Annotated in this window: 54 protein-coding genes and 7 tRNA genes (1 of these 61 cut by a window edge); 41 read left to right on the top strand and 20 right to left on the bottom strand. The window is 44.2% G+C overall.

What is annotated here, in order from left to right:
- Together JF50_RS21210 and JF50_RS21215 are read right to left on the bottom strand one after the other, a co-directional pair.
- Positions 1-464: the 5' portion of a helix-turn-helix transcriptional regulator gene (locus tag JF50_RS21210; protein ID WP_039611367.1), read on the bottom strand. The gene continues 193 nt to the left of window position 1, outside the view; 464 of the gene's 657 nt are visible here — the first part of the coding sequence; it begins with the start codon at positions 462-464; its stop codon lies off the left edge, out of view.
- A 227-nt stretch (positions 465-691) separates the two neighbouring features.
- Complete coding sequence (locus JF50_RS21215) at positions 692-1,063, bottom strand: histidine triad nucleotide-binding protein (protein ID WP_039611368.1); 372 nt, start codon at positions 1,061-1,063, stop codon at positions 692-694.
- A gap of 155 nt (positions 1,064-1,218) precedes the next feature.
- Between JF50_RS21215 and JF50_RS21220 the strand changes: the two genes are divergently transcribed.
- On the top strand, positions 1,219-1,818 hold the full coding sequence (locus JF50_RS21220) for a DUF2057 domain-containing protein (protein WP_039611369.1): 600 nt from the start codon (positions 1,219-1,221) through the stop codon (positions 1,816-1,818).
- 56 nt (positions 1,819-1,874) lie between these two features.
- On the opposite strand, the gene JF50_RS21225 is transcribed toward JF50_RS21220, so the two are convergent.
- A complete protein-coding gene (locus tag JF50_RS21225) occupies positions 1,875-3,662 on the bottom strand; it encodes a M1 family metallopeptidase (protein ID WP_419177524.1) in 1,788 nt (595 codons plus the stop codon).
- Between the two features lie 186 nt (positions 3,663-3,848).
- On the opposite strand from JF50_RS21225, the gene murB reads away from it, so the two are divergent.
- The 13 genes from murB (at position 3,849) to JF50_RS21290 (ending at position 13,491) form a co-directional block, all read left to right on the top strand.
- On the top strand, positions 3,849-4,859 hold the full coding sequence (murB, locus tag JF50_RS21230; protein ID WP_039611371.1) for a UDP-N-acetylmuramate dehydrogenase: 1,011 nt from the start codon (positions 3,849-3,851) through the stop codon (positions 4,857-4,859).
- Positions 4,852-5,847, top strand: a complete 996-nt coding sequence (gene birA / locus JF50_RS21235) for a bifunctional biotin--[acetyl-CoA-carboxylase] ligase/biotin operon repressor BirA (protein ID WP_039611372.1) — start codon at positions 4,852-4,854, stop codon at positions 5,845-5,847. The genes murB and birA overlap by 8 nt, the downstream gene beginning before the upstream one ends.
- Positions 5,847-6,545 carry a type III pantothenate kinase gene (locus JF50_RS21240; protein WP_039611373.1) on the top strand — a complete coding sequence of 233 codons (699 nt, stop codon included), beginning with the start codon at positions 5,847-5,849 and terminating at the stop codon, positions 6,543-6,545. The genes birA and JF50_RS21240 overlap by 1 nt, the downstream gene beginning before the upstream one ends.
- 117 nt (positions 6,546-6,662) lie before the next feature.
- Positions 6,663-6,738, top strand: a tRNA-Thr gene (locus tag JF50_RS21245).
- A 42-nt stretch (positions 6,739-6,780) separates the two neighbouring features.
- Positions 6,781-6,865, top strand: a tRNA-Tyr gene (locus tag JF50_RS21250).
- Between the two features lie 45 nt (positions 6,866-6,910).
- A tRNA-Gly gene (locus tag JF50_RS21255) sits at positions 6,911-6,985 on the top strand.
- 12 nt (positions 6,986-6,997) lie between these two features.
- A tRNA-Thr gene (locus JF50_RS21260) sits at positions 6,998-7,073 on the top strand.
- 139 nt (positions 7,074-7,212) lie between these two features.
- Positions 7,213-8,397, top strand: coding sequence for an elongation factor Tu (gene tuf / locus JF50_RS21265; protein ID WP_039611374.1), 1,185 nt, complete (start codon positions 7,213-7,215; stop codon positions 8,395-8,397).
- A 710-nt stretch (positions 8,398-9,107) separates the two neighbouring features.
- Positions 9,108-9,824 carry a beta-ketoacyl synthase chain length factor gene (locus tag JF50_RS26470; protein WP_052262640.1) on the top strand — a complete coding sequence of 239 codons (717 nt, stop codon included), beginning with the start codon at positions 9,108-9,110 and terminating at the stop codon, positions 9,822-9,824.
- 216 nt (positions 9,825-10,040) lie between these two features.
- Entirely contained in the window at positions 10,041-10,307 is a 267-nt protein-coding gene (locus JF50_RS21275; RefSeq protein ID WP_039611375.1) for a phosphopantetheine-binding protein, read from the top strand.
- A 458-nt stretch (positions 10,308-10,765) separates the two neighbouring features.
- Positions 10,766-11,212, top strand: coding sequence for an acyl-CoA thioesterase (locus JF50_RS21280; protein ID WP_039611376.1), 447 nt, complete (start codon positions 10,766-10,768; stop codon positions 11,210-11,212).
- Positions 11,213-11,324: 112 nt separating this feature from the next.
- Positions 11,325-12,512 (top strand): beta-ketoacyl-ACP synthase, encoded by a 1,188-nt coding sequence (locus JF50_RS21285; protein WP_039611377.1) that lies wholly within the window; start codon positions 11,325-11,327, stop codon positions 12,510-12,512.
- Positions 12,513-12,693: 181 nt separating this feature from the next.
- Positions 12,694-13,491: a VOC family protein gene (locus tag JF50_RS21290; protein WP_039611378.1), complete on the top strand. Its 798-nt coding sequence runs from the start codon at positions 12,694-12,696 to the stop codon at positions 13,489-13,491.
- Here JF50_RS21290 and JF50_RS21295 read toward each other — a convergent pair.
- Positions 13,481-14,227, bottom strand: coding sequence for a hypothetical protein (locus tag JF50_RS21295; protein ID WP_052262643.1), 747 nt, complete (start codon positions 14,225-14,227; stop codon positions 13,481-13,483). The genes JF50_RS21290 and JF50_RS21295 overlap by 11 nt on opposite strands.
- A 142-nt stretch (positions 14,228-14,369) precedes the next feature.
- Between JF50_RS21295 and JF50_RS21300 the strand changes: the two genes are divergently transcribed.
- The 3 genes from JF50_RS21300 to JF50_RS21310 all read left to right on the top strand — a co-directional run bounded on the left by JF50_RS21300 (position 14,370) and on the right by JF50_RS21310 (position 17,893).
- Complete coding sequence (locus JF50_RS21300) at positions 14,370-15,035, top strand: SDR family oxidoreductase (RefSeq protein ID WP_039611379.1); 666 nt, start codon at positions 14,370-14,372, stop codon at positions 15,033-15,035.
- 106 nt (positions 15,036-15,141) lie between these two features.
- Positions 15,142-15,540 carry a hypothetical protein gene (locus JF50_RS21305; protein WP_039611380.1) on the top strand — a complete coding sequence of 133 codons (399 nt, stop codon included), beginning with the start codon at positions 15,142-15,144 and terminating at the stop codon, positions 15,538-15,540.
- A 16-nt stretch (positions 15,541-15,556) separates the two neighbouring features.
- On the top strand, positions 15,557-17,893 hold the full coding sequence (locus JF50_RS21310) for a fatty acid cis/trans isomerase (RefSeq protein WP_039611381.1): 2,337 nt from the start codon (positions 15,557-15,559) through the stop codon (positions 17,891-17,893).
- Positions 17,894-17,941: 48 nt separating this feature from the next.
- Here JF50_RS21310 and JF50_RS21315 read toward each other — a convergent pair whose 3' ends face one another.
- A complete protein-coding gene (locus JF50_RS21315) occupies positions 17,942-18,568 on the bottom strand; it encodes a peroxiredoxin-like family protein (RefSeq protein WP_039611382.1) in 627 nt (208 codons plus the stop codon).
- Between the two features lie 120 nt (positions 18,569-18,688).
- On the opposite strand from JF50_RS21315, the gene JF50_RS21320 reads away from it, so the two are divergent.
- From JF50_RS21320 to JF50_RS21325, 3 genes are all read left to right on the top strand, one after another.
- Positions 18,689-19,309, top strand: a complete 621-nt coding sequence (locus JF50_RS21320) for a dUTP diphosphatase (protein WP_039611383.1) — start codon at positions 18,689-18,691, stop codon at positions 19,307-19,309.
- Positions 19,310-19,650: 341 nt separating this feature from the next.
- A complete protein-coding gene (locus JF50_RS27285) occupies positions 19,651-19,821 on the top strand; it encodes a hypothetical protein (RefSeq protein WP_160290506.1) in 171 nt (56 codons plus the stop codon).
- A 44-nt stretch (positions 19,822-19,865) separates the two neighbouring features.
- Positions 19,866-20,570 (top strand): alpha/beta fold hydrolase, encoded by a 705-nt coding sequence (locus JF50_RS21325; protein ID WP_052262645.1) that lies wholly within the window; start codon positions 19,866-19,868, stop codon positions 20,568-20,570.
- A 380-nt stretch (positions 20,571-20,950) separates the two neighbouring features.
- Here the strand turns inward: JF50_RS21325 and yrfG are convergent, their stop codons facing one another.
- Positions 20,951-21,622, bottom strand: a complete 672-nt coding sequence (yrfG, locus tag JF50_RS21330) for a GMP/IMP nucleotidase (RefSeq protein WP_039611384.1) — start codon at positions 21,620-21,622, stop codon at positions 20,951-20,953.
- Between the two features lie 60 nt (positions 21,623-21,682).
- On the opposite strand from yrfG, the gene nudE reads away from it, so the two are divergent.
- From nudE to JF50_RS21365, 6 genes are all read left to right on the top strand, one after another.
- On the top strand, positions 21,683-22,246 hold the full coding sequence (nudE, locus tag JF50_RS21335) for an ADP compounds hydrolase NudE (RefSeq protein ID WP_039611385.1): 564 nt from the start codon (positions 21,683-21,685) through the stop codon (positions 22,244-22,246).
- Position 22,247: 1 nt separating this feature from the next.
- The gene (cysQ, locus tag JF50_RS21340) at positions 22,248-23,039 is read left to right on the top strand and encodes a 3'(2'),5'-bisphosphate nucleotidase CysQ (RefSeq protein WP_039611386.1); all 792 of its coding nucleotides are present in this window, start codon (positions 22,248-22,250) and stop codon (positions 23,037-23,039) included.
- A gap of 250 nt (positions 23,040-23,289) precedes the next feature.
- Positions 23,290-23,366 (top strand) — tRNA-Met (locus tag JF50_RS21345).
- Between the two features lie 44 nt (positions 23,367-23,410).
- Positions 23,411-23,487, top strand: a tRNA-Met gene (locus tag JF50_RS21350).
- Positions 23,488-23,532: 45 nt separating this feature from the next.
- Positions 23,533-23,609: transfer RNA gene (locus JF50_RS21355), tRNA-Met, on the top strand.
- A 465-nt stretch (positions 23,610-24,074) separates the two neighbouring features.
- The gene (locus JF50_RS21365) at positions 24,075-24,296 is read left to right on the top strand and encodes a hypothetical protein (protein WP_039611388.1); all 222 of its coding nucleotides are present in this window, start codon (positions 24,075-24,077) and stop codon (positions 24,294-24,296) included.
- Positions 24,297-24,519: 223 nt separating this feature from the next.
- Here JF50_RS21365 and JF50_RS21370 read toward each other — a convergent pair whose 3' ends face one another.
- The 6 genes from JF50_RS21370 to abc-f form a co-directional block, all read right to left on the bottom strand.
- Positions 24,520-25,704 (bottom strand): dipeptidase, encoded by a 1,185-nt coding sequence (locus tag JF50_RS21370; RefSeq protein WP_039611389.1) that lies wholly within the window; start codon positions 25,702-25,704, stop codon positions 24,520-24,522.
- 85 nt (positions 25,705-25,789) lie between these two features.
- Positions 25,790-26,047 (bottom strand): YheU family protein, encoded by a 258-nt coding sequence (locus JF50_RS21375; RefSeq protein WP_039611390.1) that lies wholly within the window; start codon positions 26,045-26,047, stop codon positions 25,790-25,792.
- Positions 26,048-26,057: 10 nt separating this feature from the next.
- Positions 26,058-27,071, bottom strand: coding sequence for a hydrolase (locus tag JF50_RS21380; RefSeq protein ID WP_235423492.1), 1,014 nt, complete (start codon positions 27,069-27,071; stop codon positions 26,058-26,060).
- A 154-nt stretch (positions 27,072-27,225) separates the two neighbouring features.
- Positions 27,226-27,366: a hypothetical protein gene (locus tag JF50_RS27455; protein ID WP_196766395.1), complete on the bottom strand. Its 141-nt coding sequence runs from the start codon at positions 27,364-27,366 to the stop codon at positions 27,226-27,228.
- A gap of 119 nt (positions 27,367-27,485) precedes the next feature.
- Entirely contained in the window at positions 27,486-27,935 is a 450-nt protein-coding gene (locus tag JF50_RS21385) for a TIGR02444 family protein (RefSeq protein ID WP_039611392.1), read from the bottom strand.
- Positions 27,929-29,851, bottom strand: coding sequence for a ribosomal protection-like ABC-F family protein (gene abc-f, locus JF50_RS21390; RefSeq protein WP_039611393.1), 1,923 nt, complete (start codon positions 29,849-29,851; stop codon positions 27,929-27,931). Before abc-f ends, JF50_RS21385 begins: the two co-directional genes overlap by 7 nt.
- A gap of 122 nt (positions 29,852-29,973) precedes the next feature.
- Here abc-f and JF50_RS21395 point away from each other — a divergent pair, with 122 nt between their 5' ends.
- Positions 29,974-30,174: a YheV family putative zinc ribbon protein gene (locus JF50_RS21395; RefSeq protein WP_023401300.1), complete on the top strand. Its 201-nt coding sequence runs from the start codon at positions 29,974-29,976 to the stop codon at positions 30,172-30,174.
- Positions 30,175-30,209: 35 nt separating this feature from the next.
- Here JF50_RS21395 and JF50_RS21400 read toward each other — a convergent pair whose 3' ends face one another.
- Positions 30,210-30,422: a SlyX family protein gene (locus JF50_RS21400; protein ID WP_039611394.1), complete on the bottom strand. Its 213-nt coding sequence runs from the start codon at positions 30,420-30,422 to the stop codon at positions 30,210-30,212.
- On the bottom strand, positions 30,422-31,420 hold the full coding sequence (locus JF50_RS21405; RefSeq protein WP_039611395.1) for a WD40 repeat domain-containing protein: 999 nt from the start codon (positions 31,418-31,420) through the stop codon (positions 30,422-30,424). The genes JF50_RS21400 and JF50_RS21405 overlap by 1 nt, the downstream gene beginning before the upstream one ends.
- A 276-nt stretch (positions 31,421-31,696) precedes the next feature.
- Between JF50_RS21405 and fkpA the strand changes: the two genes are divergently transcribed.
- Positions 31,697-32,452 carry an FKBP-type peptidyl-prolyl cis-trans isomerase gene (fkpA, locus tag JF50_RS21410; RefSeq protein WP_039611396.1) on the top strand — a complete coding sequence of 252 codons (756 nt, stop codon included), beginning with the start codon at positions 31,697-31,699 and terminating at the stop codon, positions 32,450-32,452.
- A 58-nt stretch (positions 32,453-32,510) separates the two neighbouring features.
- Here fkpA and JF50_RS21415 read toward each other — a convergent pair whose 3' ends face one another.
- On the bottom strand, positions 32,511-32,981 hold the full coding sequence (locus JF50_RS21415; RefSeq protein ID WP_039611397.1) for an Rsd/AlgQ family anti-sigma factor: 471 nt from the start codon (positions 32,979-32,981) through the stop codon (positions 32,511-32,513).
- Positions 32,982-33,634: 653 nt separating this feature from the next.
- Here JF50_RS21415 and hemE point away from each other — a divergent pair.
- Entirely contained in the window at positions 33,635-34,702 is a 1,068-nt protein-coding gene (gene hemE / locus JF50_RS21425; protein ID WP_039611399.1) for a uroporphyrinogen decarboxylase, read from the top strand.
- 61 nt (positions 34,703-34,763) lie between these two features.
- Here the strand turns inward: hemE and speE are convergent, their stop codons facing one another.
- Positions 34,764-35,624 carry a polyamine aminopropyltransferase gene (gene speE, locus JF50_RS21430; protein WP_039611400.1) on the bottom strand — a complete coding sequence of 287 codons (861 nt, stop codon included), beginning with the start codon at positions 35,622-35,624 and terminating at the stop codon, positions 34,764-34,766.
- 215 nt (positions 35,625-35,839) lie between these two features.
- On the opposite strand from speE, the gene speA reads away from it, so the two are divergent.
- The 5 genes from speA (at position 35,840) to JF50_RS21455 (ending at position 41,914) form a co-directional block, all read left to right on the top strand.
- Complete coding sequence (gene speA, locus JF50_RS21435) at positions 35,840-37,720, top strand: biosynthetic arginine decarboxylase (protein WP_080760322.1); 1,881 nt, start codon at positions 35,840-35,842, stop codon at positions 37,718-37,720.
- Positions 37,721-37,832: 112 nt separating this feature from the next.
- The gene (locus tag JF50_RS21440) at positions 37,833-38,711 is read left to right on the top strand and encodes an acyltransferase (protein WP_039611402.1); all 879 of its coding nucleotides are present in this window, start codon (positions 37,833-37,835) and stop codon (positions 38,709-38,711) included.
- 41 nt (positions 38,712-38,752) lie between these two features.
- Positions 38,753-39,673: an acetyltransferase gene (locus JF50_RS21445; protein ID WP_039611443.1), complete on the top strand. Its 921-nt coding sequence runs from the start codon at positions 38,753-38,755 to the stop codon at positions 39,671-39,673.
- Positions 39,670-40,857, top strand: coding sequence for a mechanosensitive ion channel family protein (locus tag JF50_RS21450; RefSeq protein ID WP_039611403.1), 1,188 nt, complete (start codon positions 39,670-39,672; stop codon positions 40,855-40,857). The genes JF50_RS21445 and JF50_RS21450 overlap by 4 nt, the downstream gene beginning before the upstream one ends.
- A 244-nt stretch (positions 40,858-41,101) precedes the next feature.
- Positions 41,102-41,914, top strand: a complete 813-nt coding sequence (locus tag JF50_RS21455) for a substrate-binding periplasmic protein (RefSeq protein ID WP_039611404.1) — start codon at positions 41,102-41,104, stop codon at positions 41,912-41,914.
- Here the strand turns inward: JF50_RS21455 and JF50_RS21460 are convergent.
- Positions 41,911-44,292 carry a S41 family peptidase gene (locus JF50_RS21460; RefSeq protein WP_039611405.1) on the bottom strand — a complete coding sequence of 794 codons (2,382 nt, stop codon included), beginning with the start codon at positions 44,290-44,292 and terminating at the stop codon, positions 41,911-41,913. The genes JF50_RS21455 and JF50_RS21460 overlap by 4 nt on opposite strands.
- A gap of 185 nt (positions 44,293-44,477) precedes the next feature.
- Here JF50_RS21460 and JF50_RS21465 point away from each other — a divergent pair, with 185 nt between their 5' ends.
- The 4 genes from JF50_RS21465 to JF50_RS21480 all read left to right on the top strand — a co-directional run bounded on the left by JF50_RS21465 (position 44,478) and on the right by JF50_RS21480 (position 49,869).
- On the top strand, positions 44,478-44,969 hold the full coding sequence (locus tag JF50_RS21465; RefSeq protein WP_039611406.1) for a DUF6653 family protein: 492 nt from the start codon (positions 44,478-44,480) through the stop codon (positions 44,967-44,969).
- A 241-nt stretch (positions 44,970-45,210) separates the two neighbouring features.
- Positions 45,211-45,540, top strand: coding sequence for an ArsR/SmtB family transcription factor (locus tag JF50_RS21470; RefSeq protein WP_039611407.1), 330 nt, complete (start codon positions 45,211-45,213; stop codon positions 45,538-45,540).
- On the top strand, positions 45,540-48,833 hold the full coding sequence (locus JF50_RS21475; protein WP_052262647.1) for an efflux RND transporter permease subunit: 3,294 nt from the start codon (positions 45,540-45,542) through the stop codon (positions 48,831-48,833). The genes JF50_RS21470 and JF50_RS21475 overlap by 1 nt, the downstream gene beginning before the upstream one ends.
- Positions 48,817-49,869 (top strand): efflux RND transporter periplasmic adaptor subunit, encoded by a 1,053-nt coding sequence (locus JF50_RS21480; protein WP_052262648.1) that lies wholly within the window; start codon positions 48,817-48,819, stop codon positions 49,867-49,869. Before JF50_RS21475 ends, JF50_RS21480 begins: the two co-directional genes overlap by 17 nt.
- A 10-nt stretch (positions 49,870-49,879) precedes the next feature.
- Here JF50_RS21480 and JF50_RS21485 read toward each other — a convergent pair whose 3' ends face one another.
- Complete coding sequence (locus JF50_RS21485; RefSeq protein WP_039611408.1) at positions 49,880-50,557, bottom strand: nitroreductase family protein; 678 nt, start codon at positions 50,555-50,557, stop codon at positions 49,880-49,882.
- Positions 50,558-50,801: 244 nt separating this feature from the next.
- On the opposite strand from JF50_RS21485, the gene JF50_RS21490 reads away from it, so the two are divergent.
- Both JF50_RS21490 and purT read left to right on the top strand, forming a co-directional pair.
- Positions 50,802-51,476 carry a fumarylacetoacetate hydrolase family protein gene (locus JF50_RS21490; protein WP_039611409.1) on the top strand — a complete coding sequence of 225 codons (675 nt, stop codon included), beginning with the start codon at positions 50,802-50,804 and terminating at the stop codon, positions 51,474-51,476.
- Positions 51,477-51,569: 93 nt separating this feature from the next.
- Positions 51,570-52,757 (top strand): formate-dependent phosphoribosylglycinamide formyltransferase, encoded by a 1,188-nt coding sequence (purT, locus tag JF50_RS21495; protein ID WP_039611410.1) that lies wholly within the window; start codon positions 51,570-51,572, stop codon positions 52,755-52,757.
- 48 nt (positions 52,758-52,805) lie between these two features.
- Here the strand turns inward: purT and JF50_RS21500 are convergent, their stop codons facing one another.
- Positions 52,806-53,492 (bottom strand): TorF family putative porin, encoded by a 687-nt coding sequence (locus tag JF50_RS21500; protein ID WP_039611411.1) that lies wholly within the window; start codon positions 53,490-53,492, stop codon positions 52,806-52,808.
- A 276-nt stretch (positions 53,493-53,768) separates the two neighbouring features.
- Positions 53,769-54,935 (bottom strand): hypothetical protein, encoded by a 1,167-nt coding sequence (locus JF50_RS21505; protein WP_039611412.1) that lies wholly within the window; start codon positions 54,933-54,935, stop codon positions 53,769-53,771.
- A 441-nt stretch (positions 54,936-55,376) separates the two neighbouring features.
- Between JF50_RS21505 and JF50_RS21510 the strand changes: the two genes are divergently transcribed.
- Entirely contained in the window at positions 55,377-57,326 is a 1,950-nt protein-coding gene (locus JF50_RS21510; RefSeq protein ID WP_039611413.1) for an AsmA family protein, read from the top strand.
- Positions 57,327-57,671: the final 345 nt, after the last annotated feature.

Below are 57,671 nucleotides of genomic sequence, written 5' to 3' on the forward strand. Positions count from 1 at the left end.
AATTTGACTGGCTCAATATCGCCTTCAGTTAATTTGTGCAGGGCGTCTTTATTGAATTGCAACATGCGGTTTAATGCATTACACATGATTTCACGACGATACCATAGCTGATCTTCCATCAGTAAACGGATACCTTTCATTAACACGTCTGCATTATCTGTGGTATAAAACACACCACGAATACCGCTGAGCAATGCGCGATTAGCCAATTCAGGGTTTTCATCTAAATTGAACAGCACGATGTCGCAACTCACTTTGAGGTTTACTAACTGCTCTTTAAGTTTGCCCCATGCATCATTGACTGCCGTTTCAATAAAAAGCAACCGAGTATCTTCAGGTACTTCGGAAATATCAGTTCCTGTGATGACGTCTAACCCTTGAGTTTTTAACAGGGGTTGTAAAACGTTTATTCCTATCGTGTTGATAGGCTCTTTATCTAGCAATAAAAATGCAGTACTGCTCATTTGGAAAACACTCTCATTCTGTCTGATAACGCAATGCTAACACGTGAATCAGACCTTTTGTATTAGAAATTTCATCAATAAAAAGATGTTTACAATATAAAGTTTGGCACGATAGCCTGTTTTGTAAACAGCTTAATTTTGTGAATGCTTCAACTTGTTGATTTTAATATTAATTTATTTTAGTAGAGTAATAGCTTAGTTAATTACATTTTTTAACAAAGAATAATTTAAGATACTACTTTTTTCCTACTTTGGTACGGAGGCCAGCCCATTTCAAGTCCAGCTAATACATGTAGATGAATGTGGTATACGGTTTGTCCACCATCATTGTTGCAGTTCATTACAACGCGATAACCGTCTTCAGCAAATCCGTGCTCTTTCGCAAGTTTAGACGCGACTAAATGTAAATGCCCAACTAAGTGTGCATTTTCTTCGTTTACGTCATTAATTGTTGCGATTGGCTGCTTTGGTATCACCAACACATGAAAAGGTGCTTGAGGATTTATATCCTTAAACGCAAGTGCCTTTTCGTCTTCGTACACAATATTCGCAGGTATTTCACGATTAATTATTTTTGTAAAAATCGTTTCTTGGGCCATTACTTTTCTCCTTATATACGTTAGTTTAGCTGTTCAGCATAGCGCGGACTCTACAAGATACAAGGGAAATTACAATTGATGCTTGTTCATAATTGTAACTAAATTTGGCACAAATACCTTTCACTACCAAGGTAGCAATCAAATAAAGAGGAAATATGAAGAAAATTAGTATATTTGGAATTTTTATAGCACTTTATAGTGGTATTTCTGTTGCGGGGGAAGTTAATTTCCCAGAAGAATTGCTGCCTTTGCAAGTGAATGACCGTGAGATAGAGCATTCTTTTTTTAACAAGGTACGTCAGTTAGAGTTACCTGCGGGTGTGCATCGAATTAAAGTGAAGTATTCAGACTTGTTTGAACTTGATTATGATGAGCATGAAGTCGTCAATTCGAAGCCGTTTTGGGTGGAAGTGACCATCAAAGATCGTGATTATCAAGTGCGCTTCGAGTCCATTGAGGATGTAGAGCAAGCACGGGCGTTTGCCAAGTCTCCGAAAATTTGGCTGCAGCCACAAAAAGGCGACACAGTCGCAGCAAAGCGTGTAAAGGAGCAAATAGCCGCAGCGCCCATGCCAGTAGTCCGTGAGCCGGTGCCTACGGTAGTCAGAGCACACAGTCAAAAAGAAAGCAGCACAGATCATGTCGCCCCCAGAGCAGGCAAGCCCGATGCGGTGTCTATGTTGGAGTTTTGGTGGCAGCAGGCGACGCCTGAGCAACGCACCGCGTTTTTAATGTCTATTGATGCACAGCACTGAACAGCGCCAGATAAAGTAGAGTAGAGATAAAGCCACAGCTTTATCTCTACTTTTATTTATTTGAAAATCGCGTCGACGGTACCTTGCGCTAACGGGTGGTAGCCCGGACGTGCTTTTTGATAAACACGATACGCCCAATCACGTTTGTCTGTGCTTGCTAATGCTTTATATAAAGGTACGATGAGTTTACGTCGACCAATGCCACTGAGGTGTGCATCTAGGGCGGGATAAATTGCCTGATAACCGTTGCCTACTGCTAGCATGTACCACGCAAATGCCAATTCGGCATTACTTGAGTTGGTCAGGTTGAATGCCTTGTCTAGGGCAGCCATCTTATCTAATGCCAGATCTCTTGGCAGATTATTTAAAAAATGAAGCCACTCATGCACTGTCCAGTTGCTGGTAGGTAGAGTATCGAGTGACTTATTATCGCTAAGCCAAGCTTGCATATGGCTATCAACCTGATTGAAAGCATCAGAAGTTGGGTTTGGTGCATCTGCCGGCAGTCCTGGTTGGTAGATCCACTCTTTGGCTTTGTCCAATGAAACGATACCTGGGTGCTTTTTTAATAAGTGCTTATCCAGGTATTGAACAAACTCAGCGGTAGTCAGCGACTTAAATGCATAGGCGTCAAAATAGCCTTTGACGAACACATCAAATTTTTCTCGACCAAATTTTTCCTCTAAATAAATGAGGAATAACTGACCTTTGATATAAGGCACTTTACTGAAGGCATCATCCGGATCGCGGCCATTGAGTTTTAAGTTTAATCGGGTGTCTGGCGCGGGAATGTTTTTGAGCTGTGCACGCAGACCGGCTGCATCTAGCGCTTGCTCCATTACCGCACGGTCACGACCAAAAACCTCTTCCATGATGCGGTTTTCAACATAGGACGTAAAACCTTCATTGAGCCATAGATCTTCCCAAGTCGCGTTGGTCACTAGGTTACCTGACCAAGAATGTGCCAGTTCATGAGCAATCAAGTTAACTAGGCTTTTATCACCTGCAACGACAGTCGGCGTAATGAATGACAAGCGTGGGTTTTCCATCCCACCAAATGGAAAGCTCGGTGGCAACATAAGTAAGTCGTAGCGGCCCCATGCATATTCACCGTACATGGCATTGGTTTTATCTATCATGGCTTGTGTGTCATTAAACTCTGCCACAGAAGCGTCGAGAATTTGTGGCTCCGCAAAAATCGCAGTTTGATGAGACATCTCTTTATATTCAAGGTTACCTGCACCAATGGCAATTAAGTAAGGTGGGATAGCCTGTGGCATATCAAACCAGTAGTCACCATCTTTCACAAACGCTTCGGCGTTGTCTGCACTCATGACTGCGCGGACATCTTTGGGCGTTTGAATACGCGCTGTATAGGTGGTACGCATCGCTGGCGTATCCTGTACAGGGATCCAACTTCTGGCATGGATGGCTTGAGATTGACTGTACATAAAAGGGTGGGTTTTACTTGCAGTCTGCACTGGCGTTAACCACTGCAAACCAGACGCTTGTGGCAAGCTGTTATAGTAAATTCGAGCTTTGCTCGCTTGATGTTTGAATTGGATAGTGAGCTTTGCGCCTTTCACTCCACTGCGCGGTGCGAGCGTGAATTGTGCTGGTAGCCATTTTCCCTGTGGTGATTGATAGAGAATTTTATCAATTTCAAGGTCGCGGGTATCCAGTACCAGTGTACGTGCATGGCGGTTTTGCCATGCTAGGGTGTGTTCAACAAACCCCTCGAGTTGCTTGTCCTCAAAATCGATATTGAGATCTAGGTGTAAGTGTGTGCTTACTACATCTTTTAGGTTTGAAAAAGTATGCTCGTCGACGGCATCTGCCGCCATAACAGTATGAGAGAGGCCTGCCAATGTGAGGCCAAAAGTTAAGGCTGAGAGTTTCATTTTTATCCTTGCTCATGATTGAGTGTCGCCGTTGTTATACCACTTCGCAGCGTAAATGGCACTTGGATGCGTTAGCGGCATCAATCAGGTAAACTAGAGGGAATAGTTGGTATTTTATAGGTGCTTTCTGTGCACGCTTTGCAGTCCTTACATACGTTTGCTTTGCCTTCTCATTGCCAAAAATTGGTGGTGGTTGAGGCGCCAGAGCAGTTAAAAGAAATAGATTTTGAACCCCCTTTCTTTATTTTGGGAGAGGGAAGTAACTGCGTCTTCTTAGAAGATTTCCAAGGCAGCGTAGTGCAGATAGCAAATCGTGGTATCGAGATCACAGAAACCGAGCTGCACTATCATGTGCGTGCAGCCGCAGGTGAAAACTGGCATCAATTGGTGATCAAATTACTGAATATGGGCATAGGTGGACTCGAAAACCTGGCGTTAATACCGGGTACCGTCGGTGCAGCACCTGTGCAAAATATCGGCGCTTATGGTGTGGAGCTGGCTGATGTCTTTGACTCACTAACAGGCTTTGATATTGCAAAGCGAGATTTTGTACAGCTTAATAAAGCTCAGTGCCAGTTTGGTTATCGTGACTCAGTCTTTAAAGGGCCATTGCAAGGCCAATTTGTGATCACAGAAGTCACACTTAAACTCCCCAAGCAGTGGCAACCGATATTAGCATATGGACCACTGAAAGCGTTGCAAGGGCTGTCTGTTAACCCTCTATCAGTGGCAGAGCGAGTGATGCAAATAAGACGCAGTAAATTGCCTGATCCAACAGTGTGCGCCAATGCGGGTAGCTTTTTTAAAAACCCTGTTGTTGAAGCGCAAATAGTTGATACATTAAAACAACAATATCCTGATATGCCAATATACCCGGTCACAAAGGGCAAAGTGAAACTGGCCGCTGGGTGGCTCATTGAGCAAGCTGGTTTAAAAGATCATCGTATTGGGGGTATCCGCGTGTATGACAAGCAAGCATTGGTACTGGTCAATGATCAACAAGGTGATGGCACTGAATTACTCGCCATGCTTGCGCATATTCAACAGTCGGTGTGGGATAAGTTTGCGGTTGCGTTAATACCTGAAGTACGTCTAATCGCCGCGCAAGGAGAATACTCAGCTGGGAGCATGCATGGTTAAAGCACCTGTCGGAAATAAATTAGCAATATTAAGTGCACTGAGCCGAGACCAATTTATTTCTGGTCAGGCATTAGGTGAGCAGTTGGGGATAAGCCGTGCCGCTGTTTCAAAGCATATAAAATCCTTGCAGGATATGGGCATTGATATTTTTAAAGTCACTGGCAAAGGGTATCGCTTAAATCACAGCTTACCATTATTAGATCAACATAAAATCTTACCAGTTTGGCAGGCGCTGACCGACAAACCTTGTCAAATAGAAGTGCAGCCTATCATTGACTCGACTAACAGTGAGCTGATGCGTCGCATTCAGTCTAAAGACGCGGGGCTAACATCAGGACAGGTGCTGGTGGCAGAGATGCAGCAGGCCGGTCGAGGTCGACGCGGCAGGCAATGGCAATCGCCATTTGGCGCCAATTTATATTACAGTTATTACTGGCATTTTGAGGACGGTATGCAGGCGGCCATGGGGGTGTCTGTGGCAGTCGGATTGGCTGTGCATGACGCACTCAGCGCATTGTATGATTTGGATGTGCAGCTTAAATGGCCAAATGATATTTATATTAATGAGCACAAGTTGGCGGGTGTGTTAGTAGAGCTTGATGGGCAAATGGAAGGGCCATGTCATCTGGTGATTGGTATTGGTTTAAACGTGGCCATGCCAAACAGTGCCGCTCAACATATTGACCAAGCTTGGACTGATTTAAGTCAGCATGTATCCGAAATAGATAAAAACCAGCTGGCAGTAGTATTGACCCTATGTTTGCAAAAGCGCCTGCATATGTATCAAAAAAATGGTTTAAGTAACATGGTTACGCAGTGGAATGCGTTGAATGCGTTTCGTGACCAAGTAGTCAGTTTGAGCACAGGGCAAAGGCAGTGGCGGGGGATCTGTGAGGGTATTGATCATCAAGGCGGTTTAATCTTACGCCAAGATGGTGAGCGTAAAACCTATTATGGCGGTGAAATTTCACTGCGTAAGGAGTCGTGATGCGCTTGCTCGTTGATGTTGGTAATACCGCCGTGAAAGTCGCCACTGAGTATCAAGGCGAGATTGTGCTTATTAATGAAGCGCACGTGCCTTGGCACAAAATCGAAGAAGTCTTGATAGCGCAAGTTGGCAGTAACGAGGACTTAACGCCGATATTGCAACACGCCCAGTCTCATCAAGTGCCTTATCTATTTGCTTCAGTCTCACCCACTTTAGGAGCACTAAAATGTGCGTATGCAGAGTTTCAAAACTTAGGTATAGACCGCTGGCTTACCGTGGTTGCCAGTTTTCATTTATTTCCCAACCAAGCTTGCGTGATTGTTGATTCAGGAACAGCGACTAAAGTCGATGTGCTGGATGCATCGGGTCAGCACCAAGGGGGATGGATTTTGCCCGGACTCGATATGATGATCGACAGCTTGGTGGCCAATACACAAAAAGTATTCAGTGACACGCATACATTGTTCGATACAAAGCTGGGGACCAATACACCTAATGCGGTAAAAAATGCAGCGCTGAGTGCGACTGTTGCACTTGCCGAGCGTGCAGTGACGCAAATGGGCGAAAACGTACAGCTCATTTATGCGGGTGGATATGGCGAGCTTATTCAGCAACACCTTGATCCTAAAGGTATCTATTTTGATGACTTGGTTATGCAAGGGCTGATTTATTGGCGTAAATATCAACAAAACGATTAAATAGTAGAGTTTTTGTTGTAAATATGAGCATTTAAACAAGAAATTGCGATTTTTTTTGATTTAACTGTTGCATAGTGTCAGCGGTTGCTCTAATATCTCGCCCCGTACTAAAGCAGTGCCGACTTAGCTCAGTTGGTAGAGCAACTGACTTGTAATCAGTAGGTCATCCGTTCGACTCGGATAGTCGGCACCATTTTCAAGATTTAGAACACGCTTTAGAAAAGAATTTTTATGTGGAGGGGTTCCCGAGCGGCCAAAGGGATCAGACTGTAAATCTGACGGCTCAGCCTTCGCTGGTTCGAATCCAGCTCCCTCCACCACTTTATTCTTGACGGTTCTGAGGTAGTTAAGAACAGGTTCCTAAAGCGGGCATCGTATAATGGCTATTACCTCAGCCTTCCAAGCTGATGATGCGGGTTCGATTCCCGCTGCCCGCTCCAGATTTCTGGTGTGCTGATATAGCTCAGTTGGTAGAGCGCACCCTTGGTAAGGGTGAGGTCGGCAGTTCAAATCTGCCTATCAGCACCAGTCTCCGGATCTTCCCAAATACTTCCTTTGATTTGTCACAAAAACATTTATAATTGTAAAGAATAAACATAGTCCCCGCGCGCGCGCGTGGATTATTTTTATATGTAATCTAGATACACAAAAACTTATAGGTTCCGTCATGGCAAAAGAAAAGTTTGAACGTTCGAAACCGCACGTTAACGTAGGTACAATCGGCCACGTTGACCACGGTAAAACAACTTTAACAGCAGCAATCACTAACGTACTTGCAAAAGTATACGGTGGTGAAGCACGTGACTTCGCTCAAATCGATAACGCTCCAGAAGAGCGTGAGCGTGGTATCACAATCGCAACTTCACACGTAGAGTACGATACTCCAACTCGTCACTACGCACACGTTGACTGTCCTGGACACGCTGACTACGTTAAAAACATGATCACTGGTGCTGCTCAGATGGACGGCGCGATCCTAGTAGTTGCTGCAACTGACGGTCCTATGCCTCAGACTCGTGAGCACATCCTACTTTCACGTCAGGTTGGTGTACCTTACATCATCGTATTCATGAACAAATGTGACATGGTTGATGACGAAGAGCTAATCGAACTAGTAGAGATGGAAGTTCGTGAACTTCTTTCTGAGTACGATTTCCCAGGTGATGACCTACCACTAATCCAAGGTTCAGCGCTTAAAGCACTAGAAGGCGAGAAACAGTGGGAAGACAAGATCGTTGAGCTTGCAGAAGCACTAGATTCTTACATCCCAGAGCCAGAGCGTGACATCGATAAGCCATTCATCATGCCTATCGAAGACGTATTCTCAATCCAGGGTCGTGGTACAGTTGTAACTGGCCGTGTTGAAGCTGGTATCATCAACGTGAACGACGAAGTTGAAATCGTAGGTATCAAAGAAACTACGAAGACAACTTGTACGGGTGTTGAAATGTTCCGTAAGCTTCTAGACGAAGGTCGTGCTGGTGAGAACATCGGTGCACTTCTACGTGGTACTAAGCGTGACGAAGTTGAGCGTGGTCAAGTACTTTCAGCTCCTGGTTCAATCCAGCCGCACACTAAGTTCACTTCAGAAGTATACGTACTTTCTAAAGATGAAGGTGGTCGTCATACTCCTTTCTTCAAAGGTTACCGTCCACAGTTCTACTTCCGTACAACTGACGTAACTGGTGACATCCAATTACCAGACGGCGTAGAAATGGTAATGCCTGGTGACAACATCAAGATGACTGTAGAGCTAATCTGCCCAATCGCGATGGACGAAGGTCTACGTTTCGCTATCCGTGAAGGTGGCCGTACAGTTGGTGCTGGTGTTGTAGCATCAATCATCGAGTAATAGTTACACGTTAACTAATTCGATAGACGAATATTAAAAAGCCGCTCAATGAGCGGCTTTTTTTATGCCTATTTTCTGCTTTAGCGGTGGTTAAAACGGCTTATTTCACCTTGCGCAAATTGAACGTACTCGCTTCGCTCGCTGTCGTTGCATTTTGCACGTTATCACCTTGCACAAATTGAACGCACTCGCTTCGCTCGTTGTCATTGCATTTTGCACGTTATCACCTTGCGCGAATTGAACGTACTCGTTTCGCTCGTTGTCGTTGCATTTTGCACTACGTCATCCTGAGCTCGTTTCAGGATCCATGTTCTGCTCGTTTTGAGCTGGTTGCTGCGTTTATGGAGGTGCATTGGTTATCTTCGGTTACAACTGCTCACTTCACCTTGCGCAAATTGAACGTACTCGCTTCGCTCGTTATCGTTACATTTTGCACGTTAATCACCTTGCGCAAATTGAACGTGCTCGCTTTGCTCGTTGTCGTTGCAGTTTGCACTGATCTTTATGACAAAAAAATGACCATGAAATCGATAAAATATATTCCATTTTTGATTTAAGGGGATTAATAAATTCCTTAATCAGGGCGTTTTTTAACCTTTTTATCCAATTTCCCATGGCGAGCACAGATCGATTGAGGTAACATGAATTGGTTAAGGATACCTCGTTTAGAAACATTTAAACTTACTGAACATGTATATGGGAAGAGTCATATGAGATTTGAACTCGCAGTAGATGACAGTTTTTTTATTAGTTCTACCCAAATAGGGAAAATTGAATTAAAAGACCTGATCAGCACATTAAAGCCAATTCAGAAAAGGCGTTTAAGTAATTTTTCAAAGCTTGCGATAGGTGCTTTGTTGAACTTAGACGAGCGGTTGTTAGAAGACGAAGATTGGGAGTTGGTATTTGCCAGTCGACATGGTGATTTTCATAAAACCAGCGAATTACTCACTAGCTTAGCGAACAAAGAAAGCCTCTCTCCATCTGGTTTTAGTTTATCTGTGCATAACGCCGTAGCAGGTATGTACTCGATATTTATGCAAAAAAAAGTACCCATCACCTCGATTGCTGCAGGCAAAGAGGGTTTATTTGCAGCATTGACCGATGCGTATATACGTCTATCGAGTAAGCACGTAAATAAAGTGGTTGTTGTACTAGTTGATCAAAGCCTGCCCGAGCAGTTCCAGCACTATGGTGATGAACAGCAAAATGATTATGCATTAGCCATGGTTTTATCCAACATTGAGGATACGCACACCCCTCATCCACATACTTTAAGCTTTACGCGAGATGTTCAGTTTACTGCCAGCAGTGCTGACAGTCCGGCAATCCCAATTGAATTTGCGAAATGGTTAGAGACATCGCAGGACCAGTTGCACCTATCTGGTCAAAAGCAGAGCTGGACTGTGGAGCGGCTGAGCTCATAGATCGCGCCTACACATTTCGATGCATGAGTGGCGGAATCAAATTTAGTAAAATTAAAGTGAGTTAACAAAAAAACAGTGATAGTATCTTAATTGGGAACCTTTGATTAACCTTTTGTTAAAGATTGGTCTGGGTTCTAGTCTTGAATATGGTCATACTCCCCTGGGGCATTAGTTTATGCGTGAATTGAGTGGGGTATAAAAAGGAGTTAAACAAAAATGACACACACTGAACTGCGTTTAGAAATCAAGCAACTCATCATCGATAGTCTTGATCTTGAGGACCTTTCACCAGAAGAGATCATCGATGATGAACCTCTGTTTAATGATGGCTTAGGCTTGGATAGCATTGATGCGCTTGAGCTTGGGCTGGCTATTAAGAAGCGATATGGCGTAAAAATTGACGCTAATAGTGAGGATACCAAGCAGCATTTCGCATCTGTAACTAGTTTGTGTGCATTGATTGTTAGCCATGAGCCCGCATAAAGCCCACTTCTGAGGGCCGCCCTGATGAACGATAAATGACGACAAGGTCCAGCCAACAAGCAAAGCAGGTTTTAGCGCAGCGTATGTGAAAATAGACGCGCCTACACGCGCAATACTGACACCGTTGATAGTGGAAAAGTAAATTAGGGGATTATGAATACTGTTCTACATTGATTGTAAGTGCTTACAAATATAACTTATGGTGCTTTAAATTAAGCCCTGTGATGGCGGTATCGAGTAAGTTCAATTTAAGGGGGCTTCACGATTGATGGTCATTCTGTCGTGTTGGGTAATTGCGTATTGCACAAAATAATTTAGTTGCGATGAGCAGATACGTGCTGTCGAGGTGATATTTGACAAGATTGATGTGTTGCTTTCTAAGTTGGAAAAAGTGAGGGCATCGGAGTAAGCATGGAAAGAGATTATAGTGGCTATTCAAACTCAAAGGTGGAGGTGATATGAGGAAGTTTAAGCCGTTGCTTGAAACCAGTGTAGAAATTGAAATTCCGTTTCATGATTGTGATCCAATGAATGTTGTGTGGCACGGTAATTATGCCCGTTATTTTGAAGTGGCACGCTGTAAGCTATTGAGTGCATACGAGTGTGGTTATGACAACATGGAAAAAATTGGCTATGTATGGCCCATTATCGACATGCAAACACGGTTTATTGGTTCATGTGTATTCGGTCAAACAATTAATGTCTGTGCACAGTTAGTGGAATATGAAGATCGGCTGAAAATAGCGTATGTGATCACGGATGTTGATACAGGTAAAAAATTAACGACAGGTGTGACGACGCAAGTAGCGGTGGAAATGGTTAGCCAGTCAATGCAGTTTACGACACCACAACCTCTTGTTGATAGGTTACGTGCCGCGATAGAGACGTCCAGTATGCCAAACTAGGTAGCAACGAGGGTATGATGGACAGAGTTTTGGCCTGATAAAACGCCTAACAGTGGCACAAATGCGTTGTAATTGGAGCTTACTGACAGAAAAATAATATTGAGTGAAAGTGATGGTGACATTTTTAAATGATTTTGGGGTGGTATGTGCACTTGGCAATAATAAAAACGAAGTGAAACACGCTTTGCACCATCCAGAAGTTGAGTATCAAAGTTTAGATCGTGAATTACATTTGGAAGGACAACCTGTTTACGTTGGCAAAGTGAACGGGCAGCTGCCTGATATGTCTGTTTTTCCCTCATATCAGCGCACGCGTAACAATGCGTTGGCACTGATGGCGATCAAACAGTTAGAGCCGACTTTGTCCGCTATGTTGGCGGGCGTGGATAAACAGCGAGTGGCGGTGATCATTGGCACGACGACTGCGGGAGTGGGTACTGCCGAACAAGCGGTCGCGCATTATATGGAAACAGATGCTTTCCCTGCCGAGTATGGTCATCAATGTCAGGAACTGATTGCGCCCGCTGAGTTTCTCGCAGAGTATCTAGGAGTGAATGGGCCAACCTATACAATTTCTACTGCATGTAGTTCAAGTACCAAAGTCATCATGACTGCGCATATGTTGCTCGACACAGATATGGCAGATGTTGTGCTATGTGGAGGTGTTGATTCACTGTGCCAGTTAACGGTCAATGGTTTTGAAGCGTTAGACTCAACATCGCAAAGCTTATGTGAGCCCTTTAGTGCCAGTCGAGATGGGATTAACCTTGGTGAGGCGGCAGCGTTATTTGTGATGTCTAAACAAGCAGGCCCTGTGTCGCTGCTGGGAGTAGGTGAAACCTCTGACGCATATCACATCTCTGCACCGGACCCAAGTGGCGATGGAGCCATTCGTGCTATTAATATTGCGCTTGAAATGGCGACATTGACGCCCAGTGATATAGATTATATTAACCTGCATGGCACGGGGACGAAAAAAAATGACGAAATGGAATCACGGGCAGTGTATACACTTTTTGCTGACTCGGTGCCTTGTAGCTCCACTAAGCGCTTAACAGGCCACACACTAGGCGCAGCGGGTGCATTGGAGCTGGGGTTTTGTTGGTTGCATTTAACCGATCCTGACACGCCGTTACCAACACATAAAATGACTAAACCACGTGATGAATCACTACACCCAATTCAACTGGTTGAGTCTGTCACTAAACAAGCTTCGCGTATTTGCTTAAGTAATTCCTTTGCTTTTGGTGGTAATAACATCAGCGTGGTTATTGGGAAAGTTGATAAGGTGCAGAGTTGATGACTGTTGGTGCACTGTACAGAAAAAGATAACACCATTTGAAGGTGCGACGGTGTTGGTATGGGCGCTTAAGGCTTAACAGGCAAAGTAACAATGGTACGGAGTTGCTCAACACCATGATTGCGAATGACAAAAAATCTGCTTAACTGTACATATTAAATACCAGATAGGAATTGGTCATATGGCATTAATAGAACGAAGTCAGGTAGGCGCATTTTGTTGGTCTGAACTGTGCAGCGCTGATTGGGCTGCTGGCAAAACATTTTATACTCAATTGTTTGGTTGGCAAAATGTCGATCAACCAATAGGAGATGGTTGCTTCTATACCATGCTACAAAAACATGGCTCTGACATTGCAGCGATGTATCAGATGATGCCAGAACAACAAGCTGCAGAAATACCCAGCCATTGGCTTGGGTATATTGCGGTTGATAATGTCGATGAAATGGCAGAGCGTGCGCAAGCATTAGGTGCAGAGGTCATTGCAGGTCCTCATGATGTGCCTGAAGCGGGCAGAATGGTGATGTTACATGAACCTGGTGGGGCGCATTTTGCCCTTTGGCAGGCAGGTGCGCACACCGGCACACAAAGAGAGCTAGAAGCAAACGTACCGTATTGGTATGAATTGGCGAGTCAAAACAGTGCAAAGAGTGAAGCGTTTTACTGTAATTTACTTGGTTGGCAAGCTGATCATCAAGCCATGGAAAACATGGATTACGTGGTGTTTAGTCATCAAGGTAGACCGGTTGCGGGCATGCTGGAAATGACGGATGAATGGCAGGGGCTCCCTCCACATTGGATGTTGTACTTCGCAGTGCTGGATTGCGACAAATTAGCTGAAAAAGCAACATCATTGGGGGGAGAGGTCTGTGTGCCGCCAACAGATATTCCACAAGTGGGACGCTTTGCAGTGATAACGGATCCTCAAGGGGCGGTATTTTCCATTATGGCTTCAAGTATGGATGAAATCACAAGCTAGCAGCTGGGCTGCTTGGTAATTTAATGATCTCTCCATTGCAATTGGCAAACCCGTTGTTTATACGATCAATGAAGGCGGCAAACTCGCCGCTTTTCATCATACCCTGAATGATATCATCTAGCTTGGGCACCAGTGCCTGATGTTTTTTGTGGATATAGTGACGAATAACAATGCCTTTGGCGGGTAATATGCGCATATAAATTTTATTGAGCCCAGAGCTACATAAAGATCCAATACTAAAGTGGTCGGTTGCAAGCAGTTGATGGCTATGGTGTCGTGTTAATGCTTGGAAAGCAGAAATGTTGTTTTTTACGCCATGACAATTCAATTTAGTGCGCCGGCAAAAACTGGTAGTGATCAAACTCCCTTCAATGGTGATAATGTCGCTGTCATTATTGATATGACACTGCTCTGGCTTCAAGCAAAACACAGCAAGTCGCACTGTGGCTAAAGGAGTAGGAACCGCAACAAGCTGAGTGTATGCGCTCATTTCATTTGCGGCACGCCCAGCTTCTGCATCAAAGCGGCCGCTATCGACCCACTGTAATCCGCGCTGTGTGGGCAAATAGTGGAATGTCGGTTTGATATCCAGCGGACCATAAATACGTGTGAAGATGTCTTCGATTTGCTCTTTTGCTAAATGAAACGACAAACCTTCACTGATATTGATGTTGAACTCTTTGGCGAGTGGTTGATTACACCCCCATAGTAGCATCAATGCAATTAAGCGATACACAACGCTTCCTAATCTTTCCTGCTTGGTTTAAGCCTAGCAGAAGTCTTCAAATGCACGCAGTTTGCGTGTCATTATTCTCTTGAATCTCGAAGAGCTTGCCCCAACAACTAAGATAAATCGTGACCTAAGCTTAGAGGGAAACATGACCAAACACGTAGTGATCACTGGGGCAAATAGAGGCATTGGGCTGGAGTTTTGTCGTCAATATACGGCGCTGGGCTATCAAGTTACAGCGGTAGTGAGACGTTCATCAACAGAGCTAGATGCGTTAAACGTAGATGTTATTGACAATATTGATGTGAGTTTAGAGCAAGATGTTGTGCACTTGGCTGATTTACTGGCCTCTAAGCGCATTGATATACTCATCAATAATGCCGGTATTTTTAGCAATGAAAGCCTCGCTGATATGGACTTTTCTAGGGTAGAGGCGCAAATTGCCGTCAATGCTGTGGCACCGCTCCGTGTAACGCATGCGCTGCAATCCCAATTAGCTTGCGGAGCAAAAGTGGCCATGATCACCAGTCGTATGGGGTCCATTGAAGACAACGGATCCGGTGCTTATATTGGTTATCGCATGTCAAAAGCGGCACTGAATGCGGCTGGGGTGAGTTTAGCGCATGAGCTTAAACCTAAAGGGATCTCTGTTGCTTTGTTACACCCTGGGTTTGTACAAACGCAAATGGTTAATTTTGCTGGTGATATTTCAGCACAAGAATCAGCACAGCGACTGATCACACGTATTGACGAGTTGACCTTATCTAACAGCGGTTCTTTCTGGCATTCAAATGGCGAGTTGCTGCCTTGGTAAATGGGTTTTAAACTAAAGGGTCAATATATTTGACCCTTTGTGTGTAATTCGGGGCTGCTTTAGTGAACTATGCTACAATTGCAAAAAAATCACGTCAGAGACCCGTATGGAACTGCAAGAAAATACGCCTTTAACACTTCCTCTTTTTCAACTAAATGAACAGCTTGAATCACGCGATATTGACTCTCCTGATATGCAATTATCGGTTAATCTCACTGCGGATTTATTGGCGAATTTATGCCAAAACCCAGCGCCAGAGCAAAATATGAGCATTCCCATAGAGCACTATGAGTTGACTGATATTGAATCCAGCTATACTGCTGTGTTGAGTGAAGGTCATCAGGTTCAATTGATCTTAAATCATGGCCCTGTACTCAGTGCGGTATTGAGTCCGGTGAGTGAGGACATGTTATTCGTCTCTCCGCCTGTAGACATGATGCCGACGTTTGACTTAGGCCTTGATGATGACGAAGATGAACATGAAGACGAAACGCAAAATACGTAGTTAAAGAGGTAGATACATGCTGCAAAAGCGTATTATTTGGCTGGCAAGTGCTCTGTTTGTGCTCAGTGGTTGTGCAGTACTGGGTGTCAGTCATTATGATGACTTATTTGGACCAGAGCAGCCGCGCCAACGTTTGGTTGAATACCGACAAGGCGGAGCACAATATTTGCAGCAGGTAAAACCGATCTTAGACAATCGCTGTGTGGTGTGTCACGGGTGTTATGATGCGCCCTGTCAGCTGAAGCTGAGTTCGCCGCAAGGGATTGAGCGTGGGCTCAGTAAAGCGTTGGTATATGACGGGACGCGTATTTTAGCGACACCACCAACGCGCCTTTTATTTGATGCAACGACCACTGCGCAGTGGCGAGATAAAGGGTTTACGCCAGTATTAAATGAGCGTGTGCAAACCCCTTATGCTAATTTACAAGGCAGTGTGATGTATCACAGCTTGCTACTGAAACAGCGCACGGTATTCCCACAGCAGAGCGTGTTGGGTGAAGAGTATGATTTTGCGTTGGACAGGCAGCAAACGTGCCCGACGATGGATGAGTACGATAACTATGCAAAGGATAATCCGCATGCGGGTATGCCTTATGGATTGCCAGCATTGACTTCGACTGAGTATGCACAACTGCAAAAGTGGTTAGAGCAAGGTGCCTTAATGAGCGAGGTCCCAGCACCTGCTGCTTCCGTTATGGCACAGGTCAATAAGTGGGAAGCTTTTTTAAATCAATCAGGGAATAAATATCAGTTAGCGGCTCGGTATATTTATGAGCATTGGTATTTGGCCAACATCTACTTTAGTGACCATAGCCATTCAGACTTTTTTAAATTGGTGCGGTCTAAAACTCCGCCGGGCGAGCCGATAGAGCTTATTGCCACAGTTCGGCCCTTTGATGATCCAAAAGTGTCGAGAGTGTATTATCGCCTAATGCATGAGCGCAGCACCATTTTGTCTAAAACACATCTGCCGTTGGCACTCAGTGATAAAAAAATGGCCCGCTTGTATGCACAGTTTATTGGCAGTGATTATCAAGTATCTGAATTGCCAGGTTATGCACCCAAATTGGCCGCAAACCCATTTAAGACATTTGCAGCTATACCGGTTAAATCTCGCTATCAATTTATGTTGGATGAAGCTGAATTGATTGTTAAAGGCTTCATTAAAGGCCCTGTATGTCGTGGTCAAATAGCACTTAATGTGATTAATGATCACTTTTGGGTGGCGTTTGTTGACCCTGAAAAAAATGCGTCTCCTGCAGTCGAAGCGCTATTGATGGCGCATGATGATGACTTGTTGTTGCCTGCGGCTGAGCAGAGCAATGCATTGCCGTTATCGAGCTGGGCTAAATACGCGAAGCATCAGAGTGATTACTTGAAAGCAAAAACGCGTTTGTCGGAAGAGATATTTAATCAAGGCGGTAAACTTGATTTAAATTTGATTTGGCAAGGGGATGGTCATAATCCCAATGCTGCGCTGACTATTTTCAGACACTTTAATAGTGCCACTGTCGTTAAAGGGTTTGTAGGGCAGCAGCCTAAAACCGCTTGGGTACTGGATTATGCATTGTTCGAACGTATTCACTATCTTCTTGTTGCAGGGTTTGATGTCTATGGCAACATAGGTCATCAGTTGATCACCCGTTTGTATATGGATTTTTTACGTCTTGAAGGTGAGCAGAATTTCCTGAACTTACTGCCACAAAGCCACCGCCAAGCGATTAAGCAGTACTGGTATCGCAACTCTCATTTGAGTTTAAGTGAGTTTATTAATCGCAAGAGCTTGTTGGGCGCACCGAGCCATATTCAGTATCACAGTCACGACCCACAACGTGAGCTCTATGACAAATTGACAGCCTACTTAGCGCCTGTATTGCATACAGAATATGATTACATGTCAGTCCCTGAGGCGTTAAAAACACTGAATCATTTACCCATTGAAGCCATCAATACATTGCCGCAAGTGACGTTTATTTTGGTAAATGACGAGTTGGGCGAACTTAAGGGCTATACTTTGTTGCGCCACAATGCCCACTTTAATATCTCATCTTTACTTAATGAAGCAGGCCAGCGAGCTTATAAAGAGGATTATGTGACCCTGTTACCAGGCTTTGTTGGAGATTATCCAGAAGCCATCTGGTATTTGCCAAATCAAGTGCATATGGCAGCGTTTAGTGAGGGGTTAAAGCAGGTCTCGGATGAAGCAAGCTATCAGGCGTTAAAAGCGCAGTTTGGGATCAGACGCACCCACCCTCAGTTTTGGCAATATAGTGACTTGTTGCATCAGATTGCACAGCAGGTACGAGGTGTAGAGTTTGGTCTATTTGATTACAACCGATTAGAGAATCGATAAATAAAAAAGTGGTGACAGCAGCTAAGCTGACACCACTTGTCGCCTCGTTTAAAGTTTAGTGGCCGCTGTTGCAGCAGCGAGTAACACATTTTCGTCCAAACGCACTTTGTAATTAGGGTTAGCGTATTGGAACTGAATTAAGCCCTTTTTATCGATAACAAAGACTGCAGGCACAGGGAGTGCAACACGGTCCTTCCCATCAAGGTCAACAAAGTTCACGCCTAGCTTGTTACGATATGCTTTGGCGGTTTTATCATCCAAGTAGTAAGCCAACCCGAGTGCTTGAGAATAAGCCAGCTCAGCATCAGACAACAACATATAATTGGGTGACTCTCTGGTGCTTTTAGCAAGAGACTGTGGAGAGTCTGGTGAAATAGCTACTATCTGAACACCTAATTTTTTCAGTTGCGGCTCAATTTTTTGGATCCCGTTTAGTTGGCGCACACAGTATGGGCACCATCCGCCACGATAAACGACCACGAGGGTCGTTTTGCTTTGATATAGCTTGGCTAAATCGACCGCTTTACCCTGACTATTTTTTAATGTCATCGCTGGTGCGTCTAACCCCGGTAGCAGCGGCGCTACCGTTTCTTGTGAATTACTGATGTTGGTGACAGTGGCCGCAGATGCGCTTGGTAGCACAGCTAACAGTAAAGCAAAGAGTAATACTTGCATAAGTTCCTCGATAAAAAATGAATAGTCAGTGTTAATAGACAGGCAAAGTGACGAAAGGCTTTCGCTCGGGTATGATATTGTGTGTAACTTTTATAATTTATCAGGTCAAAGAGAGCGAATATGTCTGCAAATATCACAAAGCTGGTGGTGATGCTGGAAATGCAAAATGCGATGAATACCAAGGTGCATGAGCAATGGTTTAGTCAAGGTTTTGAATGGTATCGAGCAATTTGGGTCGAGTGTGCAGAAATGCTAGACCACTACGGTTGGAAGTGGTGGAAAAAACAAACCCCAGACACAGAGCAGGTGATTTTAGAGCTGGTAGATATTTTTCACTTTGGTTTATCACTGCGAATTGATGGCGAAACCTCATTTGAAGAGTTAGCAAAGCAGTTAGATAAAGAGCTTGCAGCTCCAAGCCAAGCCGATGACTTCAAACAAACGCTTGAGTTATTGGCAGCCAGTGCAGTGGCCGACAAAGCATTCAATGCGGCAGCATTTGCAGGATGCATGACGCAAATAGGTATGAGTATCGACGACTTATATCGAGGATATGTGGGTAAAAATACGTTGAACTTCTTCCGTCAAGATCACGGTTATAAAGAGGGTACCTACATCAAAGAGTGGGATGGCAAAGAGGATAATGAGCACTTGGTGGAGATAGTCAAAAGTCTAGACACTGAGCATCCAGACTTTGCTAAGCAAGTATATAGCGGCTTACAGGCACGCTATCCTGTATAAACTATCCACTGGGTAACAAAAGGGCGCTCGTCACGCGTTGCCGTCGAGCCAGCGATCTTGTTGAGAGGTTGCTGGCGGCAATATGTGGTGAAAACAATCAAAATGGCATAATGTGGCTGCGCGTTATATCACGGGCTTTGTAGGCAATAAATACGCAGTGCACAATTGACATGCCTTTGAATATTACTTTCATAACATAATGTGACGACATTGTTTGGCAGTGCCTCAAGAAGGCCATGATATCCAAGAATGATCCGTATTTTGTATACATAGTGGATGAAAATAAACAAGCAATACTGGTAGTCACATTGTTTGAGTAACAGGCGCTCTATACGCATAACATGGACTGGACCTCAGCAAGTGGTGATGGGGAAGCCCGCAATTGTGCAGGGCTGACGCGACCAAAAGACATCTATTCACATCAGGGTTTTGGTTTTGATAGGCCAGGGATTGTGCGCGTGACATTGCCCTCACATGGTGATCAACCTGCGACAGTGTGCCTAGCTGGTTAAGTGCTTCAACTACACCACTTCACTATGGATATTGGAGGATTGGTTTGAAATTACAGCGCCTAGCGATGGTGCCGGGAACACAGTGTAATAACAGGTTATGGGAGCGGCTTACGCCTTTACTGAGGGCGCATATAAAGCCTAGTCATATCGCCATAGAACAGTGTGCTACTCGAGCACATATGTTAGAAAAGATTGGTGATGAACTTCCCTCATCCGGGCACTTGCTGGGGTTTTCAATGGGCGGCTACTTGACACTAGAGTACGCATTAGCTCACCCTGAACGAGTGGACTCCTTGGTGCTAATTGCCTGCAGTGCGTTTGGCTTGAACAAGGGTGAAAAGCTGGCGCGGAATACGATGCGCAATTTTTTAAAAGCAAACACATATCCAGGCATGTCTCCCCGTCGCATACAACAATTTATTGGCTCAAATCGATGGCAAGATAAGGCGCTTATTGAGGTGATCAAAGCGATGGATAAAACGCTTGGAGGTGCTACATTGCTGAACCAAGTGCAAGAAACATCTGATAGAGAGGATTTAAGTGCGAGGCTTTGTAGTTTAACGTGTCGGGTATTGATCATTGCGGCACGAGACGATCAGCAAGTAGCCTGGCAAGACCTCAAGCGAATGGCAGAACTGTTACCTGATGCACAGCTAACGGTACTCAATGATTGTGGTCACATGGTGCCATTGGAGCAGCCAGAAGCACTCGCTGAGCGACTTAACTTATTTTATTCAGCTAAAGGTTAAAGGGACAAAGACATAGCCTATTTATACAGGGGAGCTTTTTTCAGTGGCTTGGGAACAGCTATGCTTTTGCCGTAGGTGATTGAAGAGGAATGACAGTCTATTAGCCTTGATGATCTTTAAATGCTTATTGCCGTGTATCCTCAAAGGCAGAGAGCACGCTGTCATGAACGCAGTATGTGAAGATATGGGGTAGTTAAGCAGCCTAGCTTAAACAGGATAGGTGTAAGTCTACTGCTGATGGGTAAATACACGATATTGAAATGAAAGCGATATCTAGTTGGCGAGTCTGTTTCAGGCAATGTGGAAAAGTCTAGATGTTGAATATCTAGACTTCGCTAAGCCACAGGATCATGGCTTATTCTCGTGTGATTAAGCGCAAGTTATGCGATGGGTAAGAGTGTACGATAGTCACTGATGGCCATATAGTCAGTGATCTCTTTAGGAGGTTGCTGACTGTCAGGATTATTGATCGCCAATAAGTGGCCAATCCCATACTCTCTCGCTGCCGCTAATACGCTTAAGCTGTCATCTACAAATAAAGTCCGCGACTTATCAAATCCAAGGTCTGCTTGCACTTGCTGCCAAAGGGACTGACTTTCTTTACTGACACCGTATTCATGTGTCGAAATGATCTTGTCCAAGTAGCCATCGAATTGTGCGCCAATGAGCTGGGTGCGTTCTATTTTTAGGCTTAAGCTATCTGGATGGGCATTGGTAAGGAGTACTAATTCTTTACCTGCATCTTTGAGCGCCTGTAAAAAGTCTGGCACATCCTCTCTGAGCGAAATGAGATGTTCCACTTCGCGTTTGAGTTCCATGATCGGTAGCTGAAGTTCTGCTTGCCAGTAATCAAGGCAATACCATTCTATCTGTCCTGTTACGGCTTCATATCTGGCAAGAATATCTGCGCGAGCTTGTTCAAGTGTCAGACCCTGTCTGAGTGCATGGGCTTTGGGGATGACCTCCAACCAAAAATGGTTATCAAAATGAAGATCTAAAAGGGTGCCGTCCATATCGAGCAAGACGGTATCGATTTTTGACCAATTTAGCATAGGCTTTTAACTACAAAGGCTTTATGATTAGGTTATCCACATCATAGCAAATAAAAGTTTATGTCACAGAAAAAGCATCCCTGTCCGCCGGAAATTTTGTCATCTGACGTTGTCGCCTCGAGTCGGTTGTTTACCGTTGAAGCTTTATCCTTACAGTTCTCAAATGGCGAACGAAGGCAATATGAGCGGGTGAAAGGAGGAGGTCGAGGCGCGGTTATGATTGTGCCAATAACTGCTGAAAATGAACTATTATTAGTGAGAGAGTACTGTGCAGGTACACATGACTATCAACTGGGCTTCCCTAAAGGGCTGATAGATCCGGGTGAGACACCGATAGAGGCGGGTAACAGAGAATTAAAAGAGGAAGTCGGTTTTGGCGCCAATGAATTTGTCGACTTAAAAACGGTTTCTCTCGCGCCCAGCTATTTCAAAGCACATATGCATATTTTATTTGCAAAAGATTTGTACCCCGAGCGTTTAGAAGGGGATGAGCCTGAACCGCTGGTAGTGGTGAAATGGCCTCTTGATGACTGGCAATCTCTACTGGATCAAAGTGACTTTACCGAAGCGCGAAGTGTGGCTGCACTGTTGTTATTACAGCAGTATTTATTAAAGGAGGTTTAAATTGCAAACCTACTTAGAGCCATGTATTGAACTTGCGCAATTGGCAGGTAAGGCCATTATGGCGATTTATCAGCAAGATGATATTGGTCAACAGGAAAAGTCTGATCACACCCCTGTCACTGCCGCTGACTTAGCTGCCAATGAGGTATTGCTCAATGGATTAAAAGCGCTCGCACCGGATATCCCTGTGATGTCTGAAGAAACGCCAATTCCACCGCTTGAGCTGCGACAAGATTGGCAGCGCTACTGGCTTCTAGATCCGATGGACGGGACTGGCGAGTTTATTTTGCAAAGTGGTGACTTTGCGGTCAATATTGCGCTGATTGAAGGTAACCAGCCCGTGCTGGGTGTGATCCATTGGCCTGCAAAAAACGTGACTTATTTCGCGACTAAAGGGGCTGGAGCGTATAAACGCTCGGGTGCGACGGATGAGCAAATATGCGTAGCGCCACCGGATACGTTAACGCTTGCAGTGAGTCGAAGGCAGAAGATTGAGGCGGTAAGCCAGTATCTGAATAGTCAGTTTGATACCATTGCATTGGGCTCTTGTTCATTGAAAGCGTGTATTATTGCTGAAGGCAAGGCTGATTGCTTTTTACGTGTTGGTCCAACAGGAGAGTGGGATACAGGGGCATCTCAAGTGATTGTAGAAGAAGCGGGTGGATGTATTACCGATGCACAATTTAATCCGCTGACTTATAACCAGCGTGAAACTACTGAAAACCCTGACTTTATCGTTATGGGTCATCCTGATTGGCAGTTTCAGAAGTTAATCAGCCCTCATCAACGGTAAGTCGTCATGCTCTGACTGCGTATTTTTGTCATGTTATGCAAGTAAAATTCGCAGTTAGCGCGGCAAGTTTTTTACTAAAATACGGGCTTTTACAAAGAAAAACACAGTTTTGCCGTATTTTTGTTCATTTAAGCAATTATTTTTTGTCAAATCCTTGCAATAAAAATAAATTTAGATATTATAGCGACCTCTTTAAGGAAGAGCTGAAAAGCACTGATTTAAAGTAGCATCAATCATTGATGCATACAGGCGCGGGATGGAGCAGCCTGGTAGCTCGTCGGGCTCATAACCCGAAGGTCGTCGGTTCAAATCCGGCTCCCGCAACCAACTTCTTAGTTAAGAAAGAAGCAAAACAAACTTAACATTACAGGCGCGGGATGGAGCAGCCTGGTAGCTCGTCGGGCTCATAACCCGAAGGTCGTCGGTTCAAATCCGGCTCCCGCAACCAACTTCTTAAGTTAAGAAAGAAGCAAAACAAACTTAACAATACAGGCGCGGGATGGAGCAGCCTGGTAGCTCGTCGGGCTCATAACCCGAAGGTCGTCGGTTCAAATCCGGCTCCCGCAACCAACTCCCTGTATATTCTTAATTATATCTTATCTAGTCAATTTACTATCTCGATACATTCTCTTAAAGCTTCTTAAAATACTGATTTTCATTGTTTTTTATTGGTGCTTTATACCATATACACGATCTCATATGAACGCTTACATTGGCAACTTGAGCAGTTATCGATGCCATTGAGTGCAATTGACGTGCGATGCCTGCAACACTTGGTGCCCGCGTCACGTTATCCGTCGCAGAGCTACCCCATTTTTTCATGTACAACGTCATACCAACTAATTATTTATATACCATTTCAAACTTAATGTTATGAATAAAGAGGCGAATAATAAATCTCATTTTATTTCTCTTTTTTAAATTTAAAAGTTTACAAAAGTTTACGCTGAATTACTTTGAGGATTTTAGATTATAAATTAAATTGAAATTTCAAGTACGACTGCTTTTTAAATAAAATTAAAAAAGGAAATTATAATGAAGCTATCTATTCAAAAGAAAAAACTAAAGTCTCTTTCTAAAAGCCAAGATATTATGAAAGAGCAAACACCAGTCGTGGCTGGTGGTACATTTAATACCACAGGTCCAGGCTCCACATGTCAAAACTCAACAGCTTGCCCTTCTAGAGATAGGCCAGATACTTGTGTAAAAATATCTAAAGAAGCCAGTTGCTTAATTGGCCACAGCTGCTTGTGCTAATAGGGTAAACTGTTGCAGTGGAGGCCAATGCATTCACTGCATTTGCAGTAAAATAAGCGTATAGTGTCTGATGATAGCTGTATCTGTGGTTATTAAACGAGAGACTTCAACTTGCCATGAAGAGACCTTTAATTGGATTAGTTCCAATCAATTAATTTAAAACAATACTGAATTAATTTAGGGAGAATACATCAGGCAGGGTCAAAACCCCACCTGACTTAAATTAAAACTGGGCAGAAAACGCTTCAGCTTGTTTCCATACTCTCAGAGTATTACCACCTAATATCAGCTTAATATCTTTATCGCTGTAACCGCGATCTAATAACCCTTGAACCAGATTGGGATAGGTTGATACATCTTTTAAGCCTATCGGTAAAGAGTCCCCAACGCCATCGTAATCAGAGCCAATCCCGACATGTTCGATACCAATCAGTTTGACTACGTGATCAATATGGTCAAGTACTTGTTCGAGTGTGGCAAACGGAAATGGGTTGCGTGCTAAATACGCTGCACGAAAATCTGTCTTTGTCGCGCCGCGGCTGGTCGCTTCTTGTTCTGCTTCACTGCGCTTGTCATACCAAGTGCGTGATGCTGACGTGACAAAACTAGACCCAAAGTTTATCTGGATAACGCCGCCATTCTTTTTCAGTGCCAGCAACATGTCATCATCCATATTTCGCTCAAAACCTGGCGTATATTTTCTCAGTGATGAATGTGATGCAATCACGGGCACTTTTGAGATCTCCATGACCTGATAAAATGCTTTATCAGAAATGTGTGAGACATCTATCAACATGCCCACTTTGTTCATTTCGACAACGAGCTCTTTACCAAACGGGCTGAGGCCTTTCCATTTTCGACGTAAATCATAAGATGAATCAGAGATATGGTTACTTTGGGAGTGCGCTAAGGTGATATAGCGGACACCTCTGTCGAAGAAGTGCTGTAAGTGCTTCATCTCTCCCTCAATGGGTGAGCCGTTTTCCATCCCCATGGCGATAGACATTAAGCCTTTGTCAAACTGTGACTCGATGTCTTTAGTGTTGTGGGCAATGGCAAATTTATGTGGTGCACGATGGACCAGCGCTTCCATGCCATCAATGAGCTGGTTGGCAAGCTGATAGCTTTTTCCTTTCCCCTCAAATTCAAGATTGGCAGGAATGTAAATTGACATAAAAGGCGCATTGAGCCCGCCCTGCATGGCACGTGGGTAATCAAAATCCCCGCCTTCGGTGGCTTTTGAGACATCGTCCCACTGCATGTTAATTCGATATGGGACATCAATATGGGTGTCGATGAGCAGGTTTTCTTGTGCCAAGCGAATGGCACGTTCGGATGCGGTGTATTCTTTTGCATAGACAGTGGAGGTTGCCAATGCCAGAACACAGAGAGCTGAGCTTAACTTCATGTTTGCGCCTTTATTATGATTGTGAAGTTTGATTGTAACAACTAATTTTAAAGGCTCAATATATGGCGTTATTTTAATCGCTTAATTAGTCATAGGTTGGCTCTGAGTCGTAGTCTTGGCTTTGCATTGCATGAAACTGAGCTTTGCTGACAATGTTGACTGATTCATGCAGTTCAGAGAAGACAATCAGGGCTTCGCCGCTTTGTAATTGTGCTTTGACCTGAGCCACTTTTTGCTCTGTGGTGATTTCACTATCACCATAGTCAGTGCCTTCACGTAAAACGTAATGTTCAATTAAGCTGTTTAGTGTTTCAGGCGCGATTTGTTGATAGGGAATGAGCATATTGATACCGCTATTTAATAAGTGAATGAATATATTCGGGTACGACTTTTTCTAACCAATAAATAGGTTTTAATGGGTTATTGCCTGCAATAAAGCCAACGTGTCCGCCTTTAGATGAAACAGCGAGTTTAACCTGAGCGCTGGTCTGTGTTTCGAGGGGAATAGCTTGCGTTGATAGCATGGGGTCATCTTCAGCATGGATCAGTAAAGTGGGGGTTTCTATCAAACTTAAATATGGCTGAGAGCTTGCCTGAGCATAATAGTCTTCAGCACCTTTAAAGCCATGTAGAGGGGCTGTGACTCGATCGTCAAACTGCCATAAATCATTAATTTGGGACAGTTCGCTGGCACTGATATCGATGGTGTTTTTTATTTGATCTAATTTGCGTGTAAACGAGTGCTTCATTCTATCTAATAAGTACTTCTGATAGAGTTTGAAGCAACTTTTTCTGATCACCTGACAGGATGAAGACAAATGGTAAGGTGCAGAGATAACAGCAGCACCTGCTAAGCGACTTGCTGGTCCTTTTTCACCTAAGTATTTTGCCAATACATTGCCGCCCAAAGAGAAGCCGACTGCAAAGAGTGCTCTGCCGGGGAAACGCTCGCTCAAGGTTTTAATTAAAAAGCTTAAATCCTGAGTTTCACCACTGTGGTAAGCGCGAGGCCGCTTGTTGACATCTCTTGAACAATTACGAAAATGCATTAACACGGCATCTAAACCTGAACGTGTGAGTGCGCGCAACATGCCCTTGGCATAAAAGCTGTTTATATTGCCCTCTAAGCCATGCAAGACAACGACTAGCGGTGCATGTGTATTGCCATTATTGGCCCATGCTAATTCTAAAAAATCATCATCAGGGGTCGTCAGATGTTCAAAGTTGACATCTGCTTTTAATCTTGGACGAAAAGCGCGGGGAAGTATGGTTTGAACATGCCTATTGCGCATCCACCAAGCGGGCTTAAAGTCTAAATCAAGCTGCTTTGACATAGATAGGTGACATTCTCTAGTGACGGTAAACATTCACAGTGTACCAAAGCTGTTACCAAATGAGTATGCATGTCTTCGCTCGATATAAAAAGCACCCGACCAGCGAAGCTGGTAAGGTGCTTTGTGCGTCGTGCTTAATTCTGAAACGGGGACTAAATTTGCTTAACGTTAGTCTGGTGACACTGTCTTACTCTGGTACTTCAGCCTCATTGACTTTTTTCACAAAGTAGTAGACATAGTAGATACACAGCGCAATGACGACACCAAGTATGCCGAATGATAAATACAATACTGGGTCTGAAAAGAAATCTCTAAAGAATACGTTCATGGCTGTGACTCCTCAATTTGTCGATGAGTAAATAGTAGAGGAGCCATACACAAGAGGCTATGATCGAGATCAAGTTTATTATTTAGCCGATATCTACTCGGGTTAGCGTTTGATCTTGATCATGTTTTTGCGTGCTCAAACTTATCGACTAGGGGTTTTGGCAAGTAGTGTAAGAGGTTGTTGGCACTTGGTACATCATGTGTCATGCATAAGTGATTGGCCGTTTCAATGAGCAAGTGTTGCTGTAGCTTTTCAAGCTCTAATTCAGTGGTGAGCAAACTTTTTCTAAGCGATGGATAGTCTGGATAGTCACCATACTGTGATTTGACTTGTCGCCGTGTTGTGCGATAAGGCTGTAATATGGTCTTGTCAGTGTGCTCTACACACGCAATTAGCGCTTGGACTTGCTGGAAATTTAATTGTATCGAGAGTGAGCTTAAATAGTCGAGCAATAGGCATAAATTGACATTTTTGCCGTGCAGGTCCTGGCACTCTAAGAGCACCTGTTGGACCTGTTCATTGCGGTATACATCGCAGGCATATTGCCAAAAATGCGCACGGTTTAGCATATTTCTCCTGTGCTCGCGAAGTGTTCTTCTTTTTCTTCTAGCTCTTCGAGTGCGATTAACAGCGACTCCTCTGTGTCATTGAGCTCTGGTGTCATGCTGGCTTGTTTAGCCAGTAGCTCACTGAGTTTGGCTTTATTTTCTGCCTCATACAAGCTGTTGTCAGCGAGCTGTGATTCAATATCAGCCAATGTCGTGGTGAGTTTATCCAGTTGCTTTTCAAGTTTATCGATGGACTTTTTCAGTGGTTGAACTGATTTTCTGAACTCCGCTTCAAGGCGTTTTTGTTCTTTACGGTTGACGCTAGAGTGTGCTTTGTCTTCTACTTGAGGCTTTTGTTTTGCCTCTTTATTGGCATTGAGTAGCCATTGGTAGTATTCATCTAAGTCGTAGCCAAACGCTGAGACGGTGCCATTATCCACCAAGTAATACTCATCGGCGGTATTTTTTAGCATATGGCGGTCGTGCGAGACTGTAACCATTGCCCCTTCAAAGCCTTGTAGTGCCATTACTAACGCATGACGCATTTCTAAATCTAAGTGGTTGGTTGGCTCATCCAGCAGCAATAGATTGGGAGACTGATACACTAACATGGCCAGTACCAGTCGCGCTTTTTCACCGCCAGAGAACGGCGCGACGGGGTCGAGTGCTTTATCACCGTGAAACGCAAAACCACCGAGAAAATCTCGCAGTGATTGTTCGGTCGCTTGTGGATCTAGGCGTTGCAAGTGAGTGACTGCGCTTGCATTTAAATCGAGCGATTCTAATTGGTGCTGAGCAAAGTAGCCGACTTTTAAGCCCTGATGTTGGAAGACTTCCCCTGCTTGAGGGCTAATATCTCCAGCCAACAGTTTAATTAGGGTGGATTTACCCGCTCCATTTCTACCTAATAATGCAATACGACTACCAGGTACAAGATTCAACTTAATTTGATGCAGTATCGTAATATCACCATAGCCTGCTTGCGCTTGATCTAGCGTCATCAGTGGATTGGGGATGTTTTCAGGGTTGGTAAACTCAAAGCTAAACGGCGAGTCGGCATGCGCAGGGGCCAGCTTTTCCATGCGCTCAAGTGCTTTAACACGACTTTGTGCCTGTTTTGCTTTACTGGCTTTGGCTTTAAATCGAGTTATAAACTGCTCAAGATGTGCAATGGTTTCTTGCTGTTTTTCATACATGGCTTGCTGCTGAGCCATACGTTCGGCTTTTTGGCGCTCGAACTGTGAGTAGTGGCCTTTATAGACATTGATACACTGTTGATCTATGTGCCAGATTTGGTCGATAACCGCGTCTAAAAACTCTCTGTCGTGAGAAATCAATACCAGCGTACCTTGGTAGGCTTTTAAAAAACGTTCTAGCCAATAGACAGCGTCTAGATCTAAGTGGTTGGTTGGCTCATCCAGTAACAGTAAATCAGCATCACGGATCAAGGCTTGTGCTAAGTTTAAGCGCATTCGCCATCCGCCTGAAAACTCACTCACTGAATATTCAAGTTGTTCATTACTAAAGCCTAATCCGTGAAGTAATTCGCCCGCTTTTGCTTCGATACTGTATCCGCCAACCAGTTCTAGCTGTTGATGGATTTTAGCTTGCTTATCACCATCACCTTGTGCTTCGGCTTGTTGCAGTGCTGAGCGAAGTTCATAGTATTGCTGATGACCTTGCAGCACATACTCCATTGCCGAAATGGCCAATGCGGGTGTTTCTTGTTTTACAGAGGCAATAGACCAGTCTTTAGGTATTAAAAAGTTACCCGCGTCAGCATGTAGCTGTGATTTGAGCAATGCAAATAATGACGACTTGCCGCAGCCATTGGCACCGACTAAACCGACCTTATGTTGCGCAAATAACGTCGCGCTGGCATTTTTCAATAGCGTTTTTCCGCCACGTAACAGTTCAATATCAGAAAGTTGGATCATAATAAGCTCAATTCAAAATCACTGCGTGAATGATAACATGGATCGATAACTAAGGAACAAGCGTATAAAAGCATCCTAACTTAAGTTAAAATAGCCTTTCACAGAGTAGGTGGGGTTGTATTGTGAGAACAAAAAAACGTTTTATTGCGGGCGCATCTTGCCCTGCTTGTAACAAAATGGATGTCATGATGCTATACAAAGAGCATGACGTTGAAAAGGTAGAGTGTGTGGCATGTGGCCACTCAATGACGCAGCCAGAAGAAGCCGTGCAAGCGTCAACACGCCAATTTGAACAAGTCATTGGTGTATTTAAGCCGCAATAAACTGATGCGCCTCAGCGCATCATCGGGTTTTAGTGTTAATAATGAGGCGGTGGTGGCTCCTGCTCAATTGGCATCATGCCATCGTCTTTACCTTCTTTGATCTTTTCTGCCAACAATCTGATTTGGTGTTGCATGGTTGCCAGCCTTGCTTGATGGATTCTCAGTTCATCATTTAATGTCTCGATGGTATCTTCCTGAAACGCGACCTTTGCTTCAAGTTCGATTACGCGACTTTCTAATTCTGTCATTACTTTATTACTCTTTCGAACTGCTCCATCAAACCACTAGAGCTTTCAGTGACCAAAATGCCGTCCCGCTGTGCAAATGCAACATCGAAAACTACAGCTGACTTTGGTCGACTTCCTTCACGGGGTTTGACTCGCCAAGTTTTTAGCTTAGTGCCATCGCTTACTCGCCATAAGGTAAGTTGACGATTAGGAGAGCCTGTTGCAAGCAGGTTACCTTGCTGATTGAAGCGCACGGCACTAAATATTTTCTGCCTTGCAATATACTGTAATTGAGCCACGAGGTCACCTGAAGTAAGCTGCCAAATACTGGCTTTTTTCATACTATCTGCTGTAAAGGCATAACGACCTTCTGGATCTAAGGCGACTTTAGTGACACGGCTGGGGTGATTAAAACGATGCAAAACTTGTCCTGTTCTGGTATCCCAAAAGTAGGCGCTATAGTCGTTTGCGCCGGTTAAAGCAAAGTGGCCATTGGGTGAAAGCGCAATACTATTAATTTTTTCTTGGTGTCCAAGGAACTCTATGCGCCTTCCACTATCTAAGTCGAGATGCACAACGACATTGTCACTGCGACCATACAGGACATAGCGACCATTGTTGCTCACAGCGATATCCCGAATGGTACCCGTATCTATTTGATAATAGCCAATGTTTTTACCATTGGAGAGCTGCCACAAGGCAAATCGATCGCTGGCGGCAGTGACTGCGGTAGAGTTATCATGTGAGATGGCCAGAGAGTGAATGAGATCATCAGGCTGATCTGAATGAGACCACTGGTACTTTAGTCCGTGGGTGGTGTTGTCCCATAAAACCGCACCATGCTCAACAGATGACACTAAACTGTAACGGCCATCGTGTGAAATAGCTGCAGCAAATGCGCCGCGCGCTGCATGTTCAACTGTGAGTAGCGCTTTGGAGCTTTCCGAAGAACACCCAGTGAGTATCAGCGCGGACAAGCAAACAAAGAGTTGGGTGTGCAATTTTAAAAATTTGGCCATAAATTCGGTATTTCCCCTTAACTCTATGATTTTCAGCGAGTAGACTAGTGGTAAAATTGATTGGGCCACAAAACAGATATTAGCGTATTCGCTAAAGTATGTCGCCAGTCGCAAGGATATTTCCCATAGGTCAGGATCTGTGGGTGTGAATCTTGGCTTTGGTGGCAATGAGTGATAATGTGACATCACCTTTTTAAATTAATAATTATTTAACATGACAATGAAGATAGAGGGCAACGTGATGTTGCTGGCTGCTCGGATGTCGGAGAAAATAAAATGAAACAAACTATTAAGCTGTCTTTAATCGCAGCCTCAGTACTAGCACTAACTGCATGTAATCAAAAAGCGCAGGAAACTGCAAAAGTAGAAGAAGTAAAGCTTGAGACTGAAGTACAACAACAAGCATACGGTATTGGTGCATCAGTAGGTAATTTCCTACAGAAAGACCTAGCTGACAAGCAAGGTCTAGGCATTGAGCTTGATCAAGAGCTTCTAATGAGAGGTTTTAAAGATGCGCTTGCAGGTAACTCAAAGCTAGACGACGAAAAAATTCGTGAAGTACTGACAGCACTTGATACGTCTGTACGTGAAAAGCAAACTGCGAAAGCAGAAGCGGATGCAAAAGAAAATAAAGAAAAAGGCGCTCAGTACCTAGCTGAAAATGCGAAAAAAGACGGTGTGACTGTCACTGAGTCTGGTCTTCAGTACGAAGTTATTTCAACAGGTGAAGGTAAAAAGCCAGTTGCAACTGACGTGGTAAAAGTACACTACAAAGGTACATTGTTAGATGGTTCTGAGTTTGACAGCTCGTACTCACGTAATCAGCCGGCAACTTTCCCACTGAACCAAGTTATCGCTGGTTGGACTGAAGGTCTACAGTTGATGCCTGTGGGCTCAAAATACAAGTTCACTATCCCTGCGGAGCTTGGTTATGGTGAGCGTAACCTTGGTAAAATCCCTGCGAACTCTACATTGGTATTTGAAGTAGAATTACTTGAGATCCAAGAAGAACAAGAAAAGCCAGCTGCATAATTTGCACTGTGTGAATCAAAAAAAGGGCCAAACGGCCCTTTTTTGTTTATGTGAGTGATCACTCAGTATGATTGGCGAAGAGGTTATCAATTAATTCATCTTCTAGCCCAAAACGTTGCTCTAAAGCCTCTCCGAGTGTAGACAAGTCTTTATCAAAATCTTCCAGTGGGTTGTCACTACTTGCTTCTGCATACTTGTCATTGAAGTCAAGTGCCAGATCTGTAGAGGCGGTAATTCTCGGGTATATTGATTGTGCCAACTTCAAACTATCAGGGCCTTTTTCTTTACATGCGGCAACAATATTGTCGTAGATTTCGAAATGACCCGCCGACAAGTAATCCATCAGAATTTGGCAAAATGATTGGATCTGAACTTGCTCTGGCAGTGCTTTATCAGCACTTTCATAGGGCGATAGGCCAGCGACTTTGTAATATAACAACAATAATTCTTGACGCTCCATGAGCCAGTTGTCGATAACACTATGACTCCCTCCCCATTTTTGTTGGGCTTGTTCTAACCGTGAAAGCATAGTTATCTCCTTAGCGGGTCGTTTTGTTGGGCCCTGCAATGACCAAATTGTGTTTATGTAAAAATATTTATTGTTATGGGTACATCAAAATTAGGATGGAGTGGACCCAAAATCACACAGCAATTTGGTAATACTGAATACTTGATCTTGCCTTCTATAAAAATGAAAACTGATGAAAAGATCAACCACTTTTTGCAAAAAGCACATAATTTCTTTGATTTGTACCTTAGCTGGGTTATTTACTCTTGGTGCTAATCATTTTTATTTAGTATTCAGGGAGACTGAGTGGAAGTAGGAGCAGACAAAATAAAACCACCCGAAGGTGGTTCAAATCAGTTTAGCAATTTGAATTTATTCTTGTTAGAAGGTGTTTTGTTATTGTTGTTTTGCGCAGCATTTTTATAGCAAGGTTTTTTTTCTGGTGCAAATAATCTGCGTTACTTTTTTTGTGAATTTAATATATCAAGACTATGACAAGGCGAGGCCACAGGAAGTGGCGTGACGGTAGTCCTTGATATCGTACACATACTTGCCTGGGCTCTACTTTAATCTGGATCATAGAGAAGCGATTTAAACGATTGAACAACTAGGGTGCTTAGGGATAAAGTGATATAATTCGAACAATTTTTACAGCACTGGAATTGAATCACGCTATGAGCGAGTTGAAGAATGATCGTTATTTACGCGCGTTGCAGAAGCAGCCGGTTGATGTGACCCCTGTATGGATGATGCGCCAAGCAGGGCGATACTTGCCAGAATATAGAGCAACGCGAGCACAAGCTGGCGACTTTATGAGTTTATGCAAAAATGCGGAGCTTGCCTGTGAAGTTACCCTGCAGCCTTTGCGTCGCTACCCACTGGATGCTGCGATTCTATTCAGTGATATTTTAACTATCCCAGATGCTATGGGCCTTGGTTTATATTTTGAAACTGGGGAAGGCCCTAAGTTTGAGCGTCCGATTTCATCGCTTGCAGATGTGCAAAAGTTACCAAAATTAGACCCAACTGATGAGCTGGGTTATGTGATGAATGCGGTAAGCACTATTCGAAGAGAGCTTAAAGGGGAAGTACCCTTAATCGGTTTTTCAGGCTCTCCATGGACGCTTGCTACCTATATGATTGAAGGTGGCAGTAGTAAAACCTTTGGTAAAATTAAAAAAATGGCGTTTGCAGAGCCACAAACACTGCATTTGCTATTGGACAAAGTTGCTGACTCAGTCATTGACTACTTAAATGCGCAAGTAAAAGCGGGCGCGCAGTCACTGATGATTTTTGATTCTTGGGGTGGGGTCTTGAGCCCGCGCGATTACAAAGAATTTTCACTACAGTATATGCATAAGATTGTGGATGGGCTTATTCGTGAAAACGAGGGGCGTAAAGTGCCTGTGACGTTGTTCACTAAAAATGGCGGTCAATGGATCGAATCTATAGCGGCAACGGGGTGTGACGCGATTGGTCTTGATTGGACGATTGACATTGCAGATGCGAAGCGTCGTGTCGGCGATAAAGTGGCGTTGCAAGGCAATATGGACCCTGCAATGCTGCACGGCACACCAGAACGCATTCGTGAAGAAGTACAGTCGATTTTAGCCGGCTTTGGTGAAGGCAATGGTCATGTCTTTAACTTAGGCCATGGCATCACCCCTGATGTGGACCCTGAAAATGCAGGTGTGTTCATCAATGCGGTGCATGAATTTAGCCGTCAGTATCATCAGAAGTGATAAAAATATAGCAATAAAAAACCCAAGCATCGCTTGGGTTTTTTGTTTTTAGGGCTGCGTTTTATTCGTCAAACGCGCGGCGCATAAAGTTTGGTGTTGCCAAAGCGCCTTTGTGAATACCGGTGTTGTAATATTCAGTTGCAAATGTTGCTGCGTCGACATCTTGCTCTCTAAAGCCGTTAAAGGCTTCACCTTTACGCGCTAAGGTTGCAGACCATAAACCACTTGGATAAATAGGCTGAGGGAAAGGGAGCGTTTGTAAATCTGCAAAGCCAACGTCTTTCATTGCTTGACGCATTTCTTTGAGCAGTGGCATGTGCATCAATGGAGATTCACTTTGCTGAATTAGGATCCCGCCTTCACGTAGCGCGGCAAGGCAGCTTGTATAGAATGCGTGGTTGAACAGCCCCTCACCAGGGCCTACTGGATCGGTACCATCCACAATAATAATATCGATAGAATTGGCAGCGGCTTCACGCATGTATTTTATGCCGTCGTCAAACATCACGGTTGCGCGTGGGTCGTCATTAGATGCGCATAGCTCTGGAAAGTATTTCAGTGACATTTGCGTCACGACTTCATCAATGTCAATTTGCGTTACCGACTCAACCCCTGGGTGCTTCAGGACTTCGCGTAATGTACCACAGTCACCGCCGCCGATGATCACCACATTTTTGGGTGCAGGGTGCGCAAAGAGTGCCGGGTGGCTCATCATTTCGTGATAGAAAAAGTTTTCTCTCGTGCTGACCATGGTACAGCCATCAATGATCATTAGATTGCCAAAGTCGGTTGTTTCATACATTTCTACTTTCTGAAACGGTGACTGAACCTCATCAAGTTTTTTATTGATACGCAGAGAAAAAGCGCTGCCATCTCGGTCACTTATCTCTGTAAACCAGCGGTTTGCTTCTAAATTAGACATGTTTGCTTTCACATTGAATTTAAATTTGGCGCAAATTTACCAGCGCCGAGGAATTTGCTCAATCTATTTTAGTCGATAGCCAGCAGTTTGTCTGTTTGCCAGCTGTGGCTAATAAAGTGCGCCAAGTGCAGAGAAAAGCCTATTTTAGCTATCGCTTATCATGATAAGGCGTATTAAAATGGGCAAAATATGAGAATTTTTTAGTAGGAAACATGATGGAGTGGGGAGTAGATAAAGCGCGTAACACCTACAATGTGCAGCATTGGAGTGATGGTTATTTCGATATAAATGAGGCGGGTGAATTGGTCGCTTATCCTGATCGTGATAGCAGTAAAACCCCCATCGTGTTATCTGATCTTACTGAGCGATTTAAAGAGCAGGGTTTGACTCTACCTGTGTTGGTGCGTTTTACCGATATTTTGCAAAATCGCGTCGATACACTCACCGAAGCGTTTGCTCAGGCACGCGAACAGAATGACTATCAAGGTCAGTATACCTGTGTTTATCCGATCAAAGTTAACCAACAGCGTTCTGTGGTCAGTAAATTATTGAGTCACCCAAGTGGTCTAGTGGGCTTAGAAGCGGGTTCAAAGCCTGAACTCATGGCTATTTTGGGCTTGGCGACGACGCCAATCACGATAGTGTGTAATGGTTATAAAGATCGTGAGTTTTTACGTCTGGCATTAATAGGTCAAGCAATGGGTCACAAGGTCCAAATTGTGGTTGAAAAGCTGTCAGAGCTCGATGCATTAATTACCGAAATTGATGATATGCAGGTCGAACCTGCGATTGGGATTCGTATTCGCCTAAACTCAATTGGTAAAGGTAAATGGCAAAATACGGGGGGTGAAAAAGGCAAATTTGGCCTGACCGCCGGTCAGGTGCTTAATGCTGTTGAGACATTGCGCCGTCATAACAAATTGCACCTGATGCAACTGGTTCATTTTCACATCGGCTCACAGATTGCGAATATTCGCGATATACAGAGAGCGCTAAGAGAATGCGCGCGCCATTATGCGGAGCTTACACAGCTTGGGGTCCCATTAAAAACGGTGGACGTAGGCGGTGGTTTAGGGGTCGATTATGAAGGCTCTGGTTCTCGCAGTGCTTGCTCGATGAACTACACAGTGGGTGAATATGCACGTAATGTCGTGCACGCGTTTGCTGAAGTGGCTGAGCAACATGATTTACCGCACCCAGATATTATTACAGAGTCAGGTCGTGCATTGACTGCACATCATGCAGTTTTGATCACTGATGTGATTGATATTGAGACGGCACCTTGTGAGGAAGTGCCAGATCAAGTGGCTGACGATGAACATCATTTAGCCCACGAGCTGAGACTGGCATTATCACGGTTAACTCCTAGGTTGGCTTTAGAGACCTATCACGACGCCATACACTTATTTGGTGATGCGCATGATCAATATGTGCATGGCCTGATCTCAATGGCACAGTGGTCGCAAATTGAGCGTTTGTATTTTACTATCTTACGCAAGGTGAGAGACTGTTTGAGCGTGCACTCAAGGGCGCATCACGAAGTTTTGGATGACCTCAATGAAAAGTTAGCTGATAAGTTATTTGTGAATTTCTCGCTATTTCAGTCTCTACCAGATGTGTGGGGGATCCAGCAGCTGTTTCCTGTGATGCCTATTTCAAATTTAGACCAGCCGTTGACACAACGTTCAATTATTCAAGATATTACGTGTGACTCGGATGGGCAAATTCGTGAATATGTGGAAGGGGCTGGCATAGAATCAAGCTTGCCAATGCCACAGTATCAGCCTGCTGAGCAGTATCATTTAGCAATGTTTATGGTCGGTGCTTATCAGGAGATCCTTGGGGATTTACACAATTTATTCGGTGACACGGATTCAGTGCACGTGGAGCTCAATGACGAAGGGTATCAGCTCACCAATGCGTTAAAAGGGGACTCGGTCGAAGATGTTCTGCGCTTTGTACATTATGATAAGCAGCAGCTCATTGATAACTTTACTCGTCAAGTTGACTCCGTCGCATTGACACCCAAAACAAAAGAGACATTTTTACAAGAATTAAAGATGGGCTTGTCTGGTTATACCTATTTTGTAGATTAACGCTAACTGCTCTGATTTTTTCTTGCCTTGAAAATGCGTATGATGACCTCATCACAACATAAGGTTGTGATGAGGTATTATTGAGTAAAATAAAGTAGTAAAGGAAACTTGCATGTCGCTAGTCCGTCAGATCTTGGGACTTATTTTATATGTCCTAAATACATTATTATGGTTTGTGCCTATTTTTATATGCGGTGTGCTTAAGCTGATCCCAATCCCTGCATTGCAACGTGTGTTAAGTAAGTTGGCTAAGGCATGTGCAAGCATGTGGGTGGCAGGTAATAACGTCAATCAATGCTGTATTTCACCTTATGAATTGCAAATAAATGGCGCAGATAAACTCAATAAACAAGATTGGTATTTGGTGATCGCCAATCACCAAAGTTGGGTAGATATTCTTGTGTTACAAAGAGTTCTGCATCGAAAAATTCCATTTTTGAACTTCTTTTTGAAAAAAGAGCTGTTGTACGTGCCTTTTTTAGGCTTGGCTTGGTGGGCGTTAGATTTCCCGTTTATGACGCGAACCAGCAAAAGCCAAATTAGAAAAAATCCCAAATTAAAAGGCAAAGACATTGAAACGACACGCAAAGCGTGTGAGAAATTCAAAACTATGCCTGTGAGTATTGTGAACTTTGTGGAAGGGACGCGCTTTACAGGTGAAAAGCATCAAAGGCAAAACAGCCCTTTTAAGCATTTACTCAAACCGAAAGCTGGCGGCATTGCTTTTGTTATGCAGGCGATGGGAGAGCAGATAAATCAGGTGGTGAATGTGACCATTCATTACCCTAATGGTGTACCAACATTTATGGATTTTGTTGCCGGTAAAGCGGGAAAAATTAACGTGCAAGTTGATTTGATGCCAGTCAATGACAAGCTAGTTGGTGATTATACTGGAGACAACGAATTTAGAGTTCAATTTCAGGGTGAGCTAAATCGCCTATGGACTGAAAAAGACAAATGTATTGAACAGTTGGCGACTTCAGCAGATTAGCTGCATGAGATGTGTCGACGAATGAGCAAAGGAAAAACAAAATAATGAAAAGTGTATTACCGAAGTGGTTAAACGGTGCCGTGGGTGCATTATTTTTGTTACTTAATACCGCCTTTTGGGGGGTAGTAATACTTTGCTTGGGTGTGGTTAAGTGGTGTCTGCGTATCAAGTTCATATCTGTGCTTTTGCACTGGGCTTATCATAAATGGTGTTTAGGCAATCGCATTGGCTTAAAGCTGGGTGGGGTCTCTCTGCAAGTGAGTATGCCGCAGGCGGTGTCAGTCAACGGGTGGTACTTACTGGTATGCAATCATATTAGTTGGTTAGATATTGTCGTACTCAGTGCGCAGGCCCAGCTTCCGGCACCGAAGTTTTTTCTCAAAGATGAACTTAAATATGTGCCTTTTATTGGTACTGGTGCTTGGGCATTGGATATGCCGTTTATGAAGCGGGCCAGCAAAGCGCAGATCGCTAAAAATCCCAAGCTGAAGCGCATGGATGTTGAACGAACAAAGCACAGTTGTAAAAACTTCAAGCACCACCCGACCACAGTGATAAACTTTGCCGAAGGTACACGCTTTACTGCGCAAAAACATCAACGCCAAGCCAGCCCTTTCGATAATTTGCTTAAACCGAAGGCGGGGGGGACAGCATTTGCATTGGATGTACTGAGTGAGCAAGTAGATGGATTATTAAATACAGTACTGGTCTATCACAGTGCAGATCCGCATATCTGTCGTGCATTTATTTTTGGTCGATTGGCAGCTGTGTCTATGCAAGTCGACTATATTCCCATGAGTGAACTGCCTCTGGGAGATTATCAAGGTGATAAAAGCTATCGAGTGGCATTTCAGGCGTATATGAATACCCTGTGGCAGCAAAAATCAGTACAGATAAAAGCACTAGAGCAACACTCTCTTGAACGCTCTGAAAAATATTCGTCAGAGGTAAACTCGTTATGAGTATGGCCCATGTACAAGATGTGATTTCCCCTTTTGTGGGCGGGGAAAGTATGCACCCGTTTATTTTGGCTTCATTGACAAATAGTGTGTCATTACTCGGCCTCGTGATTATATTTGCTTTGATCAAATTGGCCTTGGTGCCCAAGGTTAAGCGTATGTTGTCTCGTTTCCTAAGAGCCAAAATCGCTTTTTTAGCGCCCCAACTCAGTAAGCTGAGCGGTCGGGTCGCATTGTTGATCAGCAGTATTCTTTTTGTCATGGTCAATAAATATATGTTTGTTGCTCCTGCTTGGGCCATGAGCCAACTGCAGGTGTTGGCACAAGTGATTTTGATTGTCGCTTTTGGCTTTTTAGTCAGCTCATTGCTGAATATTGCCCACGCCATTTACCAGCAACAAAAATTTGCTAAAGATGTGCCAATTAAAGGCATTGTGCAGTTGGTTAAGTTGATGGTGTTCATTGTTACAACGGTTTTGGTTGTGAGCACGATTGTTGATAAGTCACCTACTTACATTTTATCTGGCTTCGGTGCTATTGCGGCAGTCACTTTATTGGTGTTTAAAGACACCATCTTGGGGTTGGTTGCCAGTATTCAAATTGCGGCAAATAAGCTCGTGGCGACAGGCGACTGGATCCAAGTTGATACATTTGGAGCTGATGGTGAGGTGATAGATCTTGGTTTGAATACTGTGCGTGTTCGCAATTGGGATAATACGGTGACAACCATCCCAACTTATGCACTGATTTCGGATTCGTTTAAAAATTGGCGTGCAATGCAAGAGTCGCCAGGACGACGCATTAAACGCCATATACCAATAGATATGAACAGTGTTAATTTATTAACCGAGTTTCAGTTGGCCGAATTAAAGTCTAAATTGCCCGAATTGAATGCAGTAAAATTGCCCGAGTATTGCAGTAACTTGACGGCTTATAGAATGTACGCTGAGTACATACTGAAACACAGGCCAGAGATAAATACAGAGTGCACTTGTATGGTGCGTGAATTGTCACCGACGCAGCACGGATTACCTGTTGAATTTTATTGTTTTAGCAAAGACAAAAGCTGGGTTAACTATGAGCATATTCAAGCCAATATTCTTGATCAAATGTTGATGTTGCTGAAAGCGTTTGAACTGCGCCCCTATCAAGTAGTGAGTAACCATCATAGCCTGGAAGTCAGTTAACTGACTATCTATAGACTCGTGGCTTAATGACCGTATTGGGCTGTATCCTGTGTATTTGTGTTTAAAGCAGATAAAAATCGCTGAGCCGATTAAATTACTATGCTAAGGTGGTAGCACAATCACGATTTTATTGTGGTATTTTTGTGACATTCAGATATGTTATAGGGAAGGAAGTTGGTATAGGTTGTGGCAAGTACGCTTAGTGTCTTGACGTGAAAAGACGAGTTATTAGGTAGGTGATAGAATGAAGTTCATAAACGTGCTAATACAGAGTTTGCTGGCTTTGACTTTTAGTGCGTATAGTTTCGCGGTAGATAAAATTGTCCATGTCGCTGTTGACCATGCTCCACCTTACAGCCGCTTAAGTGAAAATAATCACCCACAAGGTCTCATCTTAGACATTCTTAAATATGCCGAATTAACCAGTGGAAAAAAATACAAGATTAAAGCGGTACCTTGTCCTTTCTCTCGATGTGTGCGTTTGTTAAGTAAAGGCAAAGTGGATGTGATGGGCGGACTTATTAAAACGCCTGAACGAGAAAAAATCATGTCGTTTGTCGAGCCACCTTACATGGTGTTGTCATCTTCATTTGTCTTTTATGGTCGTCAGAACAGTGATATTGAAGTGAATCGTTATGAAGACCTTCAAGGAAAGCGCATCGCTGTGATGAGAGGGGGAGCGTTTTTCCCACAGTTTGATAAAGATAAAAGTCTAAATAAAGTCGCTGTCCCCTCTGAGCGCGTTGCGGTTGATCTTGTACTCCGGGGGCGCGTCGATCTTGTCATTGCCGTGGAAGATACCGCGGACATTGCAATGGATGTGTTGGACCAGCCGATGCATAAATTGAAAAAAATGCAATATCGTCACACACAACCAATATATGGCTATATGGCAATGAGTGAGTCTTTTGCAAATTCTGGCTTAGGCGATCATATTTCGCAGCAAATGCAGACAATGGCAAAAAATAAGACATTGGATAAATTGGTCGCTCCCTATCATTTACCTAAGATACCCGCGCAGTTGATTAACCCATCCTCTTCATTGTCACCGCATTAGTTGCGTTGCTGCGACGGTTTTGAAAGCTGTTGTGCAAGCCTAAACACGAGCTGTTCAATGCGGTGATGGAGTGCTTTGGCTTCTTTTGTCTGTGGGTTTTGGTCAGTCAGTAAAATATATCCGGTCTGACTAAATGTGTTTGTAAAAAGCAATGAAGTGGCCTGTGTACTTTGACTTCGGTGATATGTATTTTGGTTATCCTTATACCAAAAGTAATGGGGATCAGGGCGCTGGTTAGTCTTAGTGTCTATTGCCGTCTTATTTAGCAATTTGCTGATATCATTGGCTGTTGATATGAGCTGATGTGTTGACTTTGTCCCTGAGTATGTCTTTTTCCAATGGGTATCCTCCATTTTAAGTGGCTTGAAAATATATCGGTGAGCTAATTCAGGGAGTGGCGTACGGGTGGCTTGTGTGAATGCATAGCTGGTAAGAGCGATGCCTAAACGAGAATAAATTGGCGTATCATCGATCAAGCCACCGTAGTGACTTGAGAAGTTGCTTGCATGGTAAAGTGAACCATCTTCGTTTAAATAGGCTGCCAGCAGTATATCTGGGCTATCATGAAAACCAATGCAGTGTGCTAGGTTGGCAGCTGGTGCGCAGGTCATGTTCGGGTTATCAATAATACCGCTCTGATGTGTCAGAAGCTGAGTCAGTGTTAAGTGCGCGTTGGAGTGTGAGAGTGCAAAAGGTAACCAATGTGCAATGGGTTCATCAAGCAAGAGATCGCCGTTTTTATTCGCACTGTGTATCGCGTTTCCAATTAAAATTTCATCTAACCCAGTGACATCAAACAGGCTGTCTGCATTGATCTGCCGTGCAACGTCATTGGAAAACCCTTGATGATAAATGGATTTACCTTGTGCAAAGACATTGACGGCGATGCTTGGAATATTGCTTTGTGTTTGCAATAACGATATTTGGCGTTCAAAGTCGTCGATATCCATTTTAGGAAAGTGCGCTTTGTTGAGCTTGTTGAGTACAAAGTCATAGGTTTCAAAACGCTGCATTTCTAGATCATATTGACTGAATGCGGGCACATGATATTCAGGTATGAAACCTGAGTGTTCGAACATATCGCCTTGTGCGTTGCGATACACTTCATTGGATAGACTCAACTGCCAACCGTTTGGCAAAGTAAGATGTAAAGCAGCAGAGAGCGCACCTGCGGTTTCCTCACCGACCAGTGTCACATGAGGAAGTTGTGCCATGGCCATCGTGAATACTTCTGCTGCACTGGCAGTGAGTTGGCTGGTGAGCAAGTATATTGGTTGTGTGTAAGCAGATGACTTGGCTTGCAATTGCTGACGCACAGGCATACCGAGCCCTGCGGTGTTGATGGCTTGTTTATTAAAAGCCAAAACATTTCTGTTAGCGAAGTAGTTTGCAATAGCCAAAGGGATGGCATCATTGCCGCCGATGTTATGTCGGATATCAATGATCATGGCTTCAGTTTCTTTGAGATCAGCCATGACGGTGTCCATCATAGTACGTGCACTGTTGAGATGTTGTATTTCAGTTGCGTCTTCTTTTGTGGCAAAGGCGGTAAAGTTATTCAGGACCAACACCCCGACATTACTTGCTGTTTTCCCCCACATTGCAGTGGCATTATCACTGTGCTCAGGTCGTGTTTTGACGCTCTCTGTGACAAGGTATTGCTGACTGATGCGCTGTGACTTGATTTGGTAGTCTTTAAAAAGCCTATTTAGGTCATGGGGGTTACCTTGTATTCGCAGTAACGCCGCATCTTGTTTTATGGCAGTGAAAATGGGCGCAGGCTTATGCGCAAAAAAGTGCTGATTGGGAGAGGATAGAGTAACATGCATATCGTGTAGCGGCGCTATCATCTCTGAAAGGAGGTGAAACAGTGCTTCATCAGACATGGTATCTTTTACTTGTCCACGGTATTGCTGATATTGCGCTTGCCAATCCAAGTCTTTGAGGGAGAAAAAAGCATAATAGTCGTTGAAGGCATGCCAAAAATAGTCAAATACCTGACTGGGGGGCACGGTACTTGATACCGTTATTGGCGACTCACACTGTGCTGGTAGTCTATCAAGCTGTGTATAGTGATGCGGGAAAACTGCCCCATGGTGTTGTATGCGTAACCGGTTTGGTTTGAGCATGGTAATGGACGACAATGTTTTCTTTGCTGCATGGTGAGTTTGAGTTGATATTTCAATGCACCCATAGCTGTTGTATTGGTAACTGAGTACGCGATTCATGGTTATTTGCAGCGCAGCCCCGTAACCGGGTTTGTGCCACAGGCCTGCCGAATGTTGTAAGTCAGAACGGTGATCTTGATTGTCCTGACAGCCAACTAATAACAAGCTTGCTGCGATTAAGCAGGAGGTGCATTTCAAAGCCAGCGTCATAATAAACAATCCTTGTGGTTTAGTGTGAAAAAGCTGGCAATGAGTCTACAGGCCACATTGAGCCAGTGCTGTAAGCTAGTTAACCAAAAGCGTCAGCAAATGTGCACGTTGTGCTACATTTTTAAACAGTTCAATACCGTCATTATGGTTAGGCTAACAAAGATGACTGATCTAAGGAGATAGACATGCGTTTTGAAAGTTTAGCCGCGAAATATTTTTCTATGAGTGAGGATGTGTGGCAACGACATGCGAACCCTTGGAGTGTATGGACGCGTTATACGTGTTTACCGCTGTTGATTGCGTGTATTTGGTGGCGTGATATCTTCGGAGTATGGTTCTGGCCTGTGCTAGTTGCATTAATTGTCTGGATTTGCATAAACCCTAGGTGCTTTAAAAAGCCCGCTCAAACAGATAGCTGGGCGTCGAAAAGCGTGCTTGGGGAGCGTATCTTAATTTACCAACGTGAGCGAGTAGCTGTGCATCACTTTAAAACATTAGATGTGATATCAGCACTTTTGTGTGTATTTACAGCGATGTGTGTTGCTGGATTATTTTTTCATGAGGCGATCAGTACGTGCTGTGGTGCAATTGGTGTGATCCTAGCAAAAACATGGTTTTTGGACCGCATGGTCTGGATTTACCAGGAGGCTTCCCGCCAGCAGGATGCCAATCAGTGACAGTCGCACACGCGCTAGACCCTTTGGACGCACCTCGATGATGTTGCATCATATTCCGCTCGCTAATTAAACAGTCTTGCTGGTTTCGTTTTCATCTCTCCTCTACATCTGTCATGAGTCTGGGTGGTGGCAAGGCGTTCTTTGATGGATCGCAGCATAGTGGTGTATTTATTATATTAGTTATTACTAATATTAGATATTTCTAATATATGTGGCTATACTGCCATCAAATGAAGGTGAAATGGATATAACATTGAAAGCACAAGACATGGCGCAAAGCGCTGAACATGCAGAAGCGTTACTTAAACTGATGGCGAATAAAAACCGTTTGATGATCTTATGCAGTTTGTTGCAGCAAGAGATGAGTGTCAGCGAGCTTAATGCGCAGGTCCCATTGGCTCAGTCAGCATTGTCGCAGCACCTGGCTGGGCTTCGCAAAGCCGATGTGGTGGCAACGCGTCGTGATGGACAAACAATTTATTACCGCATCGTGGATGATAAAGTCATCGCCATTTTAGCACAGCTATATCAACTATTTTGTCAGCCGCAAATAGATGAGGGATCCAACTGATGTTTGCTCGCGTCATGACGCAGTTACTGCATAGTCGTATCCCTTTATTCATCTTACTAGTTAGTATGATTTTAGGTGGATTGGCTCTGCATCAGACTGCGCGAGAAGAAGAGCCGCAAATTGTTGTGCCAATTTTGGATATCCATGTCGAGGTGCCTAATGTCGCGGCATCTGAAGTAGCGCGATTGGTGACCGAACCACTAGAGAAAATACTCAGGCAAATCCCAGGTGTTGAACATGTATATTCGACCAGTCTATCTGGCAGTGTTTCAGTGACATTGCGTTTTGAGGTCGGTGAAGATCGTGAGCGCGCCATTCTCAATACCTACACCAAGTTATATGCCAATGAAGACCGGATGCCGAGTGTGGTTCAGCGCTGGCAAATCAAGCCGGTAGAAGTGGATGATGTCGCGATTCTTATGTTGGGTGTATACAGTGAAGATCCTGCTCAATATAGTGATTTTGAGCTGACACGGATTGCGCAAGAAGTTTCGACGCAGTTACAAACAATCAAGGATGCCAGCGAAGTGACCGTACTTTCTGGTCGAACGCGACAAATTCAGGTTGAGCTCAATGCCAGTGCATTGGCCGCGCATCACACTACGCCGTTGGACGTACTAAAAGCAATTGAGTATGCCAACCAACTTGAAAACGTAGGAGATTTTATTGTTGGCAATCAGCAATGGCAGCTGCAAGCCGGCGATGTGTTGCGCACCACCGAGCAATTAAGCCAATTGGTCGTCAATGTCGTCAATGGTAGACAAATTTATCTTGCTGATATCGCTGTCTTGCGAGATGGACCCAGTGAACCACGTAATTATCAATGGATAACGCGTGATGACCAACAGCGTAATTTACCCATGGTGACCTTGAGTGTGGCCAAGCAAAGAGGCAGCAATGCGGTGATGGTTGCCGAGCAGAGTCTGGCGATGATGCAACGGCTTGAATCTGAATTATTCCCGGCAGGTGTACGGTATCAGGTATTACGTAATTATGGCCAAACGGCAGATGAGAAGGTAAACAGCCTGACAGCCAGTTTAGCCTTTGCCATTGTCACCGTTGTGGTTTTTATTGGGCTCTTTTTAGGGTGGAGGCAGGCGCTGATAATAGGCTTGGCTATCCCTGTTTGTTATGGGATCACGCTCAGTTTAGGGTACGTATTTGGGTATACCATTAATCGTGTCACTCTTTTTGCTTTGATCCTCGCGTTAGGGTTACTGGTTGATGACCCTATCACTGGCGTCGATAATATCACGCGTTTCTTGCGTCGTAAGCAAAGCGGCGCCAATCAATCAAACCGTACCAATACCATTGTGGCTGCGATGCTCGAAGTGAAGATACCACTATTAACATCGACACTCACTATCATTGTGGCATTTATCCCGCTGGCATTTATTACTGGCATGATGGGACCTTATATGGCACCCATGGCGTTTAATATTCCTGTTGCAGTGATTGCATCGACTTTGGTTGCCCTGTTTGTTACTCCTTGGTTGGGCAACAAATTACTCAGTGGTCAAACAAATACGCAGTCACAACACAGTAATCAGTGGTATAGAAGGGCACTTCGCGGACTGTTAAGCAAACCGACTCGAGTAAGGTGGTTGCTTTGGTCAGTGCTGGGTTTGTTCATTGTCAGCGCGAGCCTACCCTTGTTGCGTGCGGTACCACTCAAATTATTGCCGTTTGACAATAAAAACGAAGTGCAAGTATTGATTGATATGCCACGTGGTAGCAGTTTAGAGGCGACGGCAGCAATGACGCAGCGTGTGCAAGACATTGTCTGGCAATTACAAGAGGTCACTACAATAGCGGCGTATGTTGGACAGCCATCTAGTGTCGATTTTAATGGCATGGTGCGAGGGTATTATCAGCGTCATGGTAGCCATCTGTCAGAGCTGAGAGTGTTGTTAGTCGACAAACAGATGCGAGAGCATCAGTCTCATGCGGTGGTACTGAGAATGCGGAGATTACTGGCACCACTGATCCAAAACGGTATTCGAATCAAAGTGGTCGAGGTGCCGCCAGGTCCTCCTGTGATGTCGACGCTGGTGGCTGAAGTGTACGCCACTGACGTATTTACACACAGAGCAACGCACATCAAAGCGGCTTATGCGCTTAAAGATAGGCTTGAGCGAGAAGCTCATGTGACTGAGGTCGATATGTCTTTGGTGCCCCCTGAAACGCGGCAGCGTTTTGTATTAGATAAACGCAAAGCCGCGCTTTCAGGGATCGTTACGCAGGATGTGAATCAGACCTTAAAAATTGCCAGTGGAGGTTTGGTTGCTGGAGTATTACAAGTACCCCATGAAGTCACTCCGCTCGCCATCGAGTTACAACTACCTTTTGTCGATCGAAATCAGTGGCCAGTCCTGAATGGACTCCAGCTGAGAGGCACAGATGCGTTAGCAAAAATGACCACGGGACAGGCGCTTGAAAGTGCTACGTCACCCTTGGTGCCTTTGGGTGAGCTTGGGCAATGGCAGTCAGGTGTGATTGAACAGCCTATTTATCGCAAAGATCTGAAAGAGGTGATTTATGTGACGGCCGAGCTCAATGGTAGAACCCCCGCAGCAGTGATCGCAGATATCGTCAATGATGAAGGCAAAACGTCGCAGCAAACTCAGTTGCCTTGGCAATCTCGGACATTTTTAACCAATGGGGCTGGACTTGGGTGGCAGTTGCCGGCTGGGACAGAATATCGTTTCACTGGAGAAGGGGAGTGGCGTATTACTGTCGATGTATTTCGCGATATGGGGATCGGCTTTGCCTTCGCGCTAACGGCGATTTTTATTATTTTACGATGGCAAACGTCATCGACTGCGCTTGCGGGGATCATTATGTCGGCCATTCCATTAACCATGATAGGGATCATGCCGGGTTTTTGGTTGTTAAATCAATTTGGCGAACGCACTATTGCGGGGGCACCTGAGCCGATATTATTTACTGCCACAGCCATGATAGGCATGATAGCTTTGGCGGGGATTGTGGTGCGCAATAGCCTTATTTTAGTTGAGTTTGTTAATCAGCAACGCGCACATGGGGTTGCGATAAAAGAAGCGTTATATCAAGCCGGTGAAGTACGTATGCGCCCTGTATTACTCGCTGCTGGCACGACCATGCTAGGTAACTTAGTGATCATATTAGATCCCGTATTTAGTGGTCTGGCACTGGCGATAATTTTTGGCACTTTGGCCTCAACGGTACTGTCCTTGTTTATCGTGCCAGTGGTGTATTTTTTGGTATTTAAAGAAACTGAGCAAAAGGGGGCTGGCAATGCGCTTAGCAATTAAACATTGGCAAGCGGTGGGGGCTTTCGCTGCGCTGGGTATTTTACTGGGGGCGTTTTCTGGCGCGTTCAATAGACAGCTTGAGCCACAATTACGGAGTAAACCTGCTGAATATCGCGGTGAACATTACCTTGTCACCCAGCGAGATGTGTTACCTGAGGATTTTGTCAGTGCCAGTTTAGTCGCCCGAGAGAATACACAAGTATCTAGTCGTGTGTTAGCACAGTTGCATACGCTTGAGGTGCGTGCAGGTCAATTGGTTAACAAGGGCCAATTATTGGCGACTTTGGAAGATACGCAGTTGCGTGCTTCCATGGAAGAAACGCGTGCACAAAATCAAGCCAATGAAGCGTTGTTATTACAAGCGAAAAAACAGTTGGCACGCAATGAAGCATTATTTTCGAAAGGGCTGGTTGCCAGCAATCAAGTGGATGAATGGCAAAGTAAAGTGGACGAACTCAGTGCACGCCGTATGGCGTTGGCAGAGCAATTGAGTGGTGCACAAGCTGCTTTAAGTTACACTCGATTACATGCGCCTTTGTCCGGTGTCGTGGTAGAGCGACTGCAAGAACCTGGAAGTATGCTCAGTCCAGGAGTACCAATCTTAGAGATTTTTAATCCAGCGAGCTTACAAGTCAGTGGCGCAGTGCGCTCTAGCTTGGCTGGTGAACTCAAAGTGGGTGATGAGCTGCAGATTGAGTTAGGTGCGTTGAATAAAACGGTGGTGGGTGAAATCAGTGAAATAGTACCCGTCGCAGATAGCTTGGCCAGACAGTTTCAAATCAAGTTAGATATAACACCGCCAAATGGGGCTAAACCGGGTATGTATGCCCAAATAAGGTTGCCGTCAACGCCTATTCAAAAGGTGGTCATTCCGCAGCATTATGTTCAGCGCATTGGGCAGCTAACCATGGTGCTGGTTATCGAGCAAGGTATAAAGCAGCGGCGACTTATTCGTTTGGGTCATCAAGTGGGTGATGATGTCGTTGTGATCTCTGGGCTGGTTGAAGGTGAGATGCTGGCATTGACCAGCATCTAATTCATCATGATTAGATAAACGAAGCGATCTCATCTAATGATTTTTTAACAAGTGCATGCTCAGGTACCGTCGCATCTTCAGCAGGGTAGCCTGCGATTAGCAGCATATATGGGCGCTCATTGTCTTTATCACGTTGACAGATCTCCGTCAAAAAGCTCATCGGCTTAGGTGTATGTGTTAATGTGGCTAAGCCTGCATTGTGTAGCGATTGGATCAAAAAGCCAGTCGCGATACCGACTGATTCATGCACGTAATAATTGGTGTTTTTATCTTCTGCATGGATCCCACCTTTCTTTTGGGTAAAAATCGCAATTAGCCAAGGCGCATGTTCCAAATACGGTTTTTGCGCATCTGTACCCAGAGGTTTCAACGCGTCTAGCCACTCGTCACCTGCTCGACCTTCATAAAATGAACGCTCAAGTTGTTCGGCCGCTTCCCTGATTTGTTTTTTTACGTCACTGCTGTGGATCGCCACAAAATGCCATGGCTGGTGGTTTGCCCCACTTGGTGCCAGCCCAGCGGTTTTAATACAGGTTTCGATAACCTCTTTTGGTACCGGACGGTCACTAAAACTACGAATAGTATGCCTACGTTGCATAAGTGAGAAGTTTTCATCGGCGCGCTGCTGCATTTCCTGCGGCGAATATTCTACAAAGTCGGTGAGTGGGATATTGTCATGGGCTTTCATGGATGTGATTCCTAGTTACTTGCTGTGTGGTTTTTATAACTTGTGATTATAAAGGTTTCAACTTATTGCGTATTTTGATTAACATAAAGTTTCCATAACAGTGGCAAAATAAGTTTACTCTGGCGTGCAGTGAAGTGACCAAAATCATATTTATGTATATTGATTATAAGAATAATTTGCTCAATGTTTGTCTGCGAGTTAGATACAATTCTGGGCGAAATAACGGAGTGTAAAGGAGAAAGTAATGTATCAGCATAAATGGGTATCAGGAGAGGCGATACCACTTCCGGTCGGTAAAGCCGTGTGTATTGGCCGTAATTATGTGGCCCATGCGCAAGAATTAAATAACCCCATACCTGAGTCACCTTTATTATTTATCAAGCCATCCAGTGCATTTTGTGATTTTTCGCCAGTATTTATGATTAATGAACAGCTCGGTGAACACCACTATGAAGCGGAGCTCGTGTTGCTGGTGGGTGAAACCATTACTGCGCAAACAGAGGAGCCGCTATCGTCTATTTCAGGTGTTGGTGTTGGCCTCGATCTGACTTTACGTCATTTACAAACTCAACTTAAAGCGCAAGGGCATCCTTGGGAGCGTGCAAAAGCGTTTGACGGCAGCGCCTGCCTGTCAGCATTTATCGCTACGGAGGGGGTAGAGTTGTCACACGCTTTAGAGTTTAAGTTTTGGCAAAATGACCAGCTTAGGCAACATGGTGAAACCGATATGATGATTTTTAAACTAGGCCACTTACTCAAAGAGATCGCACAGTACTTTACCTTGCAGCCGGGTGACATCGTGATGACAGGGACGCCACAGGGCGTGGGCAAATTGAGTATAGGTGATACGCTTGCACTACAACTGGGTGATTGCGAGAAAGTACAGTCTCAGGTTCAATCGAGACCTCAGCAGCTTTAAACTGCAGATTGAACCGCTAGATAATTTGACTGGACTCACTGCACTCACTGGGCTTAGGCTATTGGGGTGAATCTACGTTTATCAGGAAAAATTATGAAAACTAAGCCATTAGGGACTCCTTTTAGCGCAACAGCGTGTAAAGTGCTTTTTTGCGGTGGCGGTGAATTAGGCAAAGAAACCGTGATTGAATTTAAGCGATTAGGTGCAGAAGTGATTGTCTTAGATCGGTATGACAATGCGCCGGCTATGCAAGTTGCTGATAGAAGCTATACGTTGTCTATGCTAGATGGTCAGCGATTGGCAGAAATCATTCGTTCAGAACAACCCGATTACATTGTGCCAGAAATTGAAGCGATCGCCACGGACACCTTAGTTGAGCTTGAAACCGAGGGGTTTACTGTTGTACCAACGGCTAAAGCAACACAGCTCACTATGAACCGCGAGGGGATCCGCCGATTAGCTGCTGAAGAATTAAAGATACCCACTTCACCTTATCAATTTGTTGATAGTCTCGACGGTTTTCGTGCGGCCATTGACCACATTGGTATGCCATGTGTCGTGAAGCCGATTATGAGCTCATCGGGTAAAGGACAAAGCGTGGTAAAAACACTGGGTGATATTGAGTCCGCGTGGGAATATGCACAGCAAGGTGGTCGCGCAGGACAAGGCCGAGTGATTGTAGAGGGCTTTGTTGATTTTGATTATGAGATCACTTTATTGACTATACGCCATGCTCAAGGTACCAGCTTTTGTTCGCCAATCGGGCATGTACAAGCTGGTGGAGATTATCAGCAAAGTTGGCAGCCGCAAGCGATGAGTGATCTTGCTTTGTCATGCAGCAAAGAGATTGCCAGTAAAATTACCGAAGCACTGGGTGGTCGAGGGTTGTTTGGTGTTGAGCTTTTTATCAAAGGAGATGAGGTCTATTTTAGCGAAGTATCACCGCGTCCACATGATACTGGCATGGTGACCTTGATTTCCCAAGACTTGAGTGAGTTTGCATTGCATGCGCGTGCAGTGCTTGGTTTGCCAATTCCTGTAATTCACTTCCATGGTCCTTCGGCGTCGAGTGTTATTCTTGTTGAAGGTGAGTCTGAACAGGTGCAGTTTGGTAACTTGAGTCAAGCATTGGCTGAAGCCAATACTGATCTACGCCTGTTTGGTAAACCACAAGTACAGGGGGTTAGACGTATGGGGGTTGCATTGGCACGAGATAACAGCGTGGACGAAGCCGTAGATAAAGCAAAGCGCGTAAGCGCAGCGGTTGAGTATACGATTTAACTGTGCGAAATAGGGCCGTAAGGCCCTAAGGTTTGCAGCAAAATAACCCTATAATTCAAAGTCGACGGCGTAACTTACATAGACTTTGAGATCGTCATCAGCATCAAGGTCCGTTTTAACTAGGCCGAATGTATAAGCGTCTTTACTCAAGCTGACACCATAGTCCATATAGCTGTCATCTTCTCCTGTCCACTCCATGACGGTATCACCACTTGAGTTGCCGATATGTAAGCCCAGTTCGGCATCGGTGAAAACAGGGAAAACGGCACCGAGTTCAACATAGAGCATATCTTCTTCGGTGCTGCTATCCGATTGTGCATGCGTCAGATAACTTATTTTTAGACTGACATTACGCCAACCGAGTGCACCATAGACTTCACCAAAGTCGATATCACCTGCCGCGTCTGGGTAGGCATAGTGAATATAGCCAACATCATAACTCAGCGCATTCACTTCGCCACTAAAACCGAGGTAGAAGTCCAATTCATAGCTGGTGCTGGAGGTATCGCCAAAGTCAACGTTGGAGGCCCAAGTGCCGATATAAAAGCCAGAGTCTTGACTATAGTCAATGCCACCTGAAACGGCTGCGCCATCATCAGATTGGGTAATGCCACGCCAAAAGTAATTTGAACTGGCTGCGGCATTGGCGGATACCGAGTGTTCACTGGCTGAAAAAGCGTGGGTAGAAAGGAGCACTGCACACGTACACAATAAGAGAGTTGCTTTGTTTGTCATAATGGTTCCTATATGGCACAGAATAAATCGTATTTTTAAAACGAATGTCCGCTGTAACAGGTCTACGATAGACCCGGTCGCAGCAGTATTGAAGCAATCGCAAACTGCGCGCCAATTTAAGCGCATTGACTTGTTTTTAGTTTAGGTTATTGAAATGAAATGTAATAAATTTTAGTGAGAATTAAGTTGTTGGGATGTGTATTGTAGAGGTGTGCACATCGATGGTGCGGATTATATCAGCCTGCACCGATAGTATGCAGGCTGTGTGTTAAACCATTAGCCAAATATGGTACGCATTAACTGAATGGTTTCATCTACGCTTCTGCCTTTTTCGACTTCGGCGATGATTGAGTCACGTTTAGCGCGAATGTGCTCAGGCATAGATTCATCACTAAGGGCTCTATCAACCAATGTTTCAGCAGATTCTTTGCTACGGCGTACAGATCGAGTACCAGAGGCACTTGATGTGCGTTTTGGTTTGTGTAGTAGCTTGTAATAGTTTGACGAGATAGCGGTGTCTTCGTCGGCATAATAAAACAGAACAGGTAGAAGCGCCTTGATATCAGCCAGCTTGGCTTCAAGTTCATTGCTGCCACTGGCCATTGCAAACCAAGGCATTTTAGCAATTGCTTGTACTATGTCTTGCCAGTATCGCTCAAAGTCACGGTTGTTTAAGCGTGTGATCCCCAAAGCTTGGCAAAGGGCATCAAGGCGATTGTTGCTGATAGGCGTAAATACATCAGGACGGCGCATAGCAAGAAGGCGTGTCGCAGGTGCAAGGGTCGGTTTTTCATCACTGCCATTGAACGCGCTGAGAAATGCGATGGTAAAGCTTTGGTAGTGCTCTAGTGTGACTGGACCTTCAAGTGGAATGTGCGCTAATGCATCATCGAAAGCACCCGGTAGGTCAGCCAGCTGTTGATGGAACCCTTTGGCACTTTTTGTCGAGGCAAACCACTCGACGTCAAACTGATAAATGCTGGTATCATGTTTTGCGGTATGTTTACCGGCAAATGCCAGACGGTCCTCTACAATCATATCTTGTAGTCTACTGTCGCGCAGTGCAGCAATGTAGTCCATTAACTGCAATTGCTCGTCTAGCGCCAATACCTCACTGCGCTGAGCAATGAATTCGCTAATCACAGGCCAAGGTGCAATTCTAAGTGTTTTGACCTGCAAAAAGCTAATTGCTGATATCAGCATGTCTTGGAGTTTTTTTACGGTTGGTAGCTGGTGGTCATCCAGTAGGTCAAAATTGATTCGGTTTTTAGCTACATCAAGTAACTCATAACACCAACCCAGAAAGTCTTCTGGGTGATTCTCTACTTTAACTGCCATCAGATTGAGGCTGATCTCAGTAGATTGCTTTAAGATGTTTTGGTAAATCTGACTTTCTTGTTCTCCCAAAGCCATATTTGACGGTGAAATGAGCAACTTTTTCATGCTGCGTGAGTACTCCAAGGTTAGGTTGAAATCTAGACTATTCAGTTTAGCGAACGTAACGTTAAACTGGCAAGGGCGAGGATCATACCGAGTTCTAGCACAGTTGCAATGTGGTTTTTGTGTCTTTTTTATTCTTTAATTTGAAACATGTTTTTTATTGCATGTATTTAGTGAAGTAGAGTGTCTTGTCTGTAATAGTATTTTAAGTTTTTTACGATCTTTAAATCTTGATTCACCCTTCTCAAGTGAGCGATTAAATATTTATTTAGCCATTAATAACAATGGGTTGAGTTTAAAACCCTGCGTATAAAAAGACGCTTAATAATATGACATAGCATTTTTTTAGTGTGAAATACAGTTTTACCACTGTGCGGCTTTGTGGTTTTTTATCGGCCTCGCTATCATAATGCATAGATAATTATTTCTCTGGAAGGATGATCGATGAAGGCGATATTAAAAGGTGTAGTAGGTTTATTGTTATTAGTTGTGGTGTTGATAATCGTTGCACCCATGCTGATCCCTACAGAAACGATTGTGTCACAGATCACGTCTCAGGTTGAGAAAACCACAGGCAGAAAGTTGACGATAGCTGGTGATAGCGAGTTATCCATCTTGCCAGAGCTGAATATCAAGCTTAACCAAGTGGCTTTTGACAATATGCCAACAGGCAGTGCGCCACATATGTTGGAAATGGAGCAATTAGCTGTACATATTCCATGGGGGTCTTTGTTCTCTGGTGATTTTAAGCTAGAGCGCTTTGTTATTCAAAACCCCAAGATATTGTTGGAAGTGGACGCAACAGGCAAGCCAAATTGGCAGTTATTTGACGCAACATCGACATCAGCAAGTACATCAACGAATGACACAAGCTCAGGTCCTGTCACCTTACCTGATGGATTTGATATTGCTTTAGGTGAAGTGGCAATTTATGGCGGGTCACTCATTTATGTAGATAATCAAGGCGGCACAAAGGAAGAACTGAATGATTTATCATTGAGTATAGTCCTTCCTTCATTATATCAATCACTTTCAGTGCAAGGCCAAGTTACTTTTCAAGATCAGCGCTTTGACCTTGAATTAAGCGTAGATACGCCAGCTAAGGCAATTCAAAGTGAAGACTTCAAATTTACTAAAAAGCTTCGTAATGAGTTGGTAAATATCGATTTTAATGGCAGCGTACTCAAGCAAGGTCAGCTGTTCGAAGGCGCGCTTTCGCTGTCGGGCAGTTCAGTGAAATCGTTAGCTGCATGGCAAAAGGTTGACTTGAATGCCAAAGACAATGCCTTTAACCAGTTTGAAATCACAGGAGACATGTCATTTGCGGACAATGTGTTTAACCTCAAGCAGTTCACTGCTGCGTTAGATGAGTTGGCCATAAAGGGTCGTGCACAAGTGAACTTAGCCCAGAGATTATCGGCCACTGCAGATGTCGACTTGGGGATGCTTGACTTAAACCCTTATTTGCCCGAACCCGCTGCTGTGCCTGAAAAAACGCCAGAGCCAAAAGAAGACACGCCAGCGCAGCCAATTGTATGGGATGATACTGAAATTGACTTGTCCGCTTTAAATGCATTAGATGCGGATATCGTGGTGCGCTCAACCGGGTTAAAAGCGCGCAAAGTTACTTTAGGCAAAAACCAGTTGTCAGTGAAGTTAAATGGCGGCAAAGCCATAGTGTCATTGGATAGCTTTAATGCTTATGAAGGAACCGGTAAAGGGAAGATAGAAATCAATGGGGCCAAACAGCCGTATCAGATTAAAACAAACTTTGCGCTTAATGGCATTAATGCTGAGCCATTGCTCACCGATGCCATCGACTTTGATAAAGTACTGGGTAAAGGCAGCATTAAATGGCAGTTAACTACTCAAGGCGTGAGCCAAAAGCAGTTTGTCTCTGCGCTTGGTGGACAATTGGCATTTGAGTTTAAGGATGGGGGCGTAAAAGGGGCCAACTTAGCTGAAATGGTGAGAAAAGGCCAAGACATGCTCAAAGGTAATTTCTCTGGGTTGTCTGAAGGCATTAATGCAGAGTTTGACCCACAGCAGAAAACCGACTTCTCAGCACTCACGGGGAGCTTTAAGTTTAATAAAGGCGTTGGGACGAATACTGATTTATTACTGGCTAGCCCACTTATTCGTGTGACCGGCTCGGGCGATGTTGATTTGCCCAAGACGTTTGTTGATTATCGTTTGGTAACGGGGATTGTCGACACCATTGAAGGGCAAAGTAGTCGTGATACAAGTACAGGCTTTAAAGTGCCTGTAAGGATCAAAGGCCCATTTCATAAAGTGGAAACGAACTTAGACTTAAGCAGTGCGGCTAAAGACAAAGCCAAAGACACTATCAAAGATAAACTTAAAGACAAATTCAAAGGTTTATTTGGCGGCTAGATTTCATCCGGGTGCAGATTACGTTGACCGTAATATGCACCTTATTACAGCTGTTCATCACGCATGAGAAACAGGTCATTAACTGCATATTGTTGGGTAAACCTGTAATGTGCCCAGCCCCTTCCTCCCGCGTAGATCTTGAAAGTTGGCTTGTAAACCCTCCTTTAGTATAAGTTTATTGTTGCTTATTTTGCATGGTCGGTTCTTTGTAAGGGAGCTAAGTGCCCGTTTTTAAGTATTAAAAGCCAAAGCGCATTTCTTTATTGTAAATAGTGCCGTGTACATGTGATATTTTTGATTGAAAAATATACACTGGTCGTTTAATTCTATTAGCTATATTCCCAA

This window comes from Pseudoalteromonas luteoviolacea (assembly GCF_000814765.1).
Classification (GTDB): domain Bacteria; phylum Pseudomonadota; class Gammaproteobacteria; order Enterobacterales; family Alteromonadaceae; genus Pseudoalteromonas; species Pseudoalteromonas luteoviolacea_H.

Coding starts and splice junctions, on each gene's coding strand:
- JF50_RS21215 (WP_039611368.1), bottom strand. CDS start 1,063: ATGGCCCAAGAAACGATTTTTACAAAAATAATTAATCGTGAAATACCT.
- JF50_RS21220 (WP_039611369.1), top strand. CDS start 1,219: ATGAAGAAAATTAGTATATTTGGAATTTTTATAGCACTTTATAGTGGT.
- JF50_RS21225 (WP_419177524.1), bottom strand. CDS start 3,662: ATGGCGGCAGATGCCGTCGACGAGCATACTTTTTCAAACCTAAAAGAT.
- birA (WP_039611372.1), top strand. CDS start 4,852: ATGGTTAAAGCACCTGTCGGAAATAAATTAGCAATATTAAGTGCACTG.
- JF50_RS21240 (WP_039611373.1), top strand. CDS start 5,847: ATGCGCTTGCTCGTTGATGTTGGTAATACCGCCGTGAAAGTCGCCACT.
- tuf (WP_039611374.1), top strand. CDS start 7,213: ATGGCAAAAGAAAAGTTTGAACGTTCGAAACCGCACGTTAACGTAGGT.
- JF50_RS26470 (WP_052262640.1), top strand. CDS start 9,108: ATGAGATTTGAACTCGCAGTAGATGACAGTTTTTTTATTAGTTCTACC.
- JF50_RS21275 (WP_039611375.1), top strand. CDS start 10,041: ATGACACACACTGAACTGCGTTTAGAAATCAAGCAACTCATCATCGAT.
- JF50_RS21280 (WP_039611376.1), top strand. CDS start 10,766: ATGAGGAAGTTTAAGCCGTTGCTTGAAACCAGTGTAGAAATTGAAATT.
- JF50_RS21285 (WP_039611377.1), top strand. CDS start 11,325: ATGGTGACATTTTTAAATGATTTTGGGGTGGTATGTGCACTTGGCAAT.
- JF50_RS21290 (WP_039611378.1), top strand. CDS start 12,694: ATGGCATTAATAGAACGAAGTCAGGTAGGCGCATTTTGTTGGTCTGAA.
- JF50_RS21300 (WP_039611379.1), top strand. CDS start 14,370: ATGACCAAACACGTAGTGATCACTGGGGCAAATAGAGGCATTGGGCTG.
- JF50_RS21305 (WP_039611380.1), top strand. CDS start 15,142: ATGGAACTGCAAGAAAATACGCCTTTAACACTTCCTCTTTTTCAACTA.
- JF50_RS21310 (WP_039611381.1), top strand. CDS start 15,557: ATGCTGCAAAAGCGTATTATTTGGCTGGCAAGTGCTCTGTTTGTGCTC.
- JF50_RS21315 (WP_039611382.1), bottom strand. CDS start 18,568: ATGCAAGTATTACTCTTTGCTTTACTGTTAGCTGTGCTACCAAGCGCA.
- JF50_RS21320 (WP_039611383.1), top strand. CDS start 18,689: ATGTCTGCAAATATCACAAAGCTGGTGGTGATGCTGGAAATGCAAAAT.
- JF50_RS27285 (WP_160290506.1), top strand. CDS start 19,651: ATGGACTGGACCTCAGCAAGTGGTGATGGGGAAGCCCGCAATTGTGCA.
- yrfG (WP_039611384.1), bottom strand. CDS start 21,622: ATGCTAAATTGGTCAAAAATCGATACCGTCTTGCTCGATATGGACGGC.
- nudE (WP_039611385.1), top strand. CDS start 21,683: ATGTCACAGAAAAAGCATCCCTGTCCGCCGGAAATTTTGTCATCTGAC.
- JF50_RS21365 (WP_039611388.1), top strand. CDS start 24,075: ATGAAGCTATCTATTCAAAAGAAAAAACTAAAGTCTCTTTCTAAAAGC.
- JF50_RS21370 (WP_039611389.1), bottom strand. CDS start 25,704: ATGAAGTTAAGCTCAGCTCTCTGTGTTCTGGCATTGGCAACCTCCACT.
- JF50_RS21375 (WP_039611390.1), bottom strand. CDS start 26,047: ATGCTCATTCCCTATCAACAAATCGCGCCTGAAACACTAAACAGCTTA.
- JF50_RS21380 (WP_235423492.1), bottom strand. CDS start 27,071: ATGTTTACCGTCACTAGAGAATGTCACCTATCTATGTCAAAGCAGCTT.
- JF50_RS27455 (WP_196766395.1), bottom strand. CDS start 27,366: ATGAACGTATTCTTTAGAGATTTCTTTTCAGACCCAGTATTGTATTTA.
- JF50_RS21385 (WP_039611392.1), bottom strand. CDS start 27,935: ATGCTAAACCGTGCGCATTTTTGGCAATATGCCTGCGATGTATACCGC.
- abc-f (WP_039611393.1), bottom strand. CDS start 29,851: ATGATCCAACTTTCTGATATTGAACTGTTACGTGGCGGAAAAACGCTA.
- JF50_RS21400 (WP_039611394.1), bottom strand. CDS start 30,422: ATGACAGAATTAGAAAGTCGCGTAATCGAACTTGAAGCAAAGGTCGCG.
- JF50_RS21405 (WP_039611395.1), bottom strand. CDS start 31,420: ATGGCCAAATTTTTAAAATTGCACACCCAACTCTTTGTTTGCTTGTCC.
- fkpA (WP_039611396.1), top strand. CDS start 31,697: ATGAAACAAACTATTAAGCTGTCTTTAATCGCAGCCTCAGTACTAGCA.
- JF50_RS21415 (WP_039611397.1), bottom strand. CDS start 32,981: ATGCTTTCACGGTTAGAACAAGCCCAACAAAAATGGGGAGGGAGTCAT.
- hemE (WP_039611399.1), top strand. CDS start 33,635: ATGAGCGAGTTGAAGAATGATCGTTATTTACGCGCGTTGCAGAAGCAG.
- speE (WP_039611400.1), bottom strand. CDS start 35,624: ATGTCTAATTTAGAAGCAAACCGCTGGTTTACAGAGATAAGTGACCGA.
- speA (WP_080760322.1), top strand. CDS start 35,840: ATGGAGTGGGGAGTAGATAAAGCGCGTAACACCTACAATGTGCAGCAT.
- JF50_RS21440 (WP_039611402.1), top strand. CDS start 37,833: ATGTCGCTAGTCCGTCAGATCTTGGGACTTATTTTATATGTCCTAAAT.
- JF50_RS21450 (WP_039611403.1), top strand. CDS start 39,670: ATGAGTATGGCCCATGTACAAGATGTGATTTCCCCTTTTGTGGGCGGG.
- JF50_RS21455 (WP_039611404.1), top strand. CDS start 41,102: ATGAAGTTCATAAACGTGCTAATACAGAGTTTGCTGGCTTTGACTTTT.
- JF50_RS21460 (WP_039611405.1), bottom strand. CDS start 44,292: ATGACGCTGGCTTTGAAATGCACCTCCTGCTTAATCGCAGCAAGCTTG.
- JF50_RS21465 (WP_039611406.1), top strand. CDS start 44,478: ATGCGTTTTGAAAGTTTAGCCGCGAAATATTTTTCTATGAGTGAGGAT.
- JF50_RS21470 (WP_039611407.1), top strand. CDS start 45,211: ATGGATATAACATTGAAAGCACAAGACATGGCGCAAAGCGCTGAACAT.
- JF50_RS21475 (WP_052262647.1), top strand. CDS start 45,540: ATGTTTGCTCGCGTCATGACGCAGTTACTGCATAGTCGTATCCCTTTA.
- JF50_RS21480 (WP_052262648.1), top strand. CDS start 48,817: ATGCGCTTAGCAATTAAACATTGGCAAGCGGTGGGGGCTTTCGCTGCG.
- JF50_RS21485 (WP_039611408.1), bottom strand. CDS start 50,557: ATGAAAGCCCATGACAATATCCCACTCACCGACTTTGTAGAATATTCG.
- JF50_RS21490 (WP_039611409.1), top strand. CDS start 50,802: ATGTATCAGCATAAATGGGTATCAGGAGAGGCGATACCACTTCCGGTC.
- purT (WP_039611410.1), top strand. CDS start 51,570: ATGAAAACTAAGCCATTAGGGACTCCTTTTAGCGCAACAGCGTGTAAA.
- JF50_RS21500 (WP_039611411.1), bottom strand. CDS start 53,492: ATGACAAACAAAGCAACTCTCTTATTGTGTACGTGTGCAGTGCTCCTT.
- JF50_RS21505 (WP_039611412.1), bottom strand. CDS start 54,935: ATGAAAAAGTTGCTCATTTCACCGTCAAATATGGCTTTGGGAGAACAA.
- JF50_RS21510 (WP_039611413.1), top strand. CDS start 55,377: ATGAAGGCGATATTAAAAGGTGTAGTAGGTTTATTGTTATTAGTTGTG.